This is a genomic window from Paraburkholderia bannensis (genome assembly GCF_014200455.1).
GTDB classification, from domain to species: domain Bacteria; phylum Pseudomonadota; class Gammaproteobacteria; order Burkholderiales; family Burkholderiaceae; genus Paraburkholderia; species Paraburkholderia bannensis_A.
Genome location: NZ_JACHBW010000028.1, coordinates 1 through 56,772 on the forward strand (window position 1 = coordinate 1; position 56,772 = coordinate 56,772).

The following is a 56,772-nucleotide window of genomic DNA, read 5'->3' on the forward strand; positions in this document are numbered from 1 at the left end:
GCCCGTGTGAAAGTAGGTAATCGTCAGGCTCCTTATGCTGTACGTCCAGAACCCCGGTGTCTCCGAAAGAGAGCCGGGGTTCTGGCGTTTACGCGTGCGGAAAATCAATCGCGCGCAAGAAGCCGAAGCATGAAGCTTCATGCCGCGCTGTCAGTAAATCCTCCAGCCGGAATGGCCCAATTGGCCTCCCGAAAAAATAAATACAGATCCATTCAATAAGGATCGCGAATGAATCGGCTTGCTACTCCCCGCCAGACCGAACTCGCACTTCAGAACCGCCGTGAACAACTGCATCACCTCCCGCAAACCCTCACCTTTACGCCAGCCACCTGACACGCCCGCCAGATTGGCGTCAGGGACGTGCCACTCCGGCACCATAAGATACGGTGCTTCGCGTCGGAACTCGCGCCTGTTGCGGGCCCGCGCGCAGCACGACCGAGGTGATGAATGAAGAACTGGATTTACCGCTTGATCGCAGTCAGCGCGTTGACCGCATGGGGCAGCTTACCGGCGATGGCCGCCGACGAACCGGCCTGGTTGCCCGCGAGCGCGGCGACGCGTCTACAGGGAGCAAGCGCCATCATCGAAGGTGCGAGCGGAGCGAACGTGAAGTCGACGCTTTACGTCTTCATGGACCCCAACTGTATTTTCTGCCACCTGGTATGGAAAGCACTACAACCGTATGAAGCCGCTGGCTTGCAGGTCCATTGGATTCCGATAGGTTTCCTGAAGCCTGATTCGGCGGGCAAGGCCGCGGCGCTGCTGCAGTCGAATAATAGTGCAGCACTCCTGAAGGAACTGGAAACACATTACTCCGAGAAAGACGAATCGGGCGGCATCGCGCCGCTTGCGCACATTCCGCCGATCGCGCAGACGCAGATCAACCGTAATTTGCAGCTGTTCCAGGACCTTGGCTTCAACGGCACGCCCACGATCATCTATCAGGGCTCAGGTGGTCGCTGGGCCGATCTCGATGGCCTGCCCAGGCTGGGCATGCTGCCCGGCATCCTCAATCTGCCGGAGCAGCGGATTAACGATCCGGAACTGCGGAAGTATCGCTAGGCCGCTGAGGTGAGCCGTTCCAGGAGATGTCGCGGTAGAGTGAGCGCATCGAGGTGCGGCGAGATCACCGCAATGCGTGAATGGTGAGGAATTCCAGGAGTCGGTGCACGAATCCAGGCGAGGTGAGCGCTCGGCAACGCTGCCCACTCACCCAATGCGAATTCGCGCAGTAGTTTGTGAAACTAACGATTCGATCGTGTCACGCTTCCGAAACATCATCAAGCGGTGAAGGCAGCACAAGCCGCCTTCCTCACCACCGCAGCGCTCCCGAAAATCCTCACCTCAAGCGCATATCAGAACTTATAGTCGGGGTTCTTGGGATCGAAGACTTCGGCGTCAAAGCTCTTGGGCGTGATGCTGTCGATCACGATTTTTTCGAATATCTGGCCATCGTCGCCATAGGCTTCGACGGTCCGGAAGTACGGATGACGCAGATCGAGCCCGAGCGTCTGCTTCTTCGCGTAGAACTGCGGTTTGCCGCTTGGCGAGACATACGTAAGCGCCACCACGCGCACGCCATTGACGGTCTTTACCTCGACATCGGGCTTATACGGCGCCCCCACTTCCACATACTTCTTTGCGTCGGTCATGAACTGGCTGACGATGAACTCCGTGCCCAGATCCGTGATCTTGTGATTCGACTGCGAGCGCGCAAGCGTGCCGTCGAGTGCGGTCCACATCGGCATGACGCCGAGCAGCCCGCCCAGATGCCCGTACATTTCGTCGGGTTTTTTCGACGCGTCGTAAATCACCTCCTCGCCCGAATGCTCGCCATCGGGCAGCCACTTCGCGTAGATGCGCAGAGGATCGTGATCGAGCTTCACAAGCATGTGCGCGGGCTTCGATGGCCATTTACCATTCAGGCGCTCCCAGCGCGACAGCGTGAACTCGTAGGACGGATAGCCCGACGGTCCCAGCTTGACGACGGTCGGCACCACGAGTGGGTCGAGCGTCTGAAAGAGCGCGGCAAGCTGCGCATCGTCCATCTTCACGAGCGCGCCGCTCTTTTGCGCGCGCTGCAGCCATTTCACCTGCTGGTCGACAGAGAGCTTGCTGACCTCCGCCGCGGCGTTGCCCGACGGGCTGGCAGCGGCGGTGGACGGGGAGCTGGCGTCGGTGCCGGCGTCGTCCTGGGCGAACGCCGTAGCGCAGCTCAGCGCAAGCGCGAGAGCGGCCAGACGCAAGGTACGCCGCGCTGCGACGCGTGCTATCTGCGCCACCGGCTGCGAATCGATCGTGTTCATGATTTGTCTCCCTGTATCGTTGCTTGTTTGAGTGAAGCGAAAAAGCAGAACGGCAAAGACAGAACAGACAGCGGCGCTCAGCTCACGCGCTGTTTCGCAATCTCCTCGTCGCGCAGCGCGCGCCGCAGGATCTTGCCGACGTTGGTTTGCGGCAGCGCGTCGCGGAACTCCACCGCGCGCGGCACCTTGTAGCCGGTGAGTTGCAGGCGGCAATGCGCGATCACCGCATCGGCCGTCAGCGAGGGATCGCGCGCCACCACGAACACTTTGACACGCTCGCCCTGCACGGGATCGGGCACACCGATGGCGGCCACTTCACGCACCTCGGGATGCATCGCGATGACCTCTTCGATCTCGTTCGGATACACGTTGAAACCCGAGACGATGATCATGTCCTTCTTGCGGTCGATGAGGCGGATAAAGCCCTGCGCGTCCATCACGCCGATGTCGCCGGTGGCGAGCCAGCCATCGGCGTCAAGCACCTGGGCGGTTTCGTCGGGGCGGTTCCAGTAGCCCGACATCACTTGCGGGCCCTTCACGCAGAGTTCGCCAGGCTCGCCCACATTGGCCCACGTGCCGTCCTCGCGCCGAAAGCGCACCTGCGTGGACGGCACCGGCAGACCGATCGTGCCCGAGAAATCGCGCATATTGCCCAGCTCGACGGGATTGGTCGCAACGATGGGCGAGCATTCCGTAAGGCCGTAGCCCTCGACGATGGGCTGGCCCGTCACCGCCTTGAAGCGATCGGCCACCGCCTTCTGCGTGGCCATGCCGCCTGCCATCGCGAGCTTGAGCGCGGAAAAATCGCGCTTGCAGAATTCGGTGTCGTCGAGCAGGGCGTTATAGAGCGTGTTGATCGCCGTGATGCCGGTGAAGGTTTCGCGCCGCAGGATCATCATCATGCGCTTCGTATCGCGCGGGTTCGCAATCAGGATATTGCGGCCGCCCAGCCCGAGAAAGATGAGCGCGTTCACCGTGAGCGAATAGATGTGATAAAGCGGCAACGGCGTGAGTACGGTTTCGACTTCGCCGCTGAGTTGCGAGGCCGACCACGCTTTGGCCTGCAAGACATTGGCGATGATGTTGCGATGCGTGAGCATCGCGCCCTTCGCGACACCCGTGGTTCCTCCGGTGTACTGAAGGAACGCGAGATCGCCGCTAGTGCGCAGCGCTGGCGCGAGCGAGCGGCGTGCTCCGGTTCGCAGCGCATCGCGCAGACGCACCGCCTGGGGCAAGGCGTACTTCGGCACCATCTTCTTCACATGGCGCAACACGAAGTTGAGCAGCTTACCTTTGAAGTTGAGACCATCCGCGAGCAGATCGCCCAGCCCTGTCACGGCGATATGCTCGACGCGCGTGCCCGGCAGCGCCTCTTCAAGCGTCTTCGCGAAGTTCTCGAACACAACGATCGCGCGCGCACCGCTGTCCTTCAACTGATGTGCCAGCTCGCGGGGCGTATAGAGCGGATTGACGTTGACGACCACCGCGCCCGCCTTGAGCGCGCCGAACAGCGCAACCGGATACTGGAAAGTATTTGGCAGCATGATCGCCACGCGCTCGCCGGGCGCGATCCCGACGCCTTGCAGCCATGCCGCGAAGGCTTCGGCTTTGCGCGCGAGCGCACCATAGGTGAGCGACGATCCCACGCTCACATAGGCGACGCGATCGCGGAACCGCGCGACGCATTCGTCGAAGTAGTGCGTAATCGTTTCGTACTCGGAAACGTCGATCTCGGCGGGAACGCCAGCGGGATACGATGCGTACCAGATGCCATCGGTATCGGGCGCGGTGTGCCGCGCGCTATCCGCTGGCGCCGTCTGCGCGTGCAGTTGGGCTGCCATGGTCGTCTCCAATATGTTTTTGTCGTGAATCGCCTAGCGGCGTGTGCGTCAGCCTCACGCCGCAGCCATTTACGATAACAAGCTCACCTCCCGCTTCGCACGCTTTACGACCGAGCAGTCGCTCTAGCGAACACGCACTTACATAACCGCGCGCTGTTGCAGCCCCACCGCAGAAGGCAATGTTCCAGCGCTTTCTTGCTGATCCACCGAAATTGGGCGTTCGGCCTGCGCCTGCGTCGTACCGGCAATCGCGCTGCGAAGCCATTCGACAGTCGCCGAAGGCGCGGTGACAGGCAGCATATGGCCGCCGTCCATCACCTTGAGGGTGACCTGCTTCGAGCGGCGGCGCAGCGCGTCGCCGTGGCGCGCCCAGTTCAGCACGATATCGCCGCGTCCGAACAGCACGTCCACCGGCACGGCGAGTTCCGCGTAGCGTTGCTCCATCTGCGCGAGATCGTCGGCGTCTTCGATAGCGACGAGATCGAGCGATGCATTGATGAAGCCCGTGGGCCGCAGGCTCAGCAGCGCGCCGCCGCGCGTGCGGAAATCCGCGGGCACGGCTTCGGGCGCGAACACTGCCTTGAGTGTCGGCGTACTGGTGGCGAGGCCAAACGGCGTCGCCAGCGTGCGGGCGATGAAGCGGCGCACCGCGTCCGAGCGCACGGCGAGCGCGCGGAAGGCCTTCGGCACTTCGGTCTGCACATGGGTTAGCGGCGCGATCAAGGCGATGCGCGCGACCGTTTCGGGATGATCGAGCGCGACCGCAAGCGCAATCGCGCCGCCCAGCGAATGCCCGACCAGCACCGGCGTCTGAAGATCGAGCTTCTTCATGAAGCGCGCGATGGTGTCGGCTTGCGCGCGGATGCTCGCGCTCGACTGCGCGCCGCGCGTGGAATAACCGGAGCCCGGCCGATCGACGAGAATCACGCGATGATCGCGCGCCAGCGTTTCCAGCGGCAGATAAGCGAAGTTGCGCATTTGCCCGCACAGACCGTGGACGAATACGATGGCCGGCTTGTCGCGGCTACCGATCTCGACGTAGTGCAGACGCTCGCCATCGACATCGACCAGACGGCCATCCATCGGCACGTCCTGTTCGATGCGGCGCGTCGCGCGTCGCGTGAACAGCATAAGCAGCGCGAGCGTGGCCACGATGGCGACGATCACGGTCATTCCCGTCAACAAGGGCAGTGCAATGATGTTCACGCGATTCTCCACGGGCAAGATTGTTATAGATCGAGACAGGCCGAATGCGCTTCCTCGCGCTTCGCCCACGCGATAAAACGCTGCACGCGCGCTGCGATCAGCGGCGCATCGCGCACCACGGTCCAATGCGGCGCGTCGATGATCTCACGCCGGTGGCGCCCTAACCACTGCGCCACGTTAGCGGTCAGCGCCGGCGTCACATAGCGGTCGAAGCGCGGCACGATCACCTGCACAGGCACCTCGGTGCGACGCTCACGCGGCTTACGCGCGCGTGCGATGAAATTCGCACGATAGAGCTGCAAACCGTTGATGCAGTTGCGCAACTGATCGGGATCGCGCCGCGCGCGAACGCCTTCGGTGCGATGAAGCCACCACGGCCACAACGCCGCGCCGCCAAGACGCCAGACCAGTTGCGGCACGAGCGGCAGATGAAAAAGCGCGATGTACCACGATCGCAGCGATTGCGCGAGACTCATGCGCACGCGGAAAACGTGATCGAGGCAAGGCCCCGAGATCGACGTATAGGACGCGATACGAACGGCGTTGGCGGGATCCGTGACGGCTTCCCAGCACTGGATCGAGCCCCAGTCGTGTGCGACCAGATGGAAAGGCCGCGCGCCACAGGTAGCGTCGGCGACCGCGATCAGATCGCGTGCGAGTTGCGCCAGCGTGTAATCGGCTCGCGAACTTGGCGCCGCCGACGCGCCCGCACCGCGTACGTCATAAGCGATCACGCGAAAGCGCGTCTCCAGTTCGCGGCGCATGCCCTCCCAGACGCGCGCCGAATCCGGATAGCCATGCACGAGGATCATCGGCGGCGCGTCGCGCGGGCCGCTCACATACACGGCGAGCCGCACGCCATCGGAATTCACATCGAGCCGCTCGATCGCACCGGGTACCGCCGCAACGGCAGACGCTTCATACTCGCGCCCGCCGCCGCGCGGCGCATCGCGCAAGGTACGCATGACCGTTCAGGCCGCGCGCGGCGTGCTGGCCGCGTGCAGGGGCACACGTCGCGGCGCGGCATGCGCGGCATACTGGGCGTTGGTCTCGTCGATCTGCTCGATAAGACCGTTGATCCGTTCGAGATGCTTACGATTGTTGTGATCCCACGGATGAAAGCCCGGCTTGAAAAAGCGCAGCCATTCCATCGCGATGCCAGGAAACACGCCATGGCGCGGTCCATACAGGAATTTGAGCAGCCGCCAGTAACCGCCGAACTTGCCGATGCTGCGCTTGTGCCGGCGCATCAACGCCAGGTGATAGTCGAACACGATCAGCCAGAACAGCACGGTGGTGGCGAGCATCGTGCCCGTGCGCATCAGATAGCGCTTCGGTCCCGGCTTGATGACGAGATTCCACACGTCATAAGAGACCGCCTTGTGCTCGGTCTCCTCCAGCGCGTGCCAGAGCCACATTTGCTTGTAGCCTTCCACCGAGCCTTCGATGCGCGTGCCCGTATCGGCCAGCAGCAGATCGGCGAGCATGGCGGTGTAGTGCTCCAGCGCCACTGTCTGCGCGAGCTGCAGCGACGGCGGCAGAATCTTGCGCGCGAAATTGAGAATGGCCCACAGACGCTTGTCGAGCTTGTGCGCGGGCAATCCGGCGGCCTGCAGCAGGTCGTTGTATTCGACATGCTCGCGCGTGTGCATCGCTTCCTGGCCGATGAAGCCCATTACCTGCTTCTTCAGTTCCGGGTCTTCGATACGGTCGCGATAGTGGCGCACCGAATCCATGAAGAAGCGCTCGCCCGCCGGAAAGAGCAGCGAAAGCGCGTTGAAGAAGTGCGTCACCGGCACGCCTTCAACGTGCCAGTCGCATGCCCTCTCGGGCGGTAACGCGAAACGGACGTCGCGTCGTACCGGCATGATCATGCTGTTTCTCCCTGATTTTTACCTGCGTTGTTGTTCATGGTGCGGCCCGTGCCGTTGAGCATGGCCTCGCGTTCGGCGCGTCGCGCGCGTTTGCGCGCCTTGGCCGCCTCGCGCCGCGCGCTCATCACGACGAGCGCCTGATAGGCGGCGGGCAGCGAACGCGCGAGCCAGTCGGCGGCGCGCGCATCGCGTCCGATCAGCACGCGCCGCGCGTTGCGGCGCACGCCGCCCAGAATCGTGCGGGCGGCGTCGTCGGCGGTGGTGATGAAGAACTTCTCGAATTCGTCCTTGCCCTGCTGCTCGCTCGCCACCATGAAGCCAACCATGTTCTGCGCCACGCGGCTTGCCTGGGCGATGTTGGTGCGGATGCCGCCCGGGTGCACGCAGGTCGCCGAGACCCCGCAGCGCATCATGTCGAGTTCCTGGCGCAGCGATTCGGTGAAGCCGCGCACCGCGAATTTGGTGGCGTTATAGCCGCTCATGCCGGGCTGCGCGAACAGGCCGAACACACTCGACGTATTGACGATATGACCTTCGCCGGCCGCTTTCAGATGCGGCAGAAAGGCCTTGGTGCCGTGCACGACGCCCCAGAAGTTGATGTTCACGATCCATTCGAGATCGCTGTACGACATGCCGTCGATGGTGCTGGACAGCGCCACGCCCGCATTATTGAAGATGAGATTCACGCGGCCGTGCGCGGCAGCGGTTTCATCGGCCCAGGCGAACATCGCATCGCGATCGCCCACGTCGAGTTCGCGCGTCGTCACGCGCACATTCGGCGCGAGCGCGCGTACGATGCGCTCCGTCTCGCTCAGACCGATGGCGTTCTTGTCGGCCAGCGCGAGATGACAACCCGCGCCGGCGAGTTGCACGGCGAGCGAGCGGCCCATGCCAGAGCCTGCACCCGTGATAGCGGCGACTTTATTGTCGAAGTGCTTCATATGCTTTTTTCTCCCTTGATCGATCGCTCAGACGCTGGACGTGGCGTCAGGCCGCTTCGGTCGCCCGCGTGGTCACCGTGAGCGGCGCTTCGGCATCCTCACGACGCGGCGCGCGAAACACCTGATATTCGGCGATGGAAAAATGCGCCGTGGCGTGGCGGAAGCGCCATGTGAAGCCCGGCCAGAGCGTGGTGTTCTTGCCGTTGCGCGGATCGAGATACCAGCTCTTGCAGCCGCCCACCGACCAGATCGCACGATCGAGCTTCAGCTGGATGCGCTCGTTGTAGCGCGCTTCCACTTGCGGGCGAACTTCGATGGCGTCGGCGCGATCCTTCTTCATCGCATCGAGCGCGCCCAGGATGTATTCGATCTGCGACTCGATCATAAAGACCATCGAGTTGTGACCCAGCCCCGTATTCGGGCCGACAATCATGAAAAAGTTCGGATAGCCAGGCAAACTCGTGCCGAGGTACGCATGCGCGCCGTTGCGCCACGTATCGACGATATCCACCCCGCCGCGCCCGACGATCGTGCCCGGCGCGAACGGGTCGGCCACCTGGAAGCCCGTGCCGTAGATCAGGCAGTCGACTTCGTGATGGCGGCCGTCGGCCGTGATCACGCCGGTAGCATCGATACGTTCGATCGCGTGCGTCACCACGTTCACATTGGCGCGCGTGAGCGCCGGATAGTAGTCGTTCGAGATCAGCACGCGTTTGCAGCCGATCGTGTAATCGGGCGTGACCGCCTCGCGCAGCGCCGGATCCTTGATGTGATGGCGAATATGGCGCAGCGCGATCTTTTGCACGTTTTTCATCAGCGAGGGATGGATCGCAAAACCCAGCACGCGCGATTCCAGCATCCAGTAAAGCCCGGCGCGCGCGATCTTTTGCGTGAATGGCAGCGAGCGGAACATCCATTGCTCGAACTTCGAGAGCGCCCGGTCGGGCTTGGGCATGATCCAGGGCGGCGTACGCTGGAACAGCGTGAGCTTTCCGACCTGCGGCGCGATCTTCGGCACGAACTGGATCGCGCTGGCACCCGTGCCGATCACCGCCACGCGCTTGCCTTCCAGCGCATAGCCGTGGTCCCACTGTTGCGAGTGAAACGCCTTGCCCTGGAACGTCTCCACGCCCGGAATCGCGGGCAGCGCGGCGCGCGAGAGCCCGCCCATCGCCGATAGCAACACGCGCGCCTCAACCCGCCGCCCGTTGGCGAATGCGAGCCGCCAGACGTGCGCCGACTCGTCCCACTGTGCGCTCTGCAGTTCGTGGTCGAAATTGAGCCACGGTTGAAGGCGGAACTTGTCCACGCAATGGTTCAGATACGCGCGGATTTCCGGCTGGGGCGCGAACATGCGGGTCCAGCGCGGGTTGGGCGCAAAGGAGAACGAATAGACGTGCGATTGCACGTCGCACGCGCAACCGGGGTAATGGTTGTCGCGCCAGGTGCCGCCCACCGAGCCGGCTTTTTCGAACACGGCGAAATCGGTGTGTCCGCGCTGCAGCAGGCGGATCGCCATGCCAAGCCCGGCGAAGCCGGTGCCGATGATGGCGATGCCGACCGTCTCTAGAGACCGGGTGGGTGCGTTCATCCGGAGCGTCTCCCTATGGTTCATTATTAACTGTTACATTGAATGATGTAAACATAGTGCGCGAAGCGGCCGCGCGCAAGAGGCTAGAGGGAGCATTCCAGGAAATGCACGCGAGCGCCATGAACGGGCGCAAACGCCCGTCTGGCATGGCGTTTCTTGATTCAGGAAGTTGCGCGAAGGCGCTTCGAACGAGAGGAAATAAACAGGGCCAAAATAAAAAACGCGGCGTTAAGCCGCGTTCTGGCCGTGGTGCGGCGCGGGATCAGCGCTTTTTGCTGGCGGCCTTTTTGGGGGTACGAGGCGATTTTGCGGTGGCCTCATCAGCTGCGGCGACCAACGCTGCTTCGGCGTCCGGCGCGCTGCGGCGGCCCAGTTTCTGGTCGAGGATCGTGGCCACGCGCCCACCCAGATAGTCGCTCGACTGTTCTTCCAGTGCGCGCAGGATTTCGTTCTCCACGAACACCGTGGAAAGTGGCCGCAGCCGCCAGATCGCGTCGACCAGCGCGGGCATGTCGGTGGCGGGCGGCAGCGCGCCCGCGTCGTAGCGGTCGAGATGGCGCACCACCATCTCCACCAGCACGCGCGCGATGGCGTCGAAATGCGGCCGCGCTTCTTCCAGCACGTCGAGCAGCTCGCGCGCCGGAATGCCTTCGCGCACCGTGGCCGCGGCGGCGTCGAGCATGGCCGGATTGCGCGCGACGAAGGACAAACCCTTGCGTTCGAGCAGCCCCAGATCGGCAAGGCGCGTGAGGCTGCTGGGCGCTTGCGGGCCGAACAGCTTGATCAGTTCGGGCAGCGAATAGGTCTTCGGGCGCGCATGCGACCACGGGCCGCCAATGGCGTTTTCGAGGCCGAGGATCGAGCGCAGATCGCCGCCATCGTCGATGGCCTTGATGAGATCCTGGATGTTCGAGAGCGTATAGCCGCGCGCGAGCAGGTGATTGATGAGCTTCAGGCGCGCGACGTGCGAATCGTTATAGATGCCCACGCGGCCGCGCTTGTCGGGCGGCATGAGCAGGTCGCGATCCTGATACGCGCGCACGTTGCGCACGGTCGTGTTCGCCACGCGCGCGAGTTCATCGACCGTGTATTCGCTGTCGGTGGCGCGCTCGGGCGCGAGTTCGGTCTCGGGGGGCGTGGACGATTTCGGCATGCGCCGATTTTAGCGCGAGCGGTCGTGCGAGCGCGAGACGCTGTCCCGCGCGAAGGTGCGCTGGACCACCCCGCACCCTTACCGACACTTACGCATCGCGGCGCGTGATGCTCAGGCGGGCTCAGAACCGGTACGAGACGCCCAGATACGAAATCAGCGGATCGGCCTTGAGTTCGGCGCGGCTCACGGCAAGCTCGGTGCCGTCGGCGGCCTTCACGATCACGGACGACGTGGTCTTCAGCGGAATATAGGTGAGCGAGGCGACGATGCCAAAGTGCGCCGTGACGTTGTACGTCGCGCCAAGGTTGAATACCGGCTGCCACGATGAAGACGCCTTCGCGCTGACCTGCGTCTGTCCGGGCTTGCCAGCGCCCGCGGCCAGCACCGCGCCCAGATCGTCCTGCGTGGCCTTCACGAAGTTCGGATTGAGCTGGATCGACGAGAACCAGTTGTACGACACGCCCACGCCCACGAACGGGCGGAATTTCGCATCGGCATCCCGGAAGTAGTACTGAAAGATCAGGGCCGGGCTCCACTGGCGCACGCTCGTCACGATCGGATTGGTGGACGCATCGCTCAGGTTCTGGCTGCCGAGCGCGCCCGCCGGTCCGGGCGGCTTGATGGTGCCGTGGCCGTAGAGCTTGAAGGTGGGCGGCACGCCCGCCACCGACGACACCGCGATGTGATCGGTCAGAAAGTGCGTGAACACGAGACCCACCGTATCCGCCTTGCTGGTCGACAGGCCGGTGCCCTGCGAGGTGAACGAACCCGGCAGGCGCAGCGGCGTGTTGATCGGCGTGGGCGCAACGGTCGTAGTGAGCGGCGTGCTCGATTGCTGTGGCATGACGTGGAACCAGCCGAGCACGGCCACATTGTCGCCCGCATGCTGGGCATGGGCAGCCGTGGAGAGGCCGGCGGCGAACATCGCCGCGGCCGCTGCCTTCGCAGTGCGTCTCATCATTCCTCCCTGTTACTCTCAGGTTCGGGTGGCCTGCCCGCGCGCGGCAGCCGTCTCGTGAACGGCTGGTCCTGCGCGCGCCTTTCGGCTCGCCGTCGTGCGCGATCCAGGCGTGCAAGCCTGGCATCGCGCGCGGGCGATGAGCGGTCACCTCATGGGCAGCTTGTCCCTCGTCGAACGCTGCATAATTTCAGACCCGTTCAGGCATCCAGAACGTGCGATCACTGCACGAAAGCACCCGCCGTGAAGTACGGCGCCGACGCATTCGTCAGGTCGAGGAAGCTGAACACGCCGCCGGTGAAGGTCATCTTGCCGGTCGGCGTCGTGCCGGTCGAAGCATTCACATGCGTGGTCGTGACGACGCCCGGCACACTCTGCGCGAAGTTCAGATCGAGCGCGGTCGCAAGCGACGCCTGCGAAGCGTTGAATGGATCGAGCAGCGTGCCCTGCGTGCCGCTGAGCGCGAGCGTGCGATAGTCGAACTGGCTATCGACGCTGATGTACTCGCCATCCTGCGAACCTTGCGCGACGGCCATTTGCGGCGCGAGCACCGAAATGCCCGATTCGTCGTCGGCGACCGGGCCGGTTGCGCCGCTTTGCGGATCGGTGCCGATCTGCGGATACGCAACGCCCGTGCGCACGAGCACCGGCACGAGCTGGCCGCGCAGTTTGCCGACGATCATGAAGCCCTTCGCCGCGTTCTTGCCGGTGACGAGCGTGGGCTTGACCTGCCCCTGGAAGTTGTCGGTTTCGAATGCGCCGCTGCCGTCGCTCGACTGCGTGAGATTGGTGCCGGGCTGCTGGCATTTGCCTGCGTTCACGCCGGTGTTGTCGCACTCCTGCCATGTGCCGTCGGCATTGATGGTGATCTTCGCGTCCACGGCGGCGGGCAGGAAGTTCTGCGACGGCACCTGGTGATAGCCGAGCTGGTTATACGTGCCTGCCACGTTGGCGATATTGGTTTCGATCGACGAGAAAGCGATAAACGGGTAATACGGGAACTTGGTGTCCGGCACCACGCCGATACCGCCCGAGCCCGCGAACTGGATCTCCGCGCCCGGAATCGTGCCGCCCGCCACGCCCATGCCGATAAACACGCGCGCCGGCCGCGACGAATCGAGGCTCGCGCCGTTCAACTGGAACGCGCACTGGTTGAGCTTGGCCGTGGGCAGGCCGGTTTCCTGCGTGATCGTGCCGGAGACCACTGTGCCCTTGCGCGTGGGCGTGACGGTGCCGGTGGTGGCCGGAATCGGCGATTCGACGTAGGTGATCTGCCAGGTCTTTTTGGTGGTATCGAGTTGCAGCTTGACGAGTTCACCGTCACCGCCGCCGCCCGTATACACGGTGTTGTAGTCGAGCGAGGTCGGGCACAGCGCCGTTTCGACCAGCGGCGGGCTGCTGCTGCCACCGCCGCCGCAAGCGCCCAGCGTGAGCATCAGCGGGGCGCCCACGCCAACCATGGCGAGGCACTTCGCGAAGTGCTTTGATTGCATACCGCGTCTCCAGATTCATTCTTGTAGGCGGGGCGCCGGCTCCCTGTCGTGGCGCCCCGTTCTGGCTTGCTGCGTGCTGCCTGTTTCCTGCTACCTGTTGATTCGTTATGCGAATCAGCGCTTACTGTGGCTGGATCAGCGCGCCCACACCGAAGTACGGCGAGTTGGACGTTTCGCTATTCGCCGACGTCGAGGTGACGCCGCCGTTTTCCTCGCCATTCAGGAAGATGCCGTACAGGCCCCCCACGGCGATCACGTTGCCGGTCTTGCCGTTGTTGTCGGTCGCGCCGATCAGACCCGGGTGCGTCTGTGTGTAATCGAGCGTGAACGTGCTTTGCGTCTTCATCGTCGAGGGTTTGAGGAAGCCGCCCGTGGCGCCGTTGATGAGCGTGGCCGTGTAGGCGAAGTTCGAATCCGCGCCAACAAAGCTGCCGTCGAACGAACCGGAGGTGAGCGTGCTGGCGGGCGCCATCATCGCGATGCCCGATTCGTCGTCCACGGCGAGCGAAGTGAGGCTCTCGTTTACGTAGCCCGTGCGCACGACCACCGGCACGATCTTGCCGTTGAGCTTGCCGAGAATCAGATGGCTCGCTCCGCCGTGCGCGAGCAGCGCGACGGACGCCGACTGGATGCGCGGTGCATTGGCACTGGTGAAGTAGCTGCCATTCGAATCCGTGGCCCACTGCGAGGTGGCCGTATCGCACGACGTGTTGGTCGCGCCGCTCGTCACGCTGCAATTGCCGCTGGCGTCGTAGGTTTCCTGGGCGGTCGTGGCGGCCGCGGCGAAGTTCTGCGTCGGCACGATGTGATAGAGCAGCGCATTCCAGTTGCCCTGCAGGTCGGAAAGACTCGTGCTGACCGACGAGAACGCCAGGAACGGATAGAAGTCGAAGGTGCGCGACTTCACGCTCGGAAACAGCAAGGCGGCCGTGCTGTCGCCGCCGATATTGACCGTTGCGCCGGGGATGCCGCCGCCCGCCACGCCAAAGCCCACGTAGATCGTTGGCGGGTTATTGGCGTTGTACGCGGTGGTGTAGGTGCTGCCGTTGAGCGTGCCGGTGCCTTGCTGAAGCTGGAACGCGCAGGCGATCTGCGCGGCCGTGGGCAGTGCGCCGCTGGGCGGATGCTGGACCGCGCCGGTGATCGTGAGACCCGCACGCGTGTTTTGCACCGAACTCGACTGTGCCGGAATCGGCGAGGCGAGGAAGGTCAGCGAGTAGGTCATCTTGGTGGGATCGATGCTCAGGCTCACCACCTCGCCGCTGCCCGCGCCGCCCAGATACGTGTTCTTCGCGATATCGGCATCGGCCGGGCAGAGCGCCGTCGCAGCGGTCGCGCTGCTGGGTGCGCCCTGACCCGTGCATGTCGAGCCCGAGCATTGCGCCGGATTGATCGCCGACGGATCGCTCGCCTTGCCTCCACCACATGCAACTAGAAGCGGCGTTGCGGCTGCGGCCAGCGCGACGCAGCGGACAATGCTCTCGAACATATGTCTGCCTCCCTGTCTCGTAATAATTTATGCGCTGAAGATTGGATCATGACATTGCACGCTGTCAATTGAACGAATCACTCTAAAACCGCGCCAGCAAGCCGTATCGCCTGCGCTGTCACGGCTCGGACCTGCCGCAACAGGGGTTTGTCCTGATGTGTCCGCCGCGCACGGCGGGGCGCCGGCGCAACCGGCATTCCTGGCGCGGTCCGCGCAGATTCCCGAAAGGTGGGACGATCGTTGCGCGCGCATATTATGGATAACGGCCTTTTGCGGATCGACAAGCTAGAGGCAAACCCTGATTACGATGCATAACGAATGAAAATTTGCGGGCAAGATTCGCAAATTCATTCCAGGCAATTTGCTTTGGTATCCGAATAAATGAATTCAGGGTTACGTGATTTATTCGAGGTTGATTTTGGCGGGCTATTTGCCGGGCTAAGGTGAGGGGATTCGGGATCTGGTTTCAGGCCTCGCCGAGGTGAAAGGTGAGGCTTTTCGGGATCGGAATCGACCGAAGATCAATGCGGCCCGAAATGCGCCCGGTAAACCGCTATACGTTGCGAAAACGGCAAAGGTGAGTATTTTCGGGAACCATAAACGCCCCTGAAAGCCGAAAAAATCGGTTTTTCAGGATGTATTCAAGTTACTTTGCAGATTTTTTAAATAAAAGTGACTGGCCGCGGATTTTAAGGTGAGTATTTTCAGGAGGGGCTTTGATCTCCTGTAATCGGCTGTTTATTGAGAACCGGTATAAATAGCGATCGGCGCGGGCCGATGCCGCCCGCGCCGCGCTACGGAGTTGCACGATGGGACTTTTCGACCGCCTGTGGCCGCGCAAACGTGTGCAGCCACTCCAGGAAACGGCGCAGACGCGCGCCCTCGTTGATCGGCTGACGGTGCTCAGCCCGTCGCTCAAGCTCGCGCGCGCGTATCGCGAACGGCTGGTGCCGGCGCTTGCCACCTCGCTTGGCTATATCAGCGAGCTGGTCGAGCGTCTGCCGCCCGCTCACGAAGCGAGCGCCGCGAACTGGCTCGCCGATCCCTACATCCACGCGTTCTTCGCCGCGCCCGATGAAATCGCGCCCGTGTTGAGCCGCTCGCCCGAACTGCACGCGTGGTTCGACAGCCATCCGCTCGCGCGCGAAACCTGGGCCGTGCTAGGTATGGCGATGAACGAACGGCGCGGCTTCGGCGTCAGGCAGCAGGGCGACCAGGTGCACGCCGACGTCGCGCAGACCACGGTGAGCTTCGACGATCATCAGGTGCGTGTTTGCGGCGAAAGCGAAGCGGACTTGCGCGCGCAGATCGTGCAGCGCGTGGTGGAGCAGATCGCGCTGGAAGGGCTCGCGCAGATCGCCGCAGACGAGTCGCGGCGCGGCGCGCTCGAAGAGGAAAGGGCGCTGCTGCGCACGCGCCGCCAGCTGCTCACGCGTCAGGGCGCGGGCACGCAGCACATGGTGGGCGAGCGCGCGCTCGCGGATGCCGCGGAGCTCGCACGGCTGGAGGCGGAAATTGCGGCCAATGAGCAGGCGCTGGCAGGGCTGGGTCTCAAGACCGATGCGATCGAGCATGAACTGGAAGTGATCTGCGACGTGCTGGGCCATCCCGCCAGGCACGCCAACGTGGAGATGCGCCAGCTGACGCTCAACCCGATGAACGTCGTGATGGAGCCGGCCGAGGGTGGCGTGCCGATCGTGTTTCCGCTCGCGCATATTCCGGCGAGCCCGCAAGGCGTGCGCGCGTTTTCGCTGGTGCGCTTCGCGCGCGCGGATCTGGTGGCGTTGCCGAAGGTGCTGGATGCGGACAGCCGGTTCGTGATCTGAACCCGGGCAGACCTTCCGGCACAAAGGTGAGGGTATTCGGGATCGTGGGGCGGCGACGTTTGTTCGGCTCTGCGAAGCGTGAGGTGATCCAGGATGCGTGACTTCAGCTCACTCGACGAAACGGTCTCGCGCAAGAAGTCACGCAATTTCTGCGTAAATCATGCCCGAAAATTTCCTGGGAGTCCCAGGTCACGCCAGGTGATTGCTAACCCCGGCCCGGTGATGACACGCAAAGCCAATGGTGAGGGTTTTCGGGAGGTGATGCGCGCGGCACGTGCAGTTGGCGTGCGGTGAGGGAACGAAACGGCCGGCGATTCACCGTTTTCGTGAGCAGTTTTCGTGAGTACTGCGAGACGGATATTGGAGAAAAACCGCTGGTACAAGGCCGTTTTTCTGCAGAATTTTCCTGGTAGTCCCAGGTTAAGCGAAGCGAATTTTTTCGAATTCGTATCGCTGACACCGGCTAAAAAGGGCAGAGGTGAGAATGTTCGGGAGCGTTGTTTTGCCGGTAAACGCAACGCTCTCCGTTAGGGACGAAAAGCAGAAAACCCCTTAAAACAAGCCTTCGCCGCCCGATCTGCAGCAGCTGCGCATCTCCACCTCCAACCCAAAGGTGAGGCTTTTCAGGAGCCTTCAACCGCCCACGCCGTTACGCCGCTTGCAGCGATGTCGAAGCGCAACGCGCGCGCACCGTCTGGCGAGTCGGCGCAGTCGTCGGCGGGAATATCGAACAGTTCGCCCGCCAGTTCGATCGTCACATAGCGGTCGCCGTGGCGCAGCGACGTCCCGGCGATGCGGCCTTCCCAACGGCCATCGGGTGCGGCGCGCAGCGCGCGCGGCGCAACGCGCCACATCACGCGCGAACCTTGCGCGAGCGCTTCTGCGCAAGGCAGCCGTAGGCCACGCGCCGTCTCGATCTCACCCGTTCCACGCACGACACCCTCGCCGATGTTATGCAAGCCAAGCAGATCGGCCACACGCAGCGAAGCGGGGCGCGCGAACACGGCATCGACGGGGCCGGCCTGCAGCATGCGGCCCTGTTCGATCACAAGGACTTCATCCGCGAGCAGGGCGGCTTCGTCGGGATCGTGCGTGACGATCACGGTGACCGCCGCGATCTCGCGCTGGAGCGCGCGCAGCGATTGCTGCAGCTTGCGGCGGCGCGGCGTGTCGAGCGCGGCAAACGGCTCGTCGAACAGCAGCAAGGGGCTATGCCGCGTGAGCGCGCGTGCGAGCGCGACGCGCTGGCGCTGGCCGAAGGAAAGCTGGCGCGGCAGCCGTTGGGTGAGCGTGTCGAGGCCCAGATGCGCGAGCCAGTAGCGTGCGCTGGCGGCATCGGCATCGACGGGAAACGCCAGTTGCTGCGCCACCGTCATATGCGGGAACAGGCCGTAGTCCTGCGGCATATAGCCGATCTGGCGGCGCTCGGGCGGCAGCACGCCAAGATCGGTTGCGCCGAGCGTCACCGCGCCGCTGTCGTTGGCTTCGAGCCCCGCGATGATGCGCAGCGCGAGCGACTTGCCCGAGCCGGACGGCCCGATGATCGCCAGCCGTCGCGTGCGCGGCTGCCAGGCGACGTCGAGCGTGAACGCCCCCAGATGACGCTTCGCCGCAAATGCGAGCCGCAGATCGGCGGCGTCGCTCGCGGCGGCGGCGGGCGTGATGGCGGTGAGTTCGTCGCCGTTATCGACGCTCACCGTCAGCGTGCTGCGCGCGCCGCGCGTGTAGACGGAGAGCACCGCGCAGACGATTGCGATGGCCAGCGTCGGCAGCAGCAACGGCATCATCGCGGGCAGGCCCTGGCCGCCGAACACCACGTAGGTGTAGACCGGCAGTGAGTAAGGGTGATAGGCGACCATCACCGTTGCGCCGAATTCGCCGAACGCGCGCAGCCACGCGAGTGCAAGGCCCGCGCGGATGGCGGGCCAGGCGATCGGCAGGGTGACGCGGAAGAAACGGCTGGCGGCGTGATGGCCGAGCGTGGCGGCGACGTCGTCGTAGACGGGATCGACGGCGGCGAACGCCGAGCGCGCCGCGACGATCAGAAATGGCGCGGCCACGAAGGTTTCGGCGAGCACGATGCCGGTGAAGGAATCGGTGAGCGCGCCATTGAACAGCAGGCCGAGGGGGCTATACGGGCCGAGCAGAAACAGCAGCAGAATGCCGCTCGTGAGCGGCGGCAGCGCCAGCGGCAACTGCACCACGAAACCCAACAGCGCGACGCCGCGCGCACGCGATCGCGCGAGCCAGTAGCCGAGCGGCACGCCGCCGGTCAGGATCAGCAGCGCCGCCACGCTCGCGCTCCCCGCCGACACGCCCACGGCCGACCAGGTCGCGTGCCAGTCGACGTTGGCCCAGTCGGCCTGGCCGATCTGCGGAATGCTGGCGAGAAAGGGCGCGCACAGATAGACCGCGAGCAGCGCGCCCAGCCACCAGAGCGGCCTCGCGGCGCGCTTAACGGGTTGCGTCATGACTGCGGCAGGCTCATTGCTGCGCGGCGTCGATCACCGCCTGCACGGAGGGCGGAATCGCCTGGACGTTGCCGTTGACGGCGGGCTTCGTCACATCCACGCCATGTTCGGCGAGCAGCTTGCGGCCTTGCGCCGAGAGCAGGAAGTTCACGAAGCGCGCGGCGCCGGCGTTATTCGGCGCGTCGTTGAGGATCGTCAGCGTGTAGTTCGCCTTGATCTTCAGCTCGGGCGCCGGGTGGATCGACGGAATCTTCAGGTCTGACGTTTCGGTCGAGTAGAAGAAACCTGCGTCGAGCTGACCCGATTGCAGACGGCCGACCAGCGTTTCTTCCGGCAGCACCTGTTCCGGGTTCTCCGGCGCGCCCAGGGTCTTTTCGACCAGATCCGGCTGGTTATACGCCTGCGCGGCCTTCGTCATCAGTTCGACGGTGAAAGCGCCCTTCGGGTCGAGCTTCGGGTCCGTGCGGCCAAGGCGGATGCCCTGTTCCTGCAGCACCTGTTCCCACTTCTTCGTCTTGAAATCGGCGGCAAAACGGCTCTTGGGGTTATAGCCGATCAGCAGCGGCGATTCCGCGAAATTCGCGTACCACGAAACGTGGTTGCCATTGGCCTCGCCCATCAGGTTGGCGTTGACCTTGGGGCTCGCGCTGATGAATACGTCGCCACGGCGCAGCTTGCCCTTGATCTCATTGGCGATCTTGTTCGAGCCGGCCGCATAGCCCTTGAAATGCAGGCCGGTTTCCTTTTCGAACGCGGGGCCGACGCTCTTTTCCATCAGGTTCACGAGCGAGCCTGCGTAGAGCACGTTCACATCATTGTCATCTGCCGCGAATGCGCTCGAACTCGCGGCCAGCACGCTCGACATCATCACGACCGATGCGATCAACTCGCGGATCATCTCATCTACCCCGTAGCGTTATAAAGGACGATATATTACGACGTCCTGGTGGAACGTTGTGCTTATCCGGATGCCCAATCTTCGCGATAACGACCGGGCGTGTATAACGGGCGCGGCTACACTGTCCGGCTAAACCAGCTTGAATCCGCTCGAACCTCTGAGGAGACAGTCATGCGTACCAGCGCCCGCAATCATTTCACCGGCCAGATCGCTTCGGTCAAGCACGGTGCCGTCAACGACGAAGTCACCCTGCGCGCCGATGGCGGCCTCGAAATCGTCGCCATCATCACGCACGGCAGCGCCGCTTCGCTGGGCCTCGCGGCTGGCAAGCCGGCCTTCGCGCTGGTGAAGGCATCGTCGGTGATCCTGATGGTCGATGGCGACGCGAGCAAGGTCTCCACGCGCAACGTCGTCACCGGCAGCGTGACGTCGCTCACCCGGGGCGCGGTGAACGCCGAAGTCGTGATCGCCGCGCCAGGCGGCGCGCAGATCGCCGCCATCATCACGAACGAAAGCGTCGATAAGCTCGGGCTTGCGGCTGGCAAGACGGCATCGGCGCTCTTCAAGGCGTCGAGCGTGATCATCGGCGTGGACGCCTGAGGCGTCTAAGGCGTCAGCCATGACCGGCTCGCCGTCCGATCTGGAACAACGCGTTGCTGCGTGTCGCGACCGCCTGAGCAGCGTGCCGGGCGGGGCGCGCTCGCCGGACGGCTGGCTGTTCGCGCGCCTCGTCGCGGCGCGTGAAGTGCGCGGCGAGCGCGCCTTGCTGGGTTTATCGCCGTCAGAACTGGCCGGGCTGGCGGCACGGCATTTCGCGACAAACGCGCTTACCGTGCCGTCGCATGAATCCGTCGCCTTGCTGGACGAAAAGCAGGCGGCCTTCGCTGCTGCGATGCGCGATTTCCTGATCGGCCTGGCCGCGTCCGAAACCCATGCCGAAGACGCGCGCTGTCTCGCCACGATCCTCGCGCACGCCTGCCTGCGGCCCGACCATTTGTGGCGCGATCTTGGTTTGTCCGGCCGCGACGACGTTACGCAGATGCTCACGCGTTTCTTTCCCGAAGTCGTCGCGCGCAACACGCAAAACCTGCGCTGGAAAAAGCTGCTCGCGCGCGAACTGGCGCTGTCGCGCGGCGATGTGCCGGGACCCGCGCCGGGTTGCCCCGGCTGCGAGGATTTCGGCTTCTGTTTTCCCGACCGCAAGCACGCCAATTAGCGCTTCTGGCGCGCCTCGATGCACGGGAGACGCGAAATCCATCATGTATGCTTTCGCCCATGACTGCATCGACCAAAGACCGCACGCCCGGGCCCGTCAAGGCGCGCAAAAGCGCTGCCCAGAACACTGCGCCCGATTCCGCAACGACCGATGCCGTCGGCGCATCATCGCGCCGCGAACCCGACGTGCGCTTTCGCATGCGCGTAATCCAGCACGAAACGGTCGCGCTTGGGCCCGGCAAGGTGACGCTGCTGGAGGCGGTGCGCGACCACGGCTCGATTTCGGCGGCGGCGCGCAGCCTCAATATGTCTTATCGGCGTGCATGGCTGCTGATGGACGAGCTGAACCGCGCACTCGAATCGCCGGCCACGGTGTCCGAGCATGGCGGCCAGAGTGGCGGCGGCAGCACGCTCACGGCCGTCGGCGAGGAAATCATCCGTCTTTATCGCGGCATCGAAGCGCGCGCGGCGGCTGCCTGCGCGCCCGAAATTGCCGCGCTCACCAAACTGGTCAAGGGCTGAGCGCCGCGGTTTACCCGCTTTTCAACCGTGGCGCAGACAGAAGAGAAGCGCGACGCCGGCACGGTCGTCAGCGCCGGCGTCGGGCCGGCGTCGTGCCGGCATGCAGCCGCACCATCGGCTCGACAAAGCTTGCGAGGCTGGCCGTGCGCAGCGGGTGATAGCGCACCTGATGCCGATCGCGCACGCGCTTGAGCAGGTTCATCGAATCGTGGTCGATGCAACCGATCGGGAACACGGCCATATCCGCGAAAGCTCCGCGAGTGCCGACGCGCCCCTTGTTCTAAAATTGTCAGCTTTCCGGTTCCACCTCACGCGCCGCCGCGCCCGCCCGTGGCGCGTTCTGGCTTCAGTCGCTGTCCATACGCCGTCCAATGAACACACCCTTATCCGGCTCCGGCGCTGCTTCCGGCAGTCTTGCGCGCCATCCCGGTTTCCAGCGTTTCTGGGGCGCGCGCGTGCTCGCCTCCCTGTCGTTCCAGATGCTTGCCGTCGCCATGGGCTGGCACATCTACGCGCTGACGAAAAGCGCCTTCGCGCTCGGTCTCGTCGGCCTCGCGCAGTTTCTGCCGATGTTCCTGCTCACGCTCGTCGTGGGCCATGTCGCCGACCGCTATGACCGGCGGCGCATCGCCGCCGTTTGTCAGAGCATCGAATGCGCTGCGGCGCTGACCTTCGCCTGCGGCACCTTCGGCGGCTGGCTGAGCGCGCCGATCATCTACGCGCTGGCGGCCTGCGTGGGCGCGGCGCGTGCGTTCGAGTCGCCGGCGATCTCGTCGCTGCTGCCCGGCGTTGTGCCGCGTGCGCAGTTGCCCAACGCCACCGCCTGGTCCACCTCGGCGACCCAGACTGCGCAGATCCTCGGCCCGGCGCTGGGCGGTCTGCTTTACGGCGTGGGGGCGGGCGCGGCCTATTCGGCCTGTGCGATCTCGTTCGCGCTCGCGGCGGTGCTGTCGAGCAAAATTGTGCTGCACACGAAACCCGCGTCGCGCGCACCCGTCACGCTCGAATCGGTGTTTTCGGGCATCGCCTTTATCCGCTCGCAGCCGGTGATTCTGGGCGCGCTGTCGCTCGATCTGTTCGCCGTGCTGTTTGGCGGCGCGACCGCGCTGCTGCCGATCTTCGCGCGCGACATCCTTCACGCAGGTCCGCTCGAACTCGGCCTGTTGCGCTCGGCTTCGGCCGTGGGCGCGCTCACGGGCACGATCTGGCTCGCGCATTTCCCGTTGCGGCGCAGGCCCGGGCTCGCGATGTTCGGCGGCGTGATCGTGTTCGGCTTCGCGACGATCGCGTTCGGGCTGTCGCACAACATCGTGCTGTCGCTGGTGGCGCTGGGGGTGCTGGGCGCGTCGGACGTGGTGAGCGTGGTGGTGCGCAGCTCGCTGGTGCAATTGCGCACGCCCAACGAAACGCTGGGCCGCGTGAGCGCGGTCAATTCGCTTTTCATCGGCACGTCGAATCAGCTGGGCGAATTCGAATCTGGCTTGACCGCCGGATGGTGGGGCGCGCAGCCCGCCGTGCTGGTGGGGGGCGTGGCGACGATCTGCGTGGCGCTTGCCTGGATGAAACTTTTCCCCGCGCTTCGCGACACGCGATCGCTCGAACGCGAGCCGGAGCGCGCCACGGCGGGCGCAAACTGACGGGGCAGGGCGACAGCGCCCTGGCCAAACGGCCTGAGCCGTCCGGCGCGATGAAAGCGCGCCGTTTGCCGCTATGCTTTCGCATATCGACCTATTCATGAACAGGTAAGACCCCCACGATGCAATCGACAACCCCCGTCTGCGCCACTGAAAGGAGTCACGCATGCGCGTAGGCCGCCCGGTCAAGGCGCTGCCGCAGCCGCTTTGCGACTACTGCGGCGCGAAAGCGCTGCTCGCCCGCTTTGGCGATGAAGCCTACCCGTACCGCGACGATCACGGCCCGCTCTGGGTCTGCACGCCCTGCGAGGCGTGGATTGGCGTGCCTGCGCGCAGTACGCGCAACGTGCCGCTCGGACGCCTGGCCAACGCAGCGCTGCGCGAAGCCAAGAGCCGCCTGCACGACGCGCTCGAACCGCTGGTCGCCGCCAAGGTGCGGCGCGACAAGGTCAACGTGTTCGAGGCGCGCGGCCGGGCGCTGCGCTGGATCGCCGAAGAACTGCGCTTCGAACTGCCGAATCCCTCTATCCATCTACTGACGCTCGAACAGTGCGAAGCGGCGATTCGTCACGTCGAAGCGTTCATGGCCGCGCGCCGCGCCACCGACGACGCCCGCTAGCGCCCTCCAAAGGCACGCCCGGCAAGCCTCGCCGGGCGCATTCGCCGGGCGCATTTCTTGCCAGTTGTCACCAATGGTTACATTGCCGTAGCAAATCAGCGCTCAACCTTGCGCGGGAGGTGCCGTTATTGCACCTGAACTGATTTCCTTTGTGCGACATGGCCAAGACGATCCCTTTCCCGCAGCAGAATCAGGCCCGCCGACACCGGGTCAAGGGCGATTTGCTGCCGATGCCGCGCGCCAGCGCGGACGAACTTGCCCTGCAGGTGCATCTGGCGCTCGCCGCGTTGCGCGCGGGCGGTTCCCAGCATGATGCGCAGGCGATCCTGCACGCTCACTGGCTGGCCCAGGCAACCGCCGACGCCGGTTACGGCACGCTAACGCCCGAACAGATCGGCCCGGCTGACGAAGCGATCCTCTCGTGCTTCTCGCGCGGCGGCGCACAGGGAGAATGGTCGATCGACGATGCGCAGTTCGACGCAATCAAGGTCGTGATCGCCGTCTACGACATGCAATTGCAAAGCGCACCGCTGTGGGTGCTGACGGAAGCCAGCGAGCGTCTTGAGCGGGTGCGCGCAGGCGATGCGCGTCAGCAGGCACGCAAGCGCGCCTGAGCGGACAGCCGCCTCGCAGGATCCCGGGCGCACGGATTGCGCAACAATGCGGATGATGTTTGCCGATCCGGCCCGGAAATTCACAATAGCGCCGTCAGCCTGCGGCAAGGGCCGAAAGCGCCCTGACGATGAACGCGCCGGATTCGCCCGATGCGCCGTCCGACGGCGTTGTGGCGACATTGGCACGGGATTTGACGAACGGCGCGAATCGTGTTGACTTCAGGCAGGGTGCGTGACTAAAATTCGCCCGTCTTAACAAAAGGGGCTGACGCCTTGGACAGTAGCAGTTGTCGATCTTCGAATAGTTTCGCTGCCTGACCGGCAGGACGTCCGCGCTCCCTTTCTTTCAGCCGCCGTCTTGCCAGCCAGGCAGATGGTGCGCGTCCAGCAGTAAATCCTCGTGCACTCTTTTTAGCGTCGATCCCGCGCCTTCGCATGTCGTCTGACTTTGCGCCGCGCAGGACCGATATCGCGCCGTGAGCGTTTGCGCTCGCGGCACGGTCTGTTCATCGCTCCGTTTTGCGGCATCGCTGGGATGAAACCAGCCGCCCCGAGCCGATGCGCGGACCGCCACTCGCGTCGTGCAGGGCCTGGCCATCCGGCCCGCCCCGCACGCCGCCGTGACGATAAGGAGTTCCGATGTCCGACAGTGACAGTTACCCGTTATGCCGCTTCCTTTCGATATTCCCTGAGGAAAGCCGGCGGACGTAAGCCGTCGTTGCGCGCCGCAACCCATGGTGCGCGCAGCCGGGTCTGCTGACTTTCCTCGCCAAGGCGTCCACCGGACGGTGCGACGCGAGGAGATTCAGCATGAACTTCGGCCTTCTTCTGCCCAACCTGCCGCAAACGCAGCACACCCTGCATCCCGATGTGATCGGCGCCCGCCAGCGCGCGCCGGCCACGCCGCCCTGCCGTCCTTCGACACTTGCCGCTCGCTGGCGTGATCTGCGCGCCCGAGTGTTCCAGAGCGCCCGGGGCTGACGGATTTTCGAAAGTCAGACGAGAGAACGGCCCCGCGCCTGTGCTTTGCCTCGGTAGTGCGTGAGGCAGGGCGCAAGGGCCGCGCATCATCCAGAACGCTGGTGCTTCAAGACATGAATCAGTACAACCGCTCACTGCGAACGAACCGCCGCGCACCCCGCGCACAGGGCATCGTGCGCGCTAAAGCCTTGGGAGGCCGCTAATGGAGTTCAGATTCAACCTGAACCGCACGGCCAATGCTTCGGCGTGGCGCGTGCTGCCCAATCGCTGGGACTTCGTCGCGTTTCCGCTCATCATCTGCCTGATTGCGATGGCGGCCATCGGGTTCCACGAAACCATGGCGCCGATCGCCGTGCTCAAGACCCAGGCGATTTCGCTCGATCCGGCCAATCTGCCTGAGTACGCGCTGCGCACCACGCTGCGCATGCTGGCGGCGATGGTCGCTTCGCTGATCTTCACGCTGGTGTACGGCACGCTTGCGGCCAAGAGCCGCCGTGCGGGCCAGGTGCTGGTGCCGATCCTCGACATTCTTCAGTCGGTGCCCGTGCTGGGCTATATCTCGTTTACGGTCACGTTCTTTCTCGCGCTGTTTCCCTCGCGCGTGCTGGGCGCCGAACTCGCGGCGATCTTCGCGATTTTCACCAGCCAGGCGTGGAACATGACCTTCAGCTTCTACCAGTCGCTGCGCACGGTGCCGCGCGATCTGGACGAGGTGTCGCGAGGCTTCCATCTGACCAGCTGGCAACGCTTCTGGAAACTGGAAGTGCCGTTCTCGATGCCGGGCCTGATCTGGAACATGATGATGTCGATGTCGGGCGGCTGGTTCTTCGTGGTGGCTTCCGAAGCCATCACGGTGGGCAACAACACCATCACGCTGCCGGGCATCGGCGCGTATCTGGCTCAGGCCATCACGGAAAAGAACCTGCACGCCATCGGCTGGGTGATTCTGGCGATGACGGTCGTGATCCTGGCCTATGACCAGTTCCTGTTCCGCCCGCTGGTCGCCTGGGCCGACAAGTTCCGCATGGAAAACACCAGCTCGGGCGACGCACCGGAATCCTGGCTGCTCGACCTGATCCGCCGCACGCACCTGATTCACCGTCTGCTTGTGCCGATGGGCTTCATGCTGGCGACGCTCGCGCGCATTCCGATCCGCGTGCAACTGCCGAAGGCGATACCCGTGATGAGCACCTCGCGCAGCAAGCGCTCGCGCGTGGGCGACATCATCTGGGCGATCGGCGTGATCGCGCTCACGGCGTTCGTGGTCTGGCGCGTGTTCAGCTACGTGCGCACGGGCGTGACGCTCGACGAAGTCGGCCACGTTTTCTTGCTGGGCCTCATCACGCTGCTGCGGGTGATCCTGCTGATTGCCGTCGCTTCGGTGATCTGGGTGCCGCTGGGCGTGATCATCGGCCTGCGTCCGGCGCTCGCCGAAAAGATCCAGCCGCTCGCGCAGTTCCTCGCCGCCTTCCCGGCCAACCTGCTGTTCCCGGTGTTCGTGATCGTGATCGTGCGCTTCCACCTGAACCCGGACATCTGGCTTTCGCCGCTGATCGTGCTGGGCACGCAGTGGTACATCCTGTTCAACGTGATCGCGGGCGCAAGCGCCTATCCGAACGACTACAAGGAAGCCGCGAAGAACTTCCATATTCGCGGCTGGCAATGGTGGCGTCAGGCGATGCTGCCGGGCATTTTCCCGTACTACGTCACGGGCGCGATCACCGCTTCGGGCGGCGCATGGAACGCAAGCATCGTCTCCGAATTCGTGCAGTGGGGCGATACCAGACTCCAGGCGCACGGCCTGGGCGCGTACATCGCGCAGATGACCGCCGCCGGCGACTTCCCCAAGATCATCGTGGGCATCGCAATGATGTCCCTGTTCGTCACGCTCTTTAACCGCGTGCTCTGGCGTCCGCTGTACACCTACGCCGAGTCCAGGCTGCGCCTCGATTGAGATGGAGTAGATCATCATGCTGAATCCCAAAACCGTCTCATCCGACCTGCTGCCGCTGCGTCCGACGCTCGGCGAAGAAGTGCTCTCGGTCAAACACATGTCGCGCGGCTTCGCGAAGAAGGACGACGAGCGCCTCGTGCTCGACGACGTCAATCTGTCGCTGCGCGAAGGTGAAATCGTCGGGCTGCTGGGCCGCTCGGGCTCGGGCAAGTCCACCTTGCTGCGCATCATCTCGGGCCTGATCGAAGCCTCCTCGGGCGAAGTCAACTGGCGCGGCAAGCCGCTGAACGGCCCGGCCGAAGGCGTGTCGATGGTGTTCCAGACCTTCGCGCTATTTCCGTGGCTCACCGTGCTGCAGAACGTGGAAGCGGGCCTGGAAGCACAGGGCGTCGGCGCACGCGAGCGCCGCGAGCGGGCGCTGGCCGCCATCGACCTGATCGGTCTGGACGGCTTCGAAAACGCCTATCCGCGCGAGCTGTCGGGCGGCATGCGTCAGCGCGTGGGCTTTGCGCGCGCGCTGGTGGTCGATCCGATGCTCATGCTGATGGACGAGCCGTTCTCGGCGCTCGACGTGCTGACCGCCGAAACGCTGCGTACCGACCTGCTCGATCTGTGGACGCAAGGCCGCATGCCGATCAAGTCGATGCTGATCGTCACGCACAACATCGAGGAAGCGGTGTTCATGTGCGACCGCATCCTCGTGCTGTCGTCCAATCCTGGCCGGGTGGTCGCCGAGATCAAGGTGCCGTTCAAGCATCCGCGCAATCGTCTCGATCCGGCGTTCCGCAAGCTGGTGGACGATATCTACGCGAAGATGACCGCGCGCGATGCGGCGGAAACGTCGTCGCGGCGTCTCGAAGTGGGCAGCCGTCTGCCTGACGTGTCCACCAACCTGATGGCGGGTCTGATCGAAACGCTGGCGGCAGCGCCCTACCACGGCCGCGCCGACATGCCGGACATCGCGCGCTCGCTGCATCTGGAAGTGGACGACCTGTTCCCGATCGCGGAAATGCTGCAACAGCTCGGTTTCGCCGATGTGCGCGACGGCGATCTGCTGCTCACGCCGCCCGCGCGCGTATTCGCGGAAATGGGCACGCAGGCGCGCAAGCTGATGTTTGCCGATCACCTGCTGCGCAACGTGCCGCTGGCGGCGCGGATCAAGAAGGTGCTCAACGAGCGTCCGGGCCATCGTGCGCCGCGCGTGCGCTTCGAGCAGGAACTGGAAGACTTCCTCTCGGACGTTGCGGCGGAACAGACGCTCGACACCGTGATCGACTGGGGCCGTTACGGCGAGATCTTCTCGTACAACGACCAGTCGGAAATCTTCAGCCTGGAAGACGTCGAGGCTTGATGCCGATGTTCACACTTCAGACGCAATGAGGCGTAAAAAAACCGGAGCCAGGTGCTCCGGTTTTTTTTCGTGCATCGCGTACGCAAAACGCCGCTAAAGGTGAGCTTGTTCGGGAGTCGATGCAAACGCGCGATCGTTGTATCGGCAAGCATCGCGAAAAGCCCTTATTTCAAGGCATTCAAGGTAGTGCCTGAAAGCGGGGAGACCTGCGCGACAGCGCTAAAGGTGAGGCTTTTCGGGAGTTTGTGTGGGGTGAGGCCGATGAGGGAGAAACACGCACCGGCCAGGTTGCCGTCAGTTTGGCTTGCCGCGCGGCGTGTTCTGCCCGTTGCGCGTTTGAGCGCTGCCGCCGCCGGACGATGAGGCGCGTCGGGCGGGCGCGTTCTGCGCATCGTCAGGCTCATCGCCGCGCCCTTCCACATCGTGCTCGCCCGACATATTGATGAGGAAATTGCGCTGTGGATTGGCCAGTTCGATGCCGCGTTCCGTAAACGTCGTGAGCACGCGGCGGTTGAATTCGCGCTGCACGCTCCAGCGCGACGAGTCCTTGCACTGGATCTGGCCGACCAGCGTGACGCTCGCGCCATCCACCGAATCCACGCCCCAGTACGCGAAGTCGCTGAGGATGCCGCTCTTGAAGGCATCGTCGTTACGGATATCCGCGCCGATTTCCTTGAGCGTGGCGACGGCGCGTTCGAGGTCCGCGCCGTTGGCGATCATCACCTTGACCGCCGCGTTGCCGATGCCGCGATTGGTGTTGTTCACCGTCGTCACCGAACTGAACGGCACCGTGTAGAGCGAGCCGTCGCCGCCGCGCAGGCGCACCGTGCGGATCGACAGGAATTCCACCGTGCCGGACACACCCGCGACCGTCACCCAGTCGCCCACCTGCATGGCGTTTTCGGTCAGCAGGAAGATGCCGGTGATGAAGTCCTGCACCAGCTTTTGCGAGCCGAAGCCCAGCGCCACGCCGAAGATACTCGCGCCCGCGATCAGCGGCGCGGTGTTGATGCCAAGCTGCGAAAGCGCCGTGAGCCCCACCACCACGAAGATCGCCACAAACAGCGTGGTGCGGAACATCGGCAGCAGCGTGCGCAGGCGCGCGGCGCGCACGTAGTCGCCCGCATCGGTCCATGCGTTCAGGCGGCGTTCGGCCGCGCCGTTCGCGGCTTCCCAGATCACGATGGCAACCACCACGGCGACGGCGATTGTCAGCAGCGCCGAGCCGAGCAGGTGGCCGATCGGCGCGTTGATAAGGAAACGCCCCGGATGCAGACCCCAGACGTGCAGCAGCACGTCGAGCATGACGATCCACAGCGCGGTCATCACGACGCGTCGCAACGCGGGGTAATAGCGATAGGCCCGGCGTTGCGTGATGGTGAGGTTCTCGCCCTTGCCGTACGGATCGAACACGCGCCCGAGCGCGCCGAGCACGACGATGGCGACCATGCGCGCGCACAACATCACGCCAAGCGACACGCCGCCCGCGCGGATCAGTTCGCGGTAGCCGCCGCGCAGATCGAGCGCCCATACGAACCACAGCGCCATCACCACGAAGATCGCGACGATCGCCCAGATGTCCGCGAACCAGTGCACGAGCCACGCGAATGAACCGCGCCCGGCCGCCGAGTTGCGGATGCGGTCGGCGACGGCATGGCGGCACTGCAGGATCATCACGGCAATCGCGATGTGCGCGACGAGAGTCACGATCTTCACCAACGCGAGGTGGGCGTCCTCGGTCATGCCCAGCGGCACCGCGCCCGCGAGCGCGCCGCCCACGCCGCCGATCACGACGATGCGTTCGAGCCAGCTCTGCGAGAACGCGGCCCACGGCGCGGTCATGGGCGTGAGGCGCAGGTCGTCCGAATCCGGCGCGAACAGCAGATGGCCGACCGCGATGATGATGCGGCAGATCACCCACGTATCGACAACATGGCCGACGGCAGCGGCGGGCGCCGCATCTTCGGGGCCGAACAGCGAGAGCACGCCCGCAGCGCACAGGCCGAAGGCGATCACCGGGATGAGATCGAGCAGGGTGAGCACGAAGGCGAGCGGCAGGCGCTTGAGCAGGCCCCAGTGATGCGCGCCGCGGCTGCGGTGCAGCGCCTCGCGCGCGAGCGCGGCGGCGCTGTGCACGTAGGAAGCGTCGCTGGCGGCCGGAACCTGGGCGGTTTCTGCGGCGATGGCATTGGCATCGACGCCCTTGGCGTCGTCAGCTTGCGTGCCCATGGCGGCTGCCGTGCGCAGCGCGTCTTTTTCTGCGTCTTTGTTCGCATCCTGGCGGGCTTCGTTTTGCGCAGCCGCCACGCGCACGGCGGCGGTGCCGCTCGCTTCGGGCGTTTGCGGCTGGGCCGGTTCGCGCGCTGCGGCGGCGGGCGCAGTGGCGTTCCCGCTCGCGTCTTCCCGATGCGCGTGCGCGACGATGGCGCGATGAGGCCGCGCGATCACGCGCCGCATCAGCGCCTCCAGCAGCACGGCGGGCACCAGCGTGAGCAGCAGCACGCGCAGCAGGCCGATCAGGATCGCGTGGCCTTGCGGCGTGCCCAGCCGCACGCTCCACCAGTCGCGCGCCGATTGCACATTGAACAGCGCGCCGCGAGCGCGCAACAGCTGCTTGCCAATGACGTGTGCGCCGTGCGCGGCGCCATCGGCGATTTGCAGCACCAGGCCATTCGAGCGCAGCGCATTCGAGAGCGCGTCCGACGCGGGCGATGCGCTGGCCGCCGATGCGGCAGCGGCGGCGCTCGCACCAGCCGGCGCGCTCGCTGCCGCGCTGCCCGAAGCAGGCGCCGCGAGCGCGCCAGCGGCGGCAATCGCGCGCAGCGTATCCGCCATACGGGCGCGCTGCACCGGATCGTCGAGAACCTGCAGCGCGGCGTGCGCTTGCGCGGGCGTCAGCACGACCGGGGCGGCAGGGTTCGCCGGCGTGGCCGCAGTCGCAGCCTGGCCGGGCACTGCCGCGAACATCAAGACACATGCTAGCAAGCCGCTCAGCGGACCGAAACGTCGCGTGCTCAAGCGAACGAATAGGCGAACGAACAGGCGGGCGAGTGGGCGAGAAAAGAGGGGGATCCTTGGCATGGGAAAAACGGAGTCGATCTCGATGGCTGGCGGACTGCCGGTTGCAGCATTCGCGAGGAGCGTTTGCGCTTGCAGGGCTTCGCCCTGTCCGGATTAACATTGACGCGCTGCCGCAATTTTTGTGCCCCTGGATTGCGCTTTACCCGCAAATTGCGGCGGTGCGGACGCGCGAACGTGGATGGGACAAGCCTGAAGGGGAGCGCGAAACGGTGTCAGACCGCGCGAACGGCAGACGCACGAACGTTTTGAAGTGTCAGAGTATGCGCCCAACGACGCATAACCGGCGGCGAGCCTGCACCGCCGTGTGCCGGGTGCCTGTGCCGCGATCAAACAAAACGCGCCCTGAAATGAGGGCGCGTTTGGGTATCTGACGATGCACGCTTACGCAGTACTTACGATTTGTTTGCGTGCGCGTCAGGCGTACGACGTGCCGCTTCGAGATTCGCGTCGAGCTGGCGCGCAAGTCCGTACAGCATGCCGAGCGACGGCGCGGCGATGCCCGCGCGCTGCGCGAGTTCGTAAGGTGCGCCCAGCAGCGCTTGCACTTCGAGCGTGCGGCCCGCTTCCACGTCCTGCAGCATCGATGTCTTGAATGCGCCGAGCTTGCGCGTGATCGCGTTGCGCTCCTCGATCGTCATGTCGAGCCCGATGCCCAGCGCCTCGCCGATCGTGCGCGCCTCCGCCATGACCGCCGCGACCAGTTGGGCCGTGAGCGGATCGTCGAGAATCACGTCGGCGCTGGAACGGGTGAGCGCGCTGATGGGGTTCATCGTCATGTTGCCCCAAAGCTTGGCCCAGATTTCGTGCTGGATGGAGTCGGGCGCCTGCACGTCGAAACCGGCTTCGGCGAGCAGTGCGCGCGCTTCTTCGGCGCGCGCGGCCAGGCGTGGCGACGAAGCGCCCACGATCAGCAGGTTGCCGCGGCCCTTGCGGATCACGCCGGGCGCGGCGATCGAGGACGACAGATGCACCACGCAGCCCGAAGCCTGCGCGCCCGGCAGCGCCGACGACACCACGCCGCCTGGATCGACCGATTCGAGCCGCCCATTCGCGTGCGCCTGGCCGAAGTCGTTCAGAAACCACCACGGCACGCCGTTCATCGCCGAAACAATGTGCGTGTGCGGCCCGACGAGCGGCGCGAGCGATGCCGCCGATTGCGCGAGCGCCTGGCCCTTGAGGCAGACGAACACGATGTCCTGCGCGCCGAGCGTGGCGGCGTCGTGGGTGGCATTGACGCGCGCGGTGTAGCGCTCGTCGTCGCTTTCGACAACGGTGAGGCCGTCACGGCGAATCGCTTCGAGCTGCGCGCCGCGCGCCAGCACATTGACCGGCGTTCCGTTGCGTGCGCAACGAGCAAGACGTGCGGCGATCAGGCCGCCGATCGCGCCGGCGCCCACCACCGTGATACTTCGCTGCGAGGCGTTCAATGCTTACTCCTTGTAAGAAGGGTCGTGGCGATCCACGCGCCGGATCAGCGCCGCGAGGATATTCTCGCCCGCGCCATGCGCGGGCGAGAACTGCAGCGCGTCGCGCGTGGAGCGCTCGGTGATGGCCGGATCGATAGGAAGGGTCTGGCCGCGCATCGAATCGGTTACGACCTGGATCTCGCAGGCGCGATTGAGCGTCCACAATAGCGCGAACGCATGCGCGAGGTTCACGCCATGCGCGAGCAGCCCGTGACTGCGCAGAATCAGCAGACGTTTGTCGCCCATCGATGCGAGCAGGCGCGGCTTTTCTTCGTCGTGCACGGTGATGCCTTCGAAGTCGTGATAAGCGACCATGCCGTGCAACTGCGCCGAATAAAAATTCGTCGAGGCGAGACCGCTTTCCATGCACGCCACGGCCAGACCCGCCGTGGTGTGCGTGTGCATGACGCAATGCGCGTCTTCCACGTTCGCATGAATTGCGCTGTGGATCACGAAACCCGCTGGGTTGATCGGGTAATCGCTGGGGCTGAGAATCCTGCCTTCGAGATCGATCTTGACGAGGTTCGACGCCTTGATTTCGTCATATGCAAGTCCGAACGGATTGATCAGGAAATGTTTGTGCGGACCCGGAACGCGCAGCGTGATGTGATTGAAAATCAGCTCGGTCCAGCCGAGTTGATGAAATACGCGGTAAGTGGCCGCGAGCTGCACGCGGGCAGCCCACTCCTGCGGTTCGCACCAGTGGGGGCGCGTGGATTCGGCGGTTGCGTTCATGAGTGTCTCCTCGTTGTCAACCCGATGCTACGCGTTAATAAATGCGTGCGCAAGCATCAAATATTAAAAAAGAGCCCGTGTTTTTAAGGACTTGCTGCGCTATCATTCTGGCCAATATCCATCAATGCTAGCGCAAGACCCACCATGACAACGGCGAAACACCCGATCGAAGAGCTGTTCACTTACCGGCTCCATGTGCTCAAGAAGCAGACCGACCGCACCATGAACGAGGCGTTTTCCTTGGCGCTCGGGCTGTCGCTCACGGAGGCGCGCATTCTGTTGAGCGTGGGGGCATTCGGGCCGATTTCGGTGTCGGATCTGGGGCGCGTGTCGAATCTCGACCGCAGCCAGGCGAGCCGCGCGACGGACGCGCTGGAACGTAAGGGACTGCTGGAAAAGGCCTCGAACGCAGCGGACGCGCGAGGCGTGCTGGTCAAACTGGGTGCACAGGGGCGCAATGCTTATCGGCGCGCGTCGGCGATTTCGACCGCGCAGAACGAGGCGATTCTGGCCGCGCTGAGCGCGCACGAGCGCGAGGTGCTGCAGGGCGCGCTCGCGAAGCTCGTGGCGGTAGGGGGCGAGGAAGAATGACCTAAACCGCGGCTGGGCGAAACGCGGCCGCAAGCTCGCTTGCACTGCGCGCGAGCAAGGAAACGTCGCTGCCCACGGCGACGAAATTCGCGCCCGCTTCCAGATACTCGCGTGCGATCGTGCGATCGGCGGCCAGCACGCCAGCCGCCTTGCCAAGCGCGCGCACCGCGCGGATGCCCGCGACAATGGCTTCGCGCACCGCCGGCGCGCCTGGCTGACCGAGCAGCCCCATCGACGCACTCAAATCCGCCGGGCCGAAGAACACGCCGTCCACGCCTTCCACCGCGGTAATCTCCTGCAATTGCGCGAGCGCGTGGGCTGTCTCCACCTGCACCAGCACGCATAGCTCGTCGGCGGCGTGGTGCAGGTAATCGGCAGCGCCGTTCCAGCGCGACGCGCGCGCCAGCGCGCTGCCCACGCCGCGTATGCCCAGCGGCGGATAGCGCGTGGCGGCGACGGCGTCGCGCGCATCGTCGGCGCTTTCGACCATCGGCACCAGCAGCGTTTGGGTGCCGATGTCGAGCAACTGCTTGATGAGCGCGGCGTCGTTGCGCACCGGGCGCACGATCGGATGCGTGGGATGGGGCGCGACGGCCTGCAGTTGTGCGAGCGTGCTGCGCAGATCGTTGGGCGCATGCTCGCCGTCGATCAGCAGCCAGTCGAAGCCCGTGGTCGCGAGCAGTTCAGTGACGTAGGAATCGGCGAGCGCGGCCCACAGGCCGATTTGCGCGCGGCCATCGCGGAGTGCGTGCTTCAACGTATTGACAGGTACGGGCATCGTATTCGTAAGCAGTATTGATTGACGGGCGGGCGGGTCAAACAAAGCTGAAGCCGATGCCGCCAAGCGGACCGTAATCGGCGTGGAACGTGTCGCCTGCGCGGGCCTGAATCGGCGCGGTAAACGAGCCGCTCAGGATTACGTCGCCCGCTTCGAGCCGCTCATCGTGGCGCGCGATCTTGTTCGCGAGCCACGCCACGCCGGTAGCAGGATGGTTGAGCACCGCTGCGGCCAGGCCGCTTTCCTCCACGCCGCCGTTCTTGTAGAGCAGCGCGCCCACCCAGCGCAGATCCACATCGAGCGGCTTGACCGGCCTGCCGCCCAGCACCACGCCCGCATTGGCGGCGAAGTCCGAGATCGTGTCGAAGACCTTGCGCGGCGCCTTGGTTTCGCGGTCGAACTGCTCGATGCGCGCGTCGATGATTTCGATGGCGGGCGTGACGTAGGCCGTCGCATCGAGCACATCGAACAACGAGACATTCGGCCCTTGCAGCGGCTTTTGCAGCACGAACGCCAGTTCCACTTCGACGCGCGGCGCGATGAAGCGATCCGCGCGAATCGCGCTGCCGGCCTCGATAAACATGCTGTCGAGCAGCGGTGCGTAGTCGGGCTCGTCGATCTGCGAGGCGCGCTGCATCGCGCGCGACGTGAGGCCGATCTTGCGCCCCTTGATCGTGTGACCCGCCGCGAGCTTGAGCTTGACCCACTCGCGCTGGATCGCATAACCGTCGTCGATGGTCATCGACGGATGAGCGCGCGAGAAATGGCGCAACTGCGTGCGAGTGCGCTCCGCTTCGTCGAGCTGCGCGGCGAGTTCGCGAATGATGTGCGCTTCTAGCATGATGAATTCCTCAACCGCGCATGCAGGTTGTTGTGTTTCCACGCGCCTTCCTCGCTGAATTCGACGATCTCCAGCGAGAGCGCGAGTCCGTGCGCGGCGAACGCTTCGGCGAAATGCAGCTTGATGGCATCGAACAGCGCATCGCCGGTGGCGCGGCGGACTTCAGGCGTGCGGCCTGCGCCGATTTTCAGGCAGCCGTGCAGGAAGGCGTTGTGCGGATCGCCATCGGCGATGTAGTACTGCTCGCAACGCAGCGCGCGCGTGCGGATGCCGCCGCGCGGATAAACGCGCGCGCCATCGGCGTCGCGCTGCGCGTCGAGCACCTGCGCGAGCGTTTCGCAGAGCTGGCCGATACTCGCGGCGTCAGCGAGGTTGGCGCTGTATTCAAGGGTGAGATGGGGCATCTGAAGTACTCCTTCGCGGCTTAGCGCGGCAGCGGCGTGACCGGCAGCACGGCGTTGATCTGCCCGGTGCCCGAACTGCCGAAATACGGCGTGATGACTTCCGCGCGGCCCTCGTACTGATCCCAGCCCAGCGCGCCCAGCAGCATCGCGGTGTCGTGCATGCCGCCTTCGCCCCAGCACTTTTCGTTATAGAGCGGCAGCATTTCGCAGAAGGTCTTCCAGTCGCCGCGTTCCCACATCGCGACCACATTGCGGTCGGTCTGTTCGAGGAACGGGTCCCAGACCTTGTGCATGAACTGCTCGGCGGTACCGTTGTTGGCGAAGTGATGGCTGAGCGAACCGCTGGCGAGAATCGCCACCGTGCCCTCGTAGCGTTCCTCGATGGCGCGGCGCACCGCAAGGCCAAAGCGCGCGCTCGTGGCGAGGTCGTGCCACATGCACCAGCCCGCCACCGAAACCGTCTTGAAGCGCTGATCCGCGTTCATATAACGCATCGGCACCAGCGTGCCGTATTCGAGTTCGAGCGTGGTCTCGCTGTGCGCGCGGCTCTTGACGCCCATCTCGTTCGCGACATCGGCGATCAGATGGCCGAGCTGCGCGTTGCCGGGATATTCGTACTCCATATTTTTAATAAAGTGCGGCAACTCGTTGCTGGTGTAGTTGCCGGCGAAATGCGGCGCGCAATTGATGTGATATTCGCTGTTCACGAGCCAGTGCACGTCGAACACCACAATCGTGTCCACGCCCAGCTCGCGGCAGCGCCGGCCGATTTCCTTGTGCCCGTCGATAGCGGCCTGACGACAGCCCTTATGCGGGCCGTCGAGTTCCGATAGATACATCGAAGGTACGTGGGTGATTTTTGCCGCCAGCGCGAGTTTGCCCATCGCTGTGTCTCCTATGTTCTGTGCGGGCAGCCCGGTTCAAGCGCCCCAGCGCGGGATGTGATGCGAGCCCAGCGAAACACACACGTTCTTGGGTTCGAGAAACACCTCGTAGCTCCACGTGCCGCCCTCGCGGCCCACGCCGGAGGCTTTGGTGCCGCCGAAAGGCTGACGCAGATCGCGCACGTTCTGGCTGTTCACGAAGCACATGCCCGCCTCGACGGCGGCGGCCACGCGCAGCGCGCGGCCGGTGTTTTCGGTCCAGACATAGCTCGACAGTCCGTAAGCGATGTCGTTCGAGATGCGGATGGCGTCTGCTTCGTCCTCGAAGGGAATCAGGCAGGCGACTGGCCCGAAGATTTCTTCCTGCGCGATGCGCATGCGATTGTCCACATCGACGAATACCGCGGGCCGCACGAAATTGCCTTTTTTCAGTGCTTCCGGCAGGTCTGGCTGCTCCAGACCGCCGCACGCGAGCGTGGCGCCTTCCTTCGGGCCAAGCTCGATATAGCTGCGCACTTTCGCCAGATGACCCTGGCTGATCATCGGGCCGACGACGGTTTTTTCGTCGAGCGGATCGCCCACGATGATGCGCTTCGCGCGCTCGATAAAACGTTCCGCGAATTTCGCGTAGATCGAACGTTGCACCAGAATGCGCGAACCGGCGGTGCAGCGCTCGCCGTTGTTCGAGAAGATCATGAACACGGCAGCGTCGAGTGCACGTTCGAAATCGGCGTCGTCGAAGATCACGAACGGCGACTTGCCGCCCAGTTCCATGGAGAACTTCTTCAGGCCCGCGCTCTGCACGATGCGATTGCCCGTAGCCGTCGAGCCTGTGAACGACACGGCCCGCACATCCGGATGCGCAACCAGCGGTTCGCCCGTTTCCTGGCCGAAACCATGAACGACGTTCAGGACACCTGCGGGGATGCCCGCTTCCAGCGCAAGCTGACCGAGCATCGACGCCGTGAGCGGAGACAGTTCGCTCATCTTGAGCACGGCGGTATTGCCAAACGCAAGACACGGCGCGACCTTCCAGGTGGCGGTCATGAACGGCACGTTCCACGGCGAAATCAGCGCGCACACGCCGGTCGGATGAAACAGCGTGTAGTTCAGATGCGTGCTGGTGGGGTAGGTGTGGCCGTCCACCGCCGTGCACATTTCCGCGAAGTAGGTGAAGTTGTCGGCGGCGCGCGGCACCAGCTGCTTGCTCGTCTGCGAGATGGTCTGGCCGGTGTCCTTCGTTTCGGTCTGCGCGATTTCCGGCACGTTCTTCGCAATCAGTTCGCCGAGCTTGCGCACGAGTTTCGCGCGTTCCGCCGCGGGCTTCGCAGCCCACGCGGGAAAGGCGTTCTTCGCGGCGCTGACGGCGAGATTGACCTCTTCCGCGCCGCCGCGCGCGACTTCCGCGAGCACGTCCTGGTTCGCGGGATTCACGGTTTCGAAGTAGTCGCGGCTCGCGTGGGCGCGGCCGTCGATCAGGTGTTCGATACGCTCGGTAGGCATGGCGGGTTCATTCCGTCGGGGTGGCGCGGCCGAAATCGGCATCGGACGCGATCGTGTTGACAAGGCGGCCGAGGCCGTCGATTTCGCAAATCACTTCGTCGCCGGCATTCACGTTGACGACGCCTTCGGGCGTGCCGGTGAGGATCACGTCGCCGGGCGCGAGCGTCATGAAGCCGCTCAGATATTCGATCAGTTCCGCGATGCCGGTGACCAGATCGCGCGTATTGCCGTGCTGCCTGAGTTCGCCGTTCACGAGCGTGCGCAGATCGAGCGCGTTGACGTCGGCGATATCGGCGCCGTCGACGAACCAGGGCCCCAGCACCGTGCCGCCGTCGCGGTTCTTCACGCGCAGGTTCGGCCGGTAGTAGTTTTCCAGGTAGTCGCGGATCGCGTAGTCGTTCGCGATCGTGTAGCCCGCGACGTACTGCATGGCGTCCTCGCGCTTCACATTCTGCGCCTGGCGGCCTATCACAACCGCCAGTTCGCACTCGTAGTGCATGAAGGTGACATCGGCTGGGCGGCGCGTGTAGCCGCGATGGCCGATCACGCTGCCCGGGCCCTTGAGGAAGACCAGCGGCTCTTCCTGTTTGTTGAATTGCAGTTCTTTCGCGTGTTCGGCGTAGTTCAGGCCGAGGGCAAAGATCGTGCCGGGTTCGAACGGCGCGAGCCAGACCACTTCGTGTTCCTCGCGCACGCGGCCATCGGCCAGGCGCACGCGCCCGGCATCATGCGGATACGCTTCGTGAATCGCGCCCGCGTAGGCAACGCGTCCTCGCATCATGCTGTGGCTCCTTGCGCGGTGTGAGGCGCGATGAATTCGACGGCGAGCGATTGCCAGCCTTCGATCGAGATCGTTGCGCGCGCACCTTCATGCGCGACGGGCGAGCCGTGCCGCACGCCCGTGGTGATGACGTCGCCGGGTGAGAGCGTCATGAAATCGGTGATGTCCGCGATCAGTTGCGCGACCTTGCGCACGTTCGTGGCGGTATTCGCGGAAAAAGGCGCCGCGCCTTCGATATCGACATGGATGGCGAGATTGTCGGCATCGGCAACATGCTTGCGCGCGAGCACCGTCGGGCCGATCACGCAGAAGCTGTCGCGCGCCCGAAAGCGCACGGACGGGCGATAGACGCTGTCGTGCGGCACACTCAGATCCGCAACCAGCGTATAGCCCGCGATGTAGTCGAGCGCCACGCGCGCCGCGACGCGCGTGGCGGTGCGCCCGATCACGACGCCCAGCGACGCGCCGACCTGCAAGCCTTGCGCGCCCGGCACGACCACACGTGCGCCGTGGCCCGCAAGCGTGTTGCGCGGCTTCAGATAGAGAATGGGCGCGCGCGGGGGCGCCTTATAGGGCGGCGCATTGACGGCGTCGCCGAGCGCTTCGAGCGCGTGGCGGTCGTTGAGCAGCGTGCCGTACACAGCGCCAGAGACCGGCGCGCGGCAGCGTGCGCCGCCCGCAAGCAGCGCGCGGGCCTGCGCCGCGCTGACGTCGCGTGGCAGGGCTTCACCTTCCAGATGCAGCAGATGATCGTCTACGGAAAACATGGCGTGGGTCGCTTTCCCGGAAAACACTAATATGTGAGTGATTCTGCGCTTGCTATGATCCAGCGTCAACCATCGACGTCGCTTTCGCGGGTTTCCCCTGGGCTTTGGGCAATCCGCCGCGGCGTCCTGAACCAGGCCATCATGTCCGATTCCTCACGCACCTCCACGCGCGTTGCGCACCGCAACCTGCCCATGCTGCTCCTGCGGGCGCGCGAAAAGATGATGGAGCGCTTCCGTCCGCTCATCACCGCGCATGGGCTCACGGAACAGCAGTGGCGCGTGATTCGAGCGCTGAATGAAAGCGGTCCGCTGGAGCCGCGCCAGATTTCCGATCTGTGCACGATTTCGAGCCCGAGCATGGCGGGCGTGCTCGCGCGCATGGAGGCGCTGGGCCTCGTGACCAAGGAGCGTTTCGCCGACGACCAGCGGCGCGTGCTGGTGACGCTCACGAAGAAGAGCCATCAACTGGTGAAGGCGATCACGAAGGAACTGGAAACGCGCTATCAGGCGCTGGAACAGGAGGTGGGGACGGAAGTGGTGGAGCGGGTCTATCGCGCCATCGACGACCTGCTCGCCGGGCTCGAATGAGTGTGCCGCCCGGCGCGCGCCGCGCGAGACGGCGCTTGCAAATGGGCGAAAGGTGAGGATTTACGGGAGAGTGCGCGGTTAGGCGCGCGTTCAGCCCAGCGCGTCGAACGCGTTGTCGAGTTCGTTCGCCGAGGTGGGCCGCACGATGCGCGCGACTTCCGTGCCGTCGCGCAGAAAAATGAGCGTGGGCCACAGCTTCACGCGAAACGAGCGGCCGAGTGCGCGGCCCGGGCCGTCTTCCACCTTGATGCGGCGCACGCCGGGATGCTTGGCGAACGCATCGCCAATCAGCGGTTGCGCGCCCTGGCAGTAGCCGCACCAATCGGTGCCGAACTCCAGTACGGCGTGACCGTGCAGCGCGTCGATCTCCTTGCGGGCCGGGGCCTGGGTGGCATAGCTCATCGCGATTCCTTCGGTGTCAGGACATCTTCATACGATAACGCAAGCGGCGCGAATGCGCTTCAGCCCGCTTCAACCCGCTTCGCGCGTGGCGAGCGTCACCGTCGATTCGATGCGCTCGACCAGCCAACCCTCGCTGCCGTGTTCGGCGACGATGGCGTCGATCTGCGCAAGCAGCGCATCGAGCCGCTCGCCCAGCCGTTCGCGCGACAGACTCGACATCGACAGCGGGCGCGCTTTCAGTTGCCCGGTGCTCACGCGCCGGTATTCGATCACCGAAATGCGCTCGATGGCGCTGAACGCCGAGCGCGCCAGTACGTCGGTATGGCTCTCCCATTGCTCCGAGCGCCGCAGCGCGCGGGTGGGATCGCTGTTTGCGTAGCTGTCGAGCAGATTGCGATATTGCGCCGCCCACGGGCGTTGCGGATCGTCCAGTTGCGCGGTGTTGAAGAGCGCGACCGCGCCGCCTTCGGCGATTAACTGATCGAGGCGCGCGAGCGTATCCACGCGATCCATCCAGTGAAACGCGCGGCCGATCACAGCGAGATGAAACACGCCGAGGTCGGGCGAGAGGTCGTATGAGCTGCCCTTGCGATAGTCGATATTGGGCGCGAGGCCTGCGCCCAGTTGGGCTGCTGCTTCGAGCATCGCCGGTTCCGGGTCGATGGCGGTGGCGCCGGCCACCCAGCTGGCGAAGGCGAGCGAAAGCTGGCCCGGGCCGCAGCCGAGATCGAGCAGGCGCTGCGTGCCGTCCAGGCCCACGCGCTGTGCGACGCGCCGGATCAGCGCGGGCGAATAGGCGGGCCGGCCGATCAGGTAATGCGGCGCGGCGTGGTGAAAACGGTCGGCGACGAAGGGCGTGATCTGGCTCATGGCGGGGGGCGGGGCATTCGGCGAATCAGGGACTCGCACAGTCTGGAGACGCGCGGCGGCGGCGTCAAGAAGGCTTGAGGTGAGGGTTTTCGGGAGTGAGGGGCGTGGCGGACGCGGGCGCACCTTTGGGCATCGGCATGGCGATGTTCGTGCGGCCCGATCGCTGCAACAGACCGTAAAACACGCGTTGAAATGAATCTTCCCGACTCCTGCGCCGATGCCGTGCGATGGCCGCGATCGCACGGCAATCCGCATTCGCGATTCAAAGGTGAGCGTTTGCGGGGGGCGGATTAAGTGCGTCGCAAGAGGCGCGAAAGTATCGATGATTAAGCCGTCACGATTTGTGTAAACGGAAAAAACGCTTGTTTTTCAGGCATTTTATTCTTCGTCGACATGAACAAAGTCAAGCGCTGGCAGCGCGCGATCCTGCGCTCGGAGGGCAAAGGTGAGAAGATTCGGGAGTGGTCGGGAGGCCATTGGACGGCCGCCTGCGATGGGTATATAACAGCAGTGCGGGATTCTTTTTACGAAGCTTTCTACGAAGCTCTAGCGAGGGGAAACCATTCATCATGACGAGCGACGATACGCAAAAGCATGACGCTCAAGCGCCGGGCGCGAGTGTTCCACAACCCGTGTCCCAATCCGATCTGGACAATCTGAATGCCGCGCTCTCGCATGTCGACGAAGGCGTGAAGAGCGGCAACATCGCTGCGGGCGCGGCCAAGGGCCTGGTGTTCAGCCTGATCGAAACGCTGGGCGCGCTGGTGGGCGACCCCGACTTGCCCGAACACGCGCGTTCCGGCTATGAAGGCTTGCTCGAAGCCGCGCGTGAACTGCGCGTGAAGCTCGAGCGTTGATCCAGAGCCAGCGCTCCAGGGCTTCAGGGCGACGCGCTTCAGCTAAATTCACGCATCGCCTTGAAGCGTCTGCGCGAGCAAGGCGTCGGCCAGCCCGTGCGGGGCTTCGCCGATGCGCAACTCTGGCGTCTCATGCCAGTCGGCGCAACGTTGCAGCGCGCGCCGCACGTCGCTCACCAGCCGGCCGCTGATACGCACGCCCGGCTCCAGATGCAGTGCCTTCACTTCGAATACCCGCTGGGCGCGATGTGCTTTCGCATCCACGCGTCCAATCAATTTCCCGCGATTCAAGATCGGTAGTGCGAAGTAACCGTATTTGCGCTTGTGCGCGGGCGTATAACACTCGATCGCATAGTCGAAGCCGAATAGCGTCACCGCGCGCTTGCGGTCCCATACCACCGGATCGAACGGCGAAAGCAGCGTCGTGACCGTCGAGGCGAGCGTGCCATTGGCGGCGGCATCGATGAGCGGTGCATGATCGCGATGCACGAAGGCATCGGGCTTCCAGCCCGCCACGCGTACGGGAATGAGCTCGCCCGCATCGGCGAGCGCATGCAGGGCTTGCGCGTAAGGGCGACGCGGCAGCCGGTAGTAGTCGGCGGCCCAATCCGCGCGCAGCACGCCCAGCGCAAGGGCGGTGCGCAGCAGCAGCGTACGTTCGGCCTCGGCGCGCGTGGGCAGGTCGCGCGCATCGTTCCAGTTGGGCAGCACGCGCTCGGCCACGTCGTAGACGCGCTGGAAGTTGTGCCGCTGCGCCACCATCAGCGCGCCGGTCGCGAACAGCACTTCCAGATGACGTTTTTCGGGCTTCCAGTCCCACCAGCCGCCGCCTTTGTCGCCATCGGCGCGCGCGAAATCGGACGAACGCACGGGTCCGTTCTCGCGGATGCTTTGCAGTAGCGCGTCGATTTCGCGGCGATGCCTTGCGTGCCATTCGGCGGCGTATTTCCAGCCCATGCCTGACGGGTCCAGCATGCGATGGCGCAGCAGTCCGTAATCCTCGATCGGCACGAAACAGGCTTCGTGCGACCAATATTCGAACAGATGCCCAGCGGCGAGATGCGCGTCGAGCCAACGCATGTCGTACGCGCCCAGGCGGCTGAACAGCACGAAATAAGGACTGCGAGCGACCACATGAATGGTGTCGATCTGCAGTTGCGCCATGCGGCGTATCGCGTTCAGCACATCGTCGGACGTGGCCTTGCGGCGCGGCGGCGCGAGCAAGCCTTGCGCGGCCAGATGCAGCGTGCGCGCCGCGGCGAGCGGCAACGTCACGCAGCTTGCGGCGCTCGACGCGCAAGGACTCGCGTCGTTGTCTTCGAGCGCCGCGTCGTCACGCATGCAGGCCCGCCATCGAGGCCACCGGCGTCACGGCCTGTCCGGCGCCGGAGGGCATCGCGCCCAGCAACTGGTGGATCTGCGCGACCACGGCGGCACCTTCGCCCACGGCGGCCGCAACGCGTTTGGTCGAGCCCGCGCGCGCGTCGCCGATCGCGTAGACGCCTGCCACCGATGTCGCGAGGCTGCACGACGCATCGTTCGCGCCGGTCAGCACGAAGCCGTTCGCATCGAGCGCCACGCCGCATTCGCGCAGCCAGCTGGTGTTCGGGTCCGCGCCGGTGAAGAGGAATAGATGGCGCGCGTCGAAATGGTCGATGCCTTCGGGGCAGGGCGACTTGAGCCGGATCGCGGCGAGCCCGGCTGCGTCCTCGTCGAGGCCGCCGATCTCGCTGCGCGGATGCACGTTCACATTCGGCAGCGAGGCGATGCGGTCGATCAGATAGCGCGACATCGTCGATTCGAAGCCGGCCTTGCGGATCAGCACATCGATCTGACGCGCCTGAGTAGACAGATAGACGATTGCCTGCCCGGCGGAATTGCCGCCCCCCACCAGCACGACGTTTTCATGCTTGCAGAGCTTCGCTTCGACCGGCGAAGCCCAGTAATAGACGCCGCGCCCCGTATAGCGGTCGAGTCCCGCGATGCTGGGCCGCCGATAGATCGCGCCGCTCGCGATCACGACAGTGTGCGCGCGCACGTCGCCGCTACAGGTTTCGAGGCGGCGCGGATGCTCGTTGCAATGAAGCTTTTTCACCGAGACCGGAATCGCCACATGCGCGCCGAACTTCTGCGCCTGCACGAACGCGCGGCCCGCGAGCGCCTGGCCGGAGATGCCGGTCGGAAAGCCCAGGTAATTTTCGATGCGCGAACTGGCGCCCGCCTGGCCGCCCGGCGCACGCGAGTCGAGCACGATCACCGAGAGGCCTTCGGAAGCCGCATAAACGGCGGTGGCGAGGCCCGCCGGCCCCGCGCCCACGACCGCCACGTCATAGACGCGCTCGCCGTTGAGCTCGGGCAGCAGTCCCAGACAGGTGGCGAGTTCCGGTGCGGACGGATGGCGCAACACGCTGCCGTCCGGGCAGATCACGAGCGGCAGATCTTCGCAGCGCGCCGCGAAGCGCTCGATCACGCAGAGCATGCTTTCATCGCGTTCGTCGAGCACCGAATACGGATGGCCGTTGCGCGTGAGGAAGCCTTGCAGCGAGAGCAGCGCGGGATCGTTGTGCTTGCCGACGAGGATCGGGCCGCCCGCGCCTTTCTCGATCAGCGAGACGCGGCGCAGGATCAGCGCGCGCACGATGCGCTCTCCAAGTTCGGCTTCGGCGACGATGGCTGCGCGCAGCTGCTCGGGTGGAATCAGGATGGCGTCGACGGGTTCGAGCGCCAGGCCGTCGACCAGCGCCGGGCCGCCCGAAAGCTGGCCGACTTCGGCGAGGAAATGACCGCGCCCATGTTCGACGATCAGGCGCTCGCGGCCCAGGCCGTCGCGCTGGAATACCTTCACGGAGCCCGCGAGCAGCACGAACATGCCGGGGCCGGTTTCGCCGGTATGGAACAGCAGTTCGCCTGGCTCCCAATGACGGCGCTCGCCGAAGCGCGCGAGGCGCGCGATCTCGTCATCGGTGAGTTCGGGGAACATCTGGTGCCGCCGCGTGGAGAGCGTCGAGAACGGCGCTTCGGCGGGCTGCGGCTGGGTGTCGGAAAGCGTGGATTGCGGCGAAGACGATGCCTCGTAGCGAGGCGGCTCAGTGGCAATGGAGCCCATCAGGCGATTCTCCTCATGCGCGCGGCGGCCCGGGTCTGGTCTTGCGTTTGCCCCTGCGGCCGCGCGGAATCAGACAGCTTTCGGCGTGATGTTGACTGGCACTTCGGGATGCTGGGTCATCACCAGCGATTCGAGCGCACGCCCGGAATCGCGCCAGGCGTCCAGGCCGCCAAGCAGCGGCACCACGTCGACGAAACCGGCCTCGACAAGCTTCTTCGCCATCCAGGCCGCGGAAATTTCATTGGGGCACGAGCAGTAGATCACCAGCTTCTGCTCGGGCGGATACTTCGTGAGAATCTCGTCGAGCTTGCGCTCGTCGGCGAACAACGCGCCCGGAATGATGAACGGATCGAGCTTGCGCTTTTCCTCCGAGCGGATGTCGAACACCACTGGCGGCGGCTTGTTGGCCATCGCGCGGAAGAGATCGTCCACCGTGATGCGCGCGTTCGCGAGCTTCTTGATGAGCTGGCGGCGGCGCTGCCAGCGATAGGTCGCGTAGAGCAGCAGCAGAACGGCGACCACCACCGCGGCAAAGCGGCCAAGGCGGCTCGCGCCCGCGAGCATCATGTCGATCTGCGGCGCAAACAGCACGCCGATCAGCAGACCGGTGCCCGACCACAGCGCCGCGCCGATCCCGTCGAAACCGACGAACTGGCGATAAGGCGTGCCCATTGCGCCGGCCAGCGGCACCGAAACCAGCGAGAGACCCGGCACGAACTTGGCGACCGCGAGCACGCGCACGCCCCAGCGGCCAAAAAACCGTTCGGTTTTCTTCACGCAGGTGTCGCGCGAGAGCGAGAGCTTGCAGAGCGTCTTGAGCGTATTGCCGCCGTAGAGCCGGCCGGCCATGAACCAGACACTGTCGCCGATCAGCATGGCGAGCACGGACAGGCCGAGCACCGGCGCGACCTGCTGGCCGATCGAACCCGGATGCATGGCGGCCATTGCGCCGAACAGCACGAGCGCGGGCATGGCGGGCACCGGCAGGCCCAGTGCGCCGGCAAGCACGTTGAGAAACACGAGCGCAGGGCCGTACTGCGCGATGAGGTCATGTAGCATCGGCTTACTTCCTGCCTTGGAGCGCCGCACGGGCAGCGCAGATTTGAAGAATAACGTAACGATTATGGACGCATTTCGAAGGCGTGCAAGCGAGGCTGCGAGCGCCCTGGAACGCGAGTTGGGGAGCATACGCGCAATGCGGAATCGATGCGCTTAAGCCCCGGCGCGTTCGATGCCCGCCAGACAGCTAAAACACAAGTGGGCGAGCATGCACGACACGCGCGGCACGCGTATGAAACGGCGCGCGGCACCGTATGAATGAGGCATCGCGCAACTCAGGAAGTACTGAAGAAAAAACCAGCAGAACAACAAGCGTGGAAGCGCACGAAGACACCGTGACGGCGCCTTCGTGCAGACGGCCCGCACGGTCGGCAGGCGCGTGGTAAAGCCGCGTTCGACCCCGATGCGGACTTTAGCGGGTGTGCGATTCCCCAGGTAGCTCGGCGCCTTGAGCGCGGATGGCGGCGATCAGCTCCGCGGGCGTGATTTCATAACGCACTTCGCGGTGGATACCTGGCTTGCGCTCGTCGATTTCAATCAGCAGCAGGCTCTTGCCGTCGGCCGAAGATTCGAGGCGCAATGAACGCGTTTCGCGGCCGGTAGCGTCGTCATGCTCGGTGAGCAGGGTCATGGTTCCGGAAGCCCCGGTCGTGCGCATTGATGTTGTCCTCGTAGGTGGTCGAGCCAATTGTACGGGGTCGGCCGCGCGGCGTCTCAGTGCTGTGAGCGCGGGCGCACATACCGCGCGCGCCGCCTGACCCGGCCAATCAGTTTAACGCGAGTCAACGTTTGCACGAGCATTTTTGCGCGCCCTGCAACGGTGCACCGAACTTGTTGCATTGCCTCAGGCTTTGTCATGGGCGTGACGCAAAGGGTGCTTAATACGCTCGCTCAGGTGGCGAAGCGTTGTCCTGGCGCTATCGGCCTCCCGTAGATCCTCACCATTCATGCGGGGGGCCGCAAAGAAAAAACGGCTCACCCGGTAGAGGCCGGGCGAGCCGTCGAAACGCCGTTGTTACTCGGATCAGACGCTCACGGAGTGAGCGCCTGACGCTTCTGATATTGCGGGCTGCAATGCCTGCTGTCGAGATGGGACAAATGCCGATCTGTCTGCTTAAATGCAGCACGCAAAATGATTACGACGGCATTACGGCGCTTTCTTGTGGCCGTTCGCGATTAAACCTCGGCTTCCTCTTGAGCGTGCTGGCTGCGCGTCGTTCGCGCAACCGGGCGCTTCGCCGGGCTCTTGCGCACGCTCGCATCCGCGCCCGCGACCGTGAAGAGGCGCACCGCTTCGTCCAGCACATCGGCCTGCTCGGCCAGACGCTGCGCCGTGGCGGCGGCCTGTTCGACCAGCGCCGCGTTCTGCTGGGTGGCGCTGTCCAGATGGGCGACCGCCTGATTGACCTGGCGGATGCCCTCGGCCTGCTCGCCGCTCGCGTTGGCGACTTCGACGATGATCGACGAGACGCGGCTCACGGCCTGGTCGATGGCGCGCATCTGCGCGGTCGTGAGCTCCACCAGTTCGGTGCCCTGGGCGATTTCGTGCACGCTGGCGTCGACCACCTGCTTGATCTCCTTCGCCGATGCCGCGCAGCGCTGCGCGAGCATGCGCACCTCGCCCGCCACCACGGCGAACGAGCGGCCCGCCTCGCCCGCACGCGCGGCTTCGACGGCGGCGTTGAGCGCGAGGATGTTGGTCTGGAAAGCGATGCCGTCGATCACGCCGGTGATATCGGAGATGCGCTTCGAGGCGTCGGTGATACCCACCATCGTGCGCTCCATGCGGCCCGCGATCGAGCCGCCCTGGGCCGCGGCATCCTGCGCCTCGCGCGCCAGATCGAGCGCGCGCGTGCTGGCTTCCGCGTTGGCCTGCACGGTGGTGGTGAGTTGATCCATGGTGGCCGCCGTCTCTTCGAGCGAGGCGGCCTGCAATTCGGTGCGACGTGACAGATCGAGATTGCCCGTCGAGATTTCGTGCGCGGCGTTGAGCATGCCGTCGATCTGCGAGCGCACGTCGTAGACGATGGCCGTGAGATTGGCCTGCAACTGATTGAGCGCCTGCAGCACGTCACCGAGATCGTCCTTCGACGCGATCGCAAGCGTGGCGGTCAGATCGCCTGCGGCCATGCGCGTGGACGCCGCCGACATTTGCGCGAGCGGCGCGCCGAGATGACGCGTGGACAAACGCCAGGCCGCGACGCTGCATACGGCGGCCGCGCCGAACGCACACCAGAACGGCGTGGGCGGCAGACCCTGCCACGCCCCGAAACCCGCCGCCGCCAGTGCGGCAGGCACCAGCGCATAGCCGATGCCGATACGCGTGGCGATCGGCAAACGCATGAGCGCCTTGATCGAGCCGATCAAGCCGGTGCGCGTGAGATCGCCCTGTTGCAGACGCACGCCGCGCAAGCGGCCCTCGCGCATCTGCGCATAGAGCTGCTCGGCCTCGCGCACTTCTTCGCGACTGGGTTTCACGCGCACGCTCAGATAACCGACGACGGTGCCCTGCTGGGACACGGGCGTCACGTTCGCGCGCACCCAGTAGTGATCGCCGGACTTGCGGCGGTTCTTCACGAGCGCAGTCCAGGGCCGGCCCGAACCGATCGTCGCCCACATGTCGGCGAAGGCTTCGGACGGCATGTCGGGATGGCGGATGATGTTGTGCGCTTTGCCGATCAGTTCGTCCTTGGTGAAACCGGAGACGGCGACAAAGGCGGGATTGCAATACTGAATGCGGCCCTTGAGATCGGTGGCCGAAACGAGCATCTGTGAAGCAGGATAGTCGAACTCCTGCTGCGTGACGGGTTGGTTGTTGCGCATAGGATTCCTTGCAGATCGGCCGGTCATGGCCCGACAACATGCCAGGATTAACGGCATTTCCCCCACGATCTTTAGGGCCTTTGTCTGCAATAGATCTTTAATTCGGGACGCATCGGTTGGGGGCTGCAGCGGAATCGCTTGCGGTGTCAAGGCAATGGCGGGGATGTGCGCGGGCTATGCGGATGCTTGACCCGGTTTCTGTGGATCAACCCGCCACTCAGTCCTTCGCCGTCCCCGACGCCGTCCCAGCCTCAATCCGTCACCCCGGCCGGACTCAACATCAGGATTGCGCTCACACCGTCACTGGCGTCGATCGTCGATGCCGCGCACTGGTTCATGGTGATATCGAACTCGCCGTTCTTGAGGTGAATCGTGGCGCTGCCATGCGGATGGAACGTCAGATTGGTCACGAAACTCAGGTCCGTCTGCGCACTCGCGACGCGCGTGAGCATCAGTGCATCCACGAAGATCGAGCCAATCGGCTTTTGCACTAGGGGGCGCTTTTGCTGATCGATCGACTCGGGCTGTGCGCTCTGTACGGTTGCAAGTTGTTCCATTGTCTGACTCCTTTTTGCTGGCCAATCCAGCGATGTCGTCATGAATATTGCGCGCACCTTGCGCCATTCAAAATAGAAGGAATACGAAATTATTCTGTCGACGGGTTCCCCTGCCGATGCGGTTCGCGTCATGAACCTATCCACGCATAGGCGACGATCAGAAGAGTCACGATGATGACGAGATCAACTGACGCCACGAAGCGTGTGGATCGACGGTTCATGCGGCGCCAGATACTGCGGGCAAGCATGACCGGAAGATCGTCGCAGAAGACGAACACGGGATCCAAAACCCTGAGAACGATGGCAATGAGCATGACTGGCTGTCCTTTACCGATGCGCTGCTCAGCCTGGCGCAAGCAAAGCGACGACAGCAAGCAGCGCCATCGCCAGCGCGACAATTGCGACGCCGCTGATGCGTAGAACGGCGCGTCGCCGTGCGATCACGGGATCAGGCGAAGGGGCAAACAGGATCACGACGCCGGCTAGCACGACGATTGAAACGAGGATTGCGCGGAATAAAACGGGGTAGGCCACGATGCGGCTCCTGATAGAAGTACCGGAGTCACATCTTAAAAATTCACGCCACTGGGGCCAATCAGACAAGTTCGATTGCGCTGACGAGACACGGGCTGCACTTCGTCGTCAGGTTCGCGCTAATGGTGAGTCATGCGAAATAAATAAGCAGGTTTTGTAGCGTTTAAAGGCTTTGCGCATCAATTGGCGAGCGCCTTTAGTCAGACAAATAAGTCCCGTTAAATTACGATATCAAATCAATTAACTTACATTTTTATTAAGTCATAGAAGACCTCGAAGTCCCTCCGTGATGTAGCTGAAATGCATCAACCAATTGAAATATAAATTAACTTCTGGAATGATATCGATTCTCATTCTCTCGGCGACCCCACGATGGTCGTCGGGGCTTTAAATCAAGAATAGCCAGCCTCGTCAGTCCCTGTGCGCAATTTGGGGCGGCCAGCCAGCCATCGCCGTCCAGGCCGAACGCGCCGCCATCGCGCGTTCCACCGGACGGATTTCTTTTGTCGCACAGGGAACCCATGTTGATCAGGACGCCGCTCGCGAGTGCGCTCGCGCTAGCTTTTGCCTTGCCGTTTGCTTCTTCCGCGCTCGCCCAGAGCGCGCCTGCCGTTGCCGCTTCGGGCGCCGCCGCCACGTCGGCCGCGTCGAAAGCCAATGCCAAGGCCGACGACAACGGCACGCTGCCCGCCGTCGCCGTGAGCGCGGAGGCCGCTGCGCAGGACTTCCAGGCCGAAAAATCGACCGTCGGCGCGAAGACGCCCACGGCGCTGCGCGATATTCCGCAGACGGTAACGGTCATCAACAAGGCGCTGATCCAGTCGCAAGGCGCGACCTCGTTCCAGGACGCGCTGCGCAACGCGCCCGGCATCACCATCGGCGGCGCGGAAGGCGGCCAGATCGGCAACAACATCAATCTGCGCGGCTTCACGGCGCAGAACGACATCTATCTGGACGGCTTCCGCGACCGCAACCAGTACTATCGCGACACCTTCGATCTCGAATCGATCGAGGTGCTGTACGGTCCGTCGTCGATGCTGTTCGGCCGTGGCTCCACGGGCGGCGTGATCAACCAGGTGAGCAAGCAGGCCGGTCTCAAGCCGCTCACGGAAGTCTCGTCCACCATCGGCACCGATGACCGCTATCGCGCGACGCTCGACGTCGATCGTGCGCTTGGCGATCACGCGGCGTTCCGTCTGAATGCGTTCGGCCAGTCGCTGGGTTCGACCCGCGACGAGATGATGAACAAGGACTACGGCTTCGCGCCGACGCTGCGCTTTGGCATCGGCACGCCCACCGAAGTCACGCTTTCGGCGCTGATCCAGCACAACTACGACCAGCCCGATTACGGCGTGCAGTCGATCAACGGTCATGCGTTCGCGCCGTCGAAGAGCACGTACTACGGCTTGACCGACGACCGCACGATCCAGGATCTTCAGACGGTTTCCGCGCGCGTCGATCACAAGTTCAACGATCAGTTCAAGATCAGCAACCAGACCGGCTTCTCGCACTCGCTCACCGACGCGCGCGAAACAGCCGCGCAGGCGGTCCTCACGGGGCCGCTGTCGAGCAGCACGGCGCTCAAGAACGGCAACTACACGACACTGCCGCTTTCCGATCTCTACGTGAAGCTGCAGAGCCACGATCGCGTGATCGAGAATCACTCGGTCTATAACGATACGATGGCGCAGTACAAGTTCAACACCGGCTTCGTGAAGCACGAGATGATCGCGGGTGTTGAAGTGGGCCACGACAGCTACACGAATCAGGCCTACACGCGCAACAATCTTCCGATCGTTTCGCTGCTCGACCCCGTCTATATTCCGACGCCCTCGAACGTCACCACGACGGTCGGCAATCACGCGGAATCGGGCGCGACCACGCTGGCGGCGTATTTCAACGAAACGATGTCGCTGGGCGAGCACTGGAAACTGATTGGCGGCGTGCGCTGGGATCGCTTCCAGGCGCATATTACGAACTCCATCAGTGCTCCGAACTATGCGGCGCAGACCAATACGTTCACGAGCGTGCGCGCCGGTGCGATCTATCAGCCGACCGACTGGCAGTCGTATTACTTCTCGTACGGCACGTCGTTCGATCCGTCGCTGGAAGCGCTGACCGTCACGAACAACACCCAGGGTCTCGCGCCCGAGCACACCAAGTCGTATGAGGTGGGCGGCAAGTGGGATCTGCTGGGCGGCAACTTGTCTGTGACTTCGGCGTTCTTCCAGCAGGAAATGGATAACGCGCGTACGCAGACATCGACCGGCGAATACACGCTCGAAGGCGATATTCGCGTGCGTGGCTTCCAGGCGGGCGCAACCGGCCACATCACCGACAAGTGGCAGGTGTTCGCGGGCTACACCTATATGGACGCCATCGTGCTCAAGGCCGCCGACGGCACCCAGGGCAAGACGCCTGCGAATACGCCGCGCAATACCTTCACGCTGTGGACCACCTATGCGTTCACGCCGCATTGGGAAGTGGGCGGCGGCCCGACCTATATGTCGTCGCGTTACGCGGCCAACACGAACTACGTGCAGGTGGGCGGCTACACGCGCTGGGACGCGATGGCCGCGTATCACGAGAAGAAGTGGGACGCGAGACTCAATTTGCTGAACCTGACGAACAAGTTCTACTATGACGCCCTCATCCAGTCGGATGGCGGACGTTCGGTGCCGGGCGTGGGTCGTACGTTGCTCGCGACGTTCGATTACCGCTTCTGAACCGGAAGGTTGGTAACCGGCGCTAATCAAGTCTCCACGCCGGTGTCACGCAAAGCCCGCATGATTGCGGGCTTTTGTGCGTCCATACCCTCTGTAATGCCGCGTAATGAAACCAGTTAGTTTCATGCGCAACGATCGAAGGAAACGACGATGCTGATCCATATCCCGAACGTCCTGACGCCCGAACAGGTGCAGGCGATGCGCGCGCGGCTCGACAACGCAGACGACGCCTGGGTTGACGGCCGCGCGACGGCCGGCTGGCAAGGCGCGCCCGTCAAGCGCAATCAGCAGATCGCCGAGCACACCCCGCTGGCGCGCGAACTGGGCGATGTGGTGCTGGCCGCCATCGAGCGCAATCCGCTCTTCATCAGCGCGGCGCTGCCCAATCAGGTGTATCCGCCACTGTTCAACCGCTACGAAGGCGGCATGACGTTCGGCTCGCATGTCGATGGTGCGGTGCGCGTGCTGCCCAACGGCGTGAAGCTGCGCACCGATGTTTCGGCGACGCTGTTTCTTTCCGCACCCGACGAATACGACGGCGGCGAGCTGGTCGTCGAAGACACCTACGGCGTGCAGGAGGTGAAGCTGCCGGCGGGCGACATGATCGTCTATCCGGCCACGAGCCTGCATCAGGTGAATCCGGTCACGCGCGGCGCGCGCGTGGGCAGTTTTTTCTGGGTGCAAAGCCTCGTGCGCGACGACACCAAACGCGCGCTGCTGTTCGACATGGACACCGCCATTCAACGCCTGAACGCGAGCGACGCGGACGCGCAGGCGCGCCGCAGCCTCGTGGGCTGTTATCACAATCTTTTGCGTATCTGGAGCGAGACGTGAGTTCTACTGAAAGCGCCGTATTGATCGACGATCAGCAACGTAGCGAGCGCACGAAGCGCTCGCGCCGCGCCACTTTCATCAAGTGGCTGCGCAAGGTGCATGGCTGGGTGGGCTTGTGGGGCGCGGCGCTCGGCTTGCTGTTCGGCGTCACGGGCTTCGTGCTCAATCACCGCATGGAGCCGCTGCGCATTTCGCCGGGCGCGCCGCAGGTTTCTTCGATGCAGCTGGACGTGCCCGATCCCGCGCCCGAAACGCCGCGCGATCTCGTCAAGTGGCTGAAGTCGCAGCCCGATCTGAAGCTGCCGCAACGCATGGGCCGCGTGCAGAAGGAGCCGGAGCACAAGGTGGCCTGGGGCGATCGCACCGTGGTCCAGCCCGAGCACTGGCAGATCATGTTCACCGCCCCGCATGAAAGCGTGAGCGCCGAATACTGGGTGGGCAACGATACGGTTTCGCTCAAACGCTCCGACAATTCGCTGATGGCGACCATCACGAACCTGCACAAGGGCGTGGGCATGAGCATCGGCTGGGTGCTGTTCATCGACACCTTCGCGGGCGCGCTCATCCTGCTCTCGCTCACGGGCGTGCTGCTGTGGACCGAGCTGAACAAGCGCAAGACGGTGGGCGCGGTGCTGGTGATCGGCTCGATCGTCGTGGCGGTGTGCGTCGGGCTGGCCTGAGCGTTACCCGGTCCGATCCGCGCGGCTCAGATGCCGCGCCAAATAGTCGATAAAGGCGCGCACCTTGGGCGGCAAAAAACGGTTGGGCGGATACAGCAGCCAGACCGGGCCCATATAGGCGCGCGCCTCGAAGATCCATTCTGGCAGCACCTGCACGAGCCGACCGTCGCGCAACGCTTGGGCGGCAGTGAATTCGGGCAGGCAGGCGATGCCCCAATCTTCCATCGCCGCTTCCAGACGCGCGCCTGTATGGTTCGCGATATAGCGGCCCTTCACCTCGACGGTCTGCGTTTGCGCGCCCTGGCGCAGACGCCAGCGGTGATCGTCGGCGGTTTCACCCAGCCATAGGCAATCGTGCTGCGCCAGTTCGCGCGGGGCAAGCGGCGTGCCGTGCGCGGCCAGATACGCGGGCGACGCGCACAGCAGCCAGCGCACCTCGCCCAACTGGCGCGCGGCAAGTCCGGGCGGCGGCGTGCGCGTCGCACGGATCACCAGATCCAGACCGTCGCGCAGCGGATCGACTTCATGGTCGATAAAGACGAGTTGCACATCCACTTCAGCGAACTCGCGCAAAAAGCCCGGAATCAGCGGATGAATCACGGTCTTGGCATAGGCCGTGGGCGCGGCGACGCTCACGCGGCCCTGCGGTCTGGCGGCGAGCTGGCCTGCGGCGTCGATGGCGCCTGCTGCCGAGCCGACCATGTCGCGGCAATGCCGATACACCTGCTGGCCCGATTCGGTCACGCGAATCTGGCGCGTCGAGCGCTCCAGCAGACGCGCGCCTAGCGCTTCCTCCAGACGTTTGATCTGGCGGCTGACCGTCGACGGCGTGCTGCCCAACTGGCGCGCGGCCACCGAGAAATTGCCGGCCTCGACCACGCGCGCGAAGGTCGCGAGGTCAGGGAGCAGGGCGAAAAGTTCGGTCGGGTTCATCTGTGCAATCAAAACATAAAAGCTGTGCGCGGTAG

At 64.4% G+C, this 56,772-nt stretch carries 52 protein-coding genes; 17 read left to right on the forward strand and 35 right to left on the reverse strand.

All coding sequences use genetic code 11. The features are described 5' to 3' along the window. Positions 1-447 precede the first annotated feature (447 nt). The gene (locus tag F4827_RS31350; RefSeq protein WP_183731798.1) at positions 448-1,062 is read left to right on the forward strand and encodes a thioredoxin fold domain-containing protein; all 615 of its coding nucleotides are present in this window, start codon (positions 448-450) and stop codon (positions 1,060-1,062) included. Positions 1,063-1,355: 293 nt separating this feature from the next. Here the strand turns inward: F4827_RS31350 and F4827_RS31355 are convergent, their stop codons facing one another. The 11 genes from F4827_RS31355 to F4827_RS31405 form a co-directional block, all read right to left on the reverse strand. Next, positions 1,356-2,309: a DUF1571 domain-containing protein gene (locus F4827_RS31355; RefSeq protein ID WP_409258877.1), complete on the reverse strand. Its 954-nt coding sequence runs from the start codon at positions 2,307-2,309 to the stop codon at positions 1,356-1,358. 74 nt (positions 2,310-2,383) lie between these two features. Beyond that, entirely contained in the window at positions 2,384-4,147 is a 1,764-nt protein-coding gene (locus tag F4827_RS31360; RefSeq protein ID WP_183731804.1) for an AMP-binding protein, read from the reverse strand. Between the two features lie 138 nt (positions 4,148-4,285). Next, the gene (locus tag F4827_RS31365) at positions 4,286-5,320 is read right to left on the reverse strand and encodes an alpha/beta fold hydrolase (protein ID WP_183731946.1); all 1,035 of its coding nucleotides are present in this window, start codon (positions 5,318-5,320) and stop codon (positions 4,286-4,288) included. Between the two features lie 56 nt (positions 5,321-5,376). Next, the gene (locus F4827_RS31370; RefSeq protein WP_183731807.1) at positions 5,377-6,318 is read right to left on the reverse strand and encodes an alpha/beta fold hydrolase; all 942 of its coding nucleotides are present in this window, start codon (positions 6,316-6,318) and stop codon (positions 5,377-5,379) included. Between the two features lie 6 nt (positions 6,319-6,324). Next, complete coding sequence (locus F4827_RS31375; RefSeq protein WP_183731809.1) at positions 6,325-7,227, reverse strand: metal-dependent hydrolase; 903 nt, start codon at positions 7,225-7,227, stop codon at positions 6,325-6,327. Then, a complete protein-coding gene (locus F4827_RS31380) occupies positions 7,224-8,168 on the reverse strand; it encodes an SDR family oxidoreductase (RefSeq protein ID WP_183731812.1) in 945 nt (314 codons plus the stop codon). The genes F4827_RS31375 and F4827_RS31380 overlap by 4 nt, the downstream gene beginning before the upstream one ends. Positions 8,169-8,214: 46 nt before the next feature. Then, positions 8,215-9,759: an NAD(P)/FAD-dependent oxidoreductase gene (locus tag F4827_RS31385; protein ID WP_260175496.1), complete on the reverse strand. Its 1,545-nt coding sequence runs from the start codon at positions 9,757-9,759 to the stop codon at positions 8,215-8,217. Positions 9,760-10,021: 262 nt separating this feature from the next. After that, the gene (locus F4827_RS31390) at positions 10,022-10,912 is read right to left on the reverse strand and encodes a MerR family transcriptional regulator (protein WP_183731818.1); all 891 of its coding nucleotides are present in this window, start codon (positions 10,910-10,912) and stop codon (positions 10,022-10,024) included. Positions 10,913-11,033: 121 nt separating this feature from the next. Next, the gene (locus F4827_RS31395; protein WP_183731949.1) at positions 11,034-11,870 is read right to left on the reverse strand and encodes an OmpW family protein; all 837 of its coding nucleotides are present in this window, start codon (positions 11,868-11,870) and stop codon (positions 11,034-11,036) included. A gap of 221 nt (positions 11,871-12,091) precedes the next feature. Beyond that, entirely contained in the window at positions 12,092-13,330 is a 1,239-nt protein-coding gene (locus F4827_RS31400) for a DUF2957 domain-containing protein (protein ID WP_183731953.1), read from the reverse strand. 154 nt (positions 13,331-13,484) lie between these two features. Further along, complete coding sequence (locus tag F4827_RS31405; protein WP_183731821.1) at positions 13,485-14,852, reverse strand: DUF2957 domain-containing protein; 1,368 nt, start codon at positions 14,850-14,852, stop codon at positions 13,485-13,487. Between the two features lie 809 nt (positions 14,853-15,661). On the opposite strand from F4827_RS31405, the gene F4827_RS31410 reads away from it, so the two are divergent. Further along, positions 15,662-16,678 (forward strand): hypothetical protein, encoded by a 1,017-nt coding sequence (locus tag F4827_RS31410; protein WP_183731824.1) that lies wholly within the window; start codon positions 15,662-15,664, stop codon positions 16,676-16,678. A 623-nt stretch (positions 16,679-17,301) separates the two neighbouring features. Here the strand turns inward: F4827_RS31410 and F4827_RS31415 are convergent. Both F4827_RS31415 and F4827_RS31420 read right to left on the reverse strand, forming a co-directional pair. Beyond that, the gene (locus tag F4827_RS31415; RefSeq protein WP_183731827.1) at positions 17,302-19,149 is read right to left on the reverse strand and encodes an ATP-binding cassette domain-containing protein; all 1,848 of its coding nucleotides are present in this window, start codon (positions 19,147-19,149) and stop codon (positions 17,302-17,304) included. A gap of 13 nt (positions 19,150-19,162) precedes the next feature. After that, entirely contained in the window at positions 19,163-20,047 is an 885-nt protein-coding gene (locus F4827_RS31420) for an extracellular solute-binding protein (protein ID WP_183731830.1), read from the reverse strand. Positions 20,048-20,218: 171 nt separating this feature from the next. Here F4827_RS31420 and F4827_RS31425 point away from each other — a divergent pair, with 171 nt between their 5' ends. The 3 genes from F4827_RS31425 to F4827_RS31435 all read left to right on the forward strand — a co-directional run bounded on the left by F4827_RS31425 (position 20,219) and on the right by F4827_RS31435 (position 21,784). After that, positions 20,219-20,647 carry a molybdopterin-binding protein gene (locus tag F4827_RS31425; protein WP_183731833.1) on the forward strand — a complete coding sequence of 143 codons (429 nt, stop codon included), beginning with the start codon at positions 20,219-20,221 and terminating at the stop codon, positions 20,645-20,647. 19 nt (positions 20,648-20,666) lie between these two features. Beyond that, a complete protein-coding gene (locus tag F4827_RS31430; RefSeq protein WP_183731836.1) occupies positions 20,667-21,263 on the forward strand; it encodes a nitrogen fixation protein NifQ in 597 nt (198 codons plus the stop codon). 197 nt (positions 21,264-21,460) lie between these two features. After that, positions 21,461-21,784, forward strand: a complete 324-nt coding sequence (locus F4827_RS31435; RefSeq protein ID WP_183731956.1) for a LysR family transcriptional regulator — start codon at positions 21,461-21,463, stop codon at positions 21,782-21,784. 67 nt (positions 21,785-21,851) lie between these two features. Here the strand turns inward: F4827_RS31435 and F4827_RS31440 are convergent, their stop codons facing one another. Next, entirely contained in the window at positions 21,852-22,019 is a 168-nt protein-coding gene (locus tag F4827_RS31440) for a hypothetical protein (protein ID WP_409258876.1), read from the reverse strand. A 136-nt stretch (positions 22,020-22,155) separates the two neighbouring features. On the opposite strand from F4827_RS31440, the gene F4827_RS31445 reads away from it, so the two are divergent. From F4827_RS31445 to F4827_RS31470, 6 genes are all read left to right on the forward strand, one after another. After that, positions 22,156-23,421, forward strand: coding sequence for an MFS transporter (locus tag F4827_RS31445; protein ID WP_183731839.1), 1,266 nt, complete (start codon positions 22,156-22,158; stop codon positions 23,419-23,421). Between the two features lie 163 nt (positions 23,422-23,584). Further along, entirely contained in the window at positions 23,585-24,037 is a 453-nt protein-coding gene (locus F4827_RS31450; protein ID WP_183731842.1) for a zinc-finger-containing protein, read from the forward strand. A 158-nt stretch (positions 24,038-24,195) separates the two neighbouring features. Continuing rightward, complete coding sequence (locus F4827_RS31455; RefSeq protein WP_183731846.1) at positions 24,196-24,651, forward strand: hypothetical protein; 456 nt, start codon at positions 24,196-24,198, stop codon at positions 24,649-24,651. A gap of 810 nt (positions 24,652-25,461) precedes the next feature. Beyond that, positions 25,462-25,632, forward strand: a complete 171-nt coding sequence (locus F4827_RS31460; protein WP_183731849.1) for a hypothetical protein — start codon at positions 25,462-25,464, stop codon at positions 25,630-25,632. 202 nt (positions 25,633-25,834) lie between these two features. Then, entirely contained in the window at positions 25,835-27,586 is a 1,752-nt protein-coding gene (locus F4827_RS31465; protein WP_183731852.1) for an ABC transporter permease subunit, read from the forward strand. Positions 27,587-27,602: 16 nt separating this feature from the next. Next, positions 27,603-28,937 carry an AAA-associated domain-containing protein gene (locus tag F4827_RS31470; protein WP_183731855.1) on the forward strand — a complete coding sequence of 445 codons (1,335 nt, stop codon included), beginning with the start codon at positions 27,603-27,605 and terminating at the stop codon, positions 28,935-28,937. A 294-nt stretch (positions 28,938-29,231) separates the two neighbouring features. Here F4827_RS31470 and F4827_RS31475 read toward each other — a convergent pair whose 3' ends face one another. The 3 genes from F4827_RS31475 to F4827_RS31485 all read right to left on the reverse strand — a co-directional run bounded on the left by F4827_RS31475 (position 29,232) and on the right by F4827_RS31485 (position 34,219). Beyond that, entirely contained in the window at positions 29,232-31,904 is a 2,673-nt protein-coding gene (locus tag F4827_RS31475) for a mechanosensitive ion channel family protein (RefSeq protein ID WP_183731857.1), read from the reverse strand. A gap of 506 nt (positions 31,905-32,410) precedes the next feature. Further along, complete coding sequence (locus tag F4827_RS31480; protein ID WP_183731860.1) at positions 32,411-33,445, reverse strand: 2-dehydropantoate 2-reductase; 1,035 nt, start codon at positions 33,443-33,445, stop codon at positions 32,411-32,413. Positions 33,446-33,448: 3 nt separating this feature from the next. Further along, positions 33,449-34,219: a class II aldolase/adducin family protein gene (locus F4827_RS31485; RefSeq protein WP_183731862.1), complete on the reverse strand. Its 771-nt coding sequence runs from the start codon at positions 34,217-34,219 to the stop codon at positions 33,449-33,451. A 144-nt stretch (positions 34,220-34,363) separates the two neighbouring features. Here F4827_RS31485 and F4827_RS31490 point away from each other — a divergent pair, with 144 nt between their 5' ends. Then, complete coding sequence (locus F4827_RS31490) at positions 34,364-34,810, forward strand: MarR family winged helix-turn-helix transcriptional regulator (protein WP_221303886.1); 447 nt, start codon at positions 34,364-34,366, stop codon at positions 34,808-34,810. Between the two features lies 1 nt (position 34,811). Here F4827_RS31490 and hpaI read toward each other — a convergent pair whose 3' ends face one another. The 7 genes from hpaI to F4827_RS31525 are packed head-to-tail and all read right to left on the reverse strand — an operon-like array spanning position 34,812 to position 40,768. Continuing rightward, on the reverse strand, positions 34,812-35,588 hold the full coding sequence (hpaI, locus tag F4827_RS31495) for a 4-hydroxy-2-oxoheptanedioate aldolase (protein ID WP_183731864.1): 777 nt from the start codon (positions 35,586-35,588) through the stop codon (positions 34,812-34,814). A 37-nt stretch (positions 35,589-35,625) separates the two neighbouring features. After that, on the reverse strand, positions 35,626-36,429 hold the full coding sequence (gene hpaH, locus F4827_RS31500; RefSeq protein WP_183731866.1) for a 2-oxo-hept-4-ene-1,7-dioate hydratase: 804 nt from the start codon (positions 36,427-36,429) through the stop codon (positions 35,626-35,628). Next, the gene (locus tag F4827_RS31505) at positions 36,423-36,833 is read right to left on the reverse strand and encodes a 5-carboxymethyl-2-hydroxymuconate Delta-isomerase (protein ID WP_183731868.1); all 411 of its coding nucleotides are present in this window, start codon (positions 36,831-36,833) and stop codon (positions 36,423-36,425) included. The genes hpaH and F4827_RS31505 overlap by 7 nt, the downstream gene beginning before the upstream one ends. Positions 36,834-36,853: 20 nt before the next feature. Further along, on the reverse strand, positions 36,854-37,717 hold the full coding sequence (gene hpaD / locus F4827_RS31510; RefSeq protein WP_183731871.1) for a 3,4-dihydroxyphenylacetate 2,3-dioxygenase: 864 nt from the start codon (positions 37,715-37,717) through the stop codon (positions 36,854-36,856). A 36-nt stretch (positions 37,718-37,753) separates the two neighbouring features. Continuing rightward, on the reverse strand, positions 37,754-39,220 hold the full coding sequence (gene hpaE, locus F4827_RS31515; protein ID WP_183731874.1) for a 5-carboxymethyl-2-hydroxymuconate semialdehyde dehydrogenase: 1,467 nt from the start codon (positions 39,218-39,220) through the stop codon (positions 37,754-37,756). Between the two features lie 7 nt (positions 39,221-39,227). After that, positions 39,228-40,001, reverse strand: coding sequence for a fumarylacetoacetate hydrolase family protein (locus tag F4827_RS31520; protein WP_183731877.1), 774 nt, complete (start codon positions 39,999-40,001; stop codon positions 39,228-39,230). Next, positions 39,998-40,768 (reverse strand): fumarylacetoacetate hydrolase family protein, encoded by a 771-nt coding sequence (locus F4827_RS31525; protein WP_183731880.1) that lies wholly within the window; start codon positions 40,766-40,768, stop codon positions 39,998-40,000. Before F4827_RS31525 ends, F4827_RS31520 begins: the two co-directional genes overlap by 4 nt. A 192-nt stretch (positions 40,769-40,960) precedes the next feature. On the opposite strand from F4827_RS31525, the gene hpaR reads away from it, so the two are divergent. After that, entirely contained in the window at positions 40,961-41,356 is a 396-nt protein-coding gene (gene hpaR, locus F4827_RS31530; RefSeq protein WP_183731962.1) for a homoprotocatechuate degradation operon regulator HpaR, read from the forward strand. A gap of 90 nt (positions 41,357-41,446) precedes the next feature. On the opposite strand, the gene F4827_RS31535 is transcribed toward hpaR, so the two are convergent. Continuing rightward, the gene (locus F4827_RS31535; protein ID WP_183731883.1) at positions 41,447-41,758 is read right to left on the reverse strand and encodes a thioredoxin family protein; all 312 of its coding nucleotides are present in this window, start codon (positions 41,756-41,758) and stop codon (positions 41,447-41,449) included. Between the two features lie 69 nt (positions 41,759-41,827). Then, complete coding sequence (locus F4827_RS31540) at positions 41,828-42,628, reverse strand: class I SAM-dependent methyltransferase (protein WP_183731887.1); 801 nt, start codon at positions 42,626-42,628, stop codon at positions 41,828-41,830. A 569-nt stretch (positions 42,629-43,197) separates the two neighbouring features. Here F4827_RS31540 and F4827_RS31545 point away from each other — a divergent pair. Continuing rightward, positions 43,198-43,485: a hypothetical protein gene (locus F4827_RS31545; RefSeq protein ID WP_260175497.1), complete on the forward strand. Its 288-nt coding sequence runs from the start codon at positions 43,198-43,200 to the stop codon at positions 43,483-43,485. Positions 43,486-43,533: 48 nt separating this feature from the next. On the opposite strand, the gene F4827_RS31550 is transcribed toward F4827_RS31545, so the two are convergent. The 8 genes from F4827_RS31550 to F4827_RS31585 form a co-directional block, all read right to left on the reverse strand. Further along, the gene (locus tag F4827_RS31550; RefSeq protein WP_183731890.1) at positions 43,534-44,826 is read right to left on the reverse strand and encodes a winged helix-turn-helix domain-containing protein; all 1,293 of its coding nucleotides are present in this window, start codon (positions 44,824-44,826) and stop codon (positions 43,534-43,536) included. After that, positions 44,819-46,591 (reverse strand): FAD-dependent oxidoreductase, encoded by a 1,773-nt coding sequence (locus F4827_RS31555; RefSeq protein WP_183731893.1) that lies wholly within the window; start codon positions 46,589-46,591, stop codon positions 44,819-44,821. The genes F4827_RS31550 and F4827_RS31555 overlap by 8 nt, the downstream gene beginning before the upstream one ends. Positions 46,592-46,660: 69 nt before the next feature. After that, positions 46,661-47,650: a DedA family protein/thiosulfate sulfurtransferase GlpE gene (locus F4827_RS31560; protein ID WP_183731896.1), complete on the reverse strand. Its 990-nt coding sequence runs from the start codon at positions 47,648-47,650 to the stop codon at positions 46,661-46,663. Between the two features lie 412 nt (positions 47,651-48,062). Continuing rightward, the gene (locus F4827_RS31565; RefSeq protein ID WP_183731899.1) at positions 48,063-48,308 is read right to left on the reverse strand and encodes a hypothetical protein; all 246 of its coding nucleotides are present in this window, start codon (positions 48,306-48,308) and stop codon (positions 48,063-48,065) included. Between the two features lie 518 nt (positions 48,309-48,826). After that, positions 48,827-50,473, reverse strand: a complete 1,647-nt coding sequence (locus tag F4827_RS31570) for a methyl-accepting chemotaxis protein (RefSeq protein WP_183731902.1) — start codon at positions 50,471-50,473, stop codon at positions 48,827-48,829. 251 nt (positions 50,474-50,724) lie between these two features. Then, a complete protein-coding gene (locus F4827_RS31575) occupies positions 50,725-51,030 on the reverse strand; it encodes a hypothetical protein (RefSeq protein ID WP_183731905.1) in 306 nt (101 codons plus the stop codon). Between the two features lie 128 nt (positions 51,031-51,158). Then, positions 51,159-51,344: a hypothetical protein gene (locus F4827_RS31580; protein ID WP_183731908.1), complete on the reverse strand. Its 186-nt coding sequence runs from the start codon at positions 51,342-51,344 to the stop codon at positions 51,159-51,161. A 28-nt stretch (positions 51,345-51,372) separates the two neighbouring features. Then, positions 51,373-51,564 carry a hypothetical protein gene (locus tag F4827_RS31585; RefSeq protein WP_183731911.1) on the reverse strand — a complete coding sequence of 64 codons (192 nt, stop codon included), beginning with the start codon at positions 51,562-51,564 and terminating at the stop codon, positions 51,373-51,375. 521 nt (positions 51,565-52,085) lie between these two features. Here F4827_RS31585 and F4827_RS31590 point away from each other — a divergent pair. From F4827_RS31590 to F4827_RS31600, 3 genes are all read left to right on the forward strand, one after another. After that, entirely contained in the window at positions 52,086-54,290 is a 2,205-nt protein-coding gene (locus tag F4827_RS31590; RefSeq protein WP_183731914.1) for a TonB-dependent siderophore receptor, read from the forward strand. A 150-nt stretch (positions 54,291-54,440) separates the two neighbouring features. Beyond that, positions 54,441-55,124 (forward strand): Fe2+-dependent dioxygenase, encoded by a 684-nt coding sequence (locus F4827_RS31595; RefSeq protein WP_183731917.1) that lies wholly within the window; start codon positions 54,441-54,443, stop codon positions 55,122-55,124. Continuing rightward, entirely contained in the window at positions 55,121-55,804 is a 684-nt protein-coding gene (locus F4827_RS31600) for a PepSY-associated TM helix domain-containing protein (protein ID WP_199124659.1), read from the forward strand. Before F4827_RS31595 ends, F4827_RS31600 begins: the two co-directional genes overlap by 4 nt. Positions 55,805-55,807: 3 nt before the next feature. Here F4827_RS31600 and F4827_RS31605 read toward each other — a convergent pair whose 3' ends face one another. Then, positions 55,808-56,737: a LysR family transcriptional regulator gene (locus tag F4827_RS31605; RefSeq protein WP_183731920.1), complete on the reverse strand. Its 930-nt coding sequence runs from the start codon at positions 56,735-56,737 to the stop codon at positions 55,808-55,810. Positions 56,738-56,772 lie beyond the last annotated feature (35 nt).

What these genes read in the sequence shown, in the direction of transcription:
- F4827_RS31350 (WP_183731798.1), top strand. Translation starts at nt 448, where the DNA reads ATGAAGAACTGGATTTACCGCTTGATCGCAGTCAGCGCGTTGACCGCA.
- F4827_RS31360 (WP_183731804.1), bottom strand. Translation starts at nt 4,147, where the DNA reads ATGGCAGCCCAACTGCACGCGCAGACGGCGCCAGCGGATAGCGCGCGG.
- F4827_RS31365 (WP_183731946.1), bottom strand. Translation starts at nt 5,320, where the DNA reads ATGACCGTGATCGTCGCCATCGTGGCCACGCTCGCGCTGCTTATGCTG.
- F4827_RS31370 (WP_183731807.1), bottom strand. Translation starts at nt 6,318, where the DNA reads ATGCGTACCTTGCGCGATGCGCCGCGCGGCGGCGGGCGCGAGTATGAA.
- F4827_RS31375 (WP_183731809.1), bottom strand. Translation starts at nt 7,227, where the DNA reads ATGATCATGCCGGTACGACGCGACGTCCGTTTCGCGTTACCGCCCGAG.
- F4827_RS31380 (WP_183731812.1), bottom strand. Translation starts at nt 8,168, where the DNA reads ATGAAGCACTTCGACAATAAAGTCGCCGCTATCACGGGTGCAGGCTCT.
- F4827_RS31385 (WP_260175496.1), bottom strand. Translation starts at nt 9,759, where the DNA reads ATGAACGCACCCACCCGGTCTCTAGAGACGGTCGGCATCGCCATCATC.
- F4827_RS31390 (WP_183731818.1), bottom strand. Translation starts at nt 10,912, where the DNA reads ATGCCGAAATCGTCCACGCCCCCCGAGACCGAACTCGCGCCCGAGCGC.
- F4827_RS31395 (WP_183731949.1), bottom strand. Translation starts at nt 11,870, where the DNA reads ATGAGACGCACTGCGAAGGCAGCGGCCGCGGCGATGTTCGCCGCCGGC.
- F4827_RS31400 (WP_183731953.1), bottom strand. Translation starts at nt 13,330, where the DNA reads ATGGTTGGCGTGGGCGCCCCGCTGATGCTCACGCTGGGCGCTTGCGGC.
- F4827_RS31405 (WP_183731821.1), bottom strand. Translation starts at nt 14,852, where the DNA reads ATGTTCGAGAGCATTGTCCGCTGCGTCGCGCTGGCCGCAGCCGCAACG.
- F4827_RS31410 (WP_183731824.1), top strand. Translation starts at nt 15,662, where the DNA reads ATGGGACTTTTCGACCGCCTGTGGCCGCGCAAACGTGTGCAGCCACTC.
- F4827_RS31415 (WP_183731827.1), bottom strand. Translation starts at nt 19,149, where the DNA reads ATGACGCAACCCGTTAAGCGCGCCGCGAGGCCGCTCTGGTGGCTGGGC.
- F4827_RS31420 (WP_183731830.1), bottom strand. Translation starts at nt 20,047, where the DNA reads ATGATCCGCGAGTTGATCGCATCGGTCGTGATGATGTCGAGCGTGCTG.
- F4827_RS31425 (WP_183731833.1), top strand. Translation starts at nt 20,219, where the DNA reads ATGCGTACCAGCGCCCGCAATCATTTCACCGGCCAGATCGCTTCGGTC.
- F4827_RS31430 (WP_183731836.1), top strand. Translation starts at nt 20,667, where the DNA reads ATGACCGGCTCGCCGTCCGATCTGGAACAACGCGTTGCTGCGTGTCGC.
- F4827_RS31435 (WP_183731956.1), top strand. Translation starts at nt 21,461, where the DNA reads ATGCGCGTAATCCAGCACGAAACGGTCGCGCTTGGGCCCGGCAAGGTG.
- F4827_RS31445 (WP_183731839.1), top strand. Translation starts at nt 22,156, where the DNA reads ATGAACACACCCTTATCCGGCTCCGGCGCTGCTTCCGGCAGTCTTGCG.
- F4827_RS31450 (WP_183731842.1), top strand. Translation starts at nt 23,585, where the DNA reads ATGCGCGTAGGCCGCCCGGTCAAGGCGCTGCCGCAGCCGCTTTGCGAC.
- F4827_RS31455 (WP_183731846.1), top strand. Translation starts at nt 24,196, where the DNA reads ATGGCCAAGACGATCCCTTTCCCGCAGCAGAATCAGGCCCGCCGACAC.
- F4827_RS31460 (WP_183731849.1), top strand. Translation starts at nt 25,462, where the DNA reads ATGAACTTCGGCCTTCTTCTGCCCAACCTGCCGCAAACGCAGCACACC.
- F4827_RS31465 (WP_183731852.1), top strand. Translation starts at nt 25,835, where the DNA reads ATGGAGTTCAGATTCAACCTGAACCGCACGGCCAATGCTTCGGCGTGG.
- F4827_RS31470 (WP_183731855.1), top strand. Translation starts at nt 27,603, where the DNA reads ATGCTGAATCCCAAAACCGTCTCATCCGACCTGCTGCCGCTGCGTCCG.
- F4827_RS31475 (WP_183731857.1), bottom strand. Translation starts at nt 31,904, where the DNA reads ATGTTCGCGGCAGTGCCCGGCCAGGCTGCGACTGCGGCCACGCCGGCG.
- F4827_RS31485 (WP_183731862.1), bottom strand. Translation starts at nt 34,219, where the DNA reads ATGAACGCAACCGCCGAATCCACGCGCCCCCACTGGTGCGAACCGCAG.
- F4827_RS31490 (WP_221303886.1), top strand. Translation starts at nt 34,364, where the DNA reads ATGACAACGGCGAAACACCCGATCGAAGAGCTGTTCACTTACCGGCTC.
- hpaI (WP_183731864.1), bottom strand. Translation starts at nt 35,588, where the DNA reads ATGCCCGTACCTGTCAATACGTTGAAGCACGCACTCCGCGATGGCCGC.
- hpaH (WP_183731866.1), bottom strand. Translation starts at nt 36,429, where the DNA reads ATGCTAGAAGCGCACATCATTCGCGAACTCGCCGCGCAGCTCGACGAA.
- F4827_RS31505 (WP_183731868.1), bottom strand. Translation starts at nt 36,833, where the DNA reads ATGCCCCATCTCACCCTTGAATACAGCGCCAACCTCGCTGACGCCGCG.
- hpaD (WP_183731871.1), bottom strand. Translation starts at nt 37,717, where the DNA reads ATGGGCAAACTCGCGCTGGCGGCAAAAATCACCCACGTACCTTCGATG.
- hpaE (WP_183731874.1), bottom strand. Translation starts at nt 39,220, where the DNA reads ATGCCTACCGAGCGTATCGAACACCTGATCGACGGCCGCGCCCACGCG.
- F4827_RS31520 (WP_183731877.1), bottom strand. Translation starts at nt 40,001, where the DNA reads ATGATGCGAGGACGCGTTGCCTACGCGGGCGCGATTCACGAAGCGTAT.
- F4827_RS31525 (WP_183731880.1), bottom strand. Translation starts at nt 40,768, where the DNA reads ATGTTTTCCGTAGACGATCATCTGCTGCATCTGGAAGGTGAAGCCCTG.
- hpaR (WP_183731962.1), top strand. Translation starts at nt 40,961, where the DNA reads ATGCTGCTCCTGCGGGCGCGCGAAAAGATGATGGAGCGCTTCCGTCCG.
- F4827_RS31535 (WP_183731883.1), bottom strand. Translation starts at nt 41,758, where the DNA reads ATGAGCTATGCCACCCAGGCCCCGGCCCGCAAGGAGATCGACGCGCTG.
- F4827_RS31540 (WP_183731887.1), bottom strand. Translation starts at nt 42,628, where the DNA reads ATGAGCCAGATCACGCCCTTCGTCGCCGACCGTTTTCACCACGCCGCG.
- F4827_RS31545 (WP_260175497.1), top strand. Translation starts at nt 43,198, where the DNA reads ATGACGAGCGACGATACGCAAAAGCATGACGCTCAAGCGCCGGGCGCG.
- F4827_RS31550 (WP_183731890.1), bottom strand. Translation starts at nt 44,826, where the DNA reads ATGCGTGACGACGCGGCGCTCGAAGACAACGACGCGAGTCCTTGCGCG.
- F4827_RS31555 (WP_183731893.1), bottom strand. Translation starts at nt 46,591, where the DNA reads ATGGGCTCCATTGCCACTGAGCCGCCTCGCTACGAGGCATCGTCTTCG.
- F4827_RS31560 (WP_183731896.1), bottom strand. Translation starts at nt 47,650, where the DNA reads ATGCTACATGACCTCATCGCGCAGTACGGCCCTGCGCTCGTGTTTCTC.
- F4827_RS31565 (WP_183731899.1), bottom strand. Translation starts at nt 48,308, where the DNA reads ATGCGCACGACCGGGGCTTCCGGAACCATGACCCTGCTCACCGAGCAT.
- F4827_RS31570 (WP_183731902.1), bottom strand. Translation starts at nt 50,473, where the DNA reads ATGCGCAACAACCAACCCGTCACGCAGCAGGAGTTCGACTATCCTGCT.
- F4827_RS31575 (WP_183731905.1), bottom strand. Translation starts at nt 51,030, where the DNA reads ATGGAACAACTTGCAACCGTACAGAGCGCACAGCCCGAGTCGATCGAT.
- F4827_RS31580 (WP_183731908.1), bottom strand. Translation starts at nt 51,344, where the DNA reads ATGCTCATTGCCATCGTTCTCAGGGTTTTGGATCCCGTGTTCGTCTTC.
- F4827_RS31590 (WP_183731914.1), top strand. Translation starts at nt 52,086, where the DNA reads ATGTTGATCAGGACGCCGCTCGCGAGTGCGCTCGCGCTAGCTTTTGCC.
- F4827_RS31595 (WP_183731917.1), top strand. Translation starts at nt 54,441, where the DNA reads ATGCTGATCCATATCCCGAACGTCCTGACGCCCGAACAGGTGCAGGCG.
- F4827_RS31605 (WP_183731920.1), bottom strand. Translation starts at nt 56,737, where the DNA reads ATGAACCCGACCGAACTTTTCGCCCTGCTCCCTGACCTCGCGACCTTC.